General features: G+C 67.5%; 61 protein-coding genes (1 of these 61 cut by a window edge). 22 read left to right on the top strand and 39 right to left on the bottom strand.

From position 1 onward, the window contains the following. A protein-coding gene (locus ACM0PY_RS03875) for an esterase/lipase family protein (protein ID WP_180885563.1) crosses the window boundary here: on the top strand, positions 1-1361 show its 3' portion. The gene continues 661 nt to the left of window position 1, outside the view; 1361 of the gene's 2022 nt are visible here — the last part of the coding sequence; its start codon lies off the left edge, out of view; it ends in the stop codon at positions 1359-1361. Between the two features lie 87 nt (positions 1362-1448). Here the strand turns inward: ACM0PY_RS03875 and ACM0PY_RS03870 are convergent, their stop codons facing one another. Further along, a complete protein-coding gene (locus ACM0PY_RS03870; RefSeq protein WP_180885560.1) occupies positions 1449-2870 on the bottom strand; it encodes an MFS transporter in 1422 nt (473 codons plus the stop codon). Between the two features lie 29 nt (positions 2871-2899). On the opposite strand from ACM0PY_RS03870, the gene soxR reads away from it, so the two are divergent. After that, complete coding sequence (gene soxR, locus ACM0PY_RS03865; RefSeq protein WP_005415534.1) at positions 2900-3334, top strand: redox-sensitive transcriptional activator SoxR; 435 nt, start codon at positions 2900-2902, stop codon at positions 3332-3334. 84 nt (positions 3335-3418) lie between these two features. On the opposite strand, the gene ACM0PY_RS03860 is transcribed toward soxR, so the two are convergent. Further along, positions 3419-4021: a short chain dehydrogenase gene (locus ACM0PY_RS03860; RefSeq protein ID WP_005415535.1), complete on the bottom strand. Its 603-nt coding sequence runs from the start codon at positions 4019-4021 to the stop codon at positions 3419-3421. A gap of 98 nt (positions 4022-4119) precedes the next feature. On the opposite strand from ACM0PY_RS03860, the gene ACM0PY_RS03855 reads away from it, so the two are divergent. Further along, a complete protein-coding gene (locus tag ACM0PY_RS03855) occupies positions 4120-4995 on the top strand; it encodes a LysR family transcriptional regulator (protein WP_180885558.1) in 876 nt (291 codons plus the stop codon). Positions 4996-5055: 60 nt separating this feature from the next. On the opposite strand, the gene proC is transcribed toward ACM0PY_RS03855, so the two are convergent. Together proC and ACM0PY_RS03845 are read right to left on the bottom strand one after the other, a co-directional pair. Further along, positions 5056-5877, bottom strand: a complete 822-nt coding sequence (proC, locus tag ACM0PY_RS03850; protein ID WP_134970603.1) for a pyrroline-5-carboxylate reductase — start codon at positions 5875-5877, stop codon at positions 5056-5058. Between the two features lie 18 nt (positions 5878-5895). Further along, positions 5896-6573: a YggS family pyridoxal phosphate-dependent enzyme gene (locus ACM0PY_RS03845; RefSeq protein WP_180885556.1), complete on the bottom strand. Its 678-nt coding sequence runs from the start codon at positions 6571-6573 to the stop codon at positions 5896-5898. A gap of 87 nt (positions 6574-6660) precedes the next feature. Between ACM0PY_RS03845 and ACM0PY_RS03840 the strand changes: the two genes are divergently transcribed. The 3 genes from ACM0PY_RS03840 to ACM0PY_RS03830 all read left to right on the top strand — a co-directional run bounded on the left by ACM0PY_RS03840 (position 6661) and on the right by ACM0PY_RS03830 (position 10044). Next, on the top strand, positions 6661-7698 hold the full coding sequence (locus ACM0PY_RS03840) for a type IV pilus twitching motility protein PilT (RefSeq protein ID WP_004147099.1): 1038 nt from the start codon (positions 6661-6663) through the stop codon (positions 7696-7698). Positions 7699-7796: 98 nt separating this feature from the next. Beyond that, positions 7797-8939 (top strand): PilT/PilU family type 4a pilus ATPase, encoded by a 1143-nt coding sequence (locus tag ACM0PY_RS03835; RefSeq protein ID WP_019659468.1) that lies wholly within the window; start codon positions 7797-7799, stop codon positions 8937-8939. Between the two features lie 121 nt (positions 8940-9060). Continuing rightward, positions 9061-10044, top strand: a complete 984-nt coding sequence (locus tag ACM0PY_RS03830; protein ID WP_180885554.1) for an aldo/keto reductase — start codon at positions 9061-9063, stop codon at positions 10042-10044. Between the two features lie 47 nt (positions 10045-10091). Here ACM0PY_RS03830 and ACM0PY_RS03825 read toward each other — a convergent pair whose 3' ends face one another. Beyond that, positions 10092-10991 (bottom strand): LysR family transcriptional regulator, encoded by a 900-nt coding sequence (locus ACM0PY_RS03825; RefSeq protein WP_134970609.1) that lies wholly within the window; start codon positions 10989-10991, stop codon positions 10092-10094. A gap of 93 nt (positions 10992-11084) precedes the next feature. Between ACM0PY_RS03825 and ACM0PY_RS03820 the strand changes: the two genes are divergently transcribed. After that, on the top strand, positions 11085-11297 hold the full coding sequence (locus ACM0PY_RS03820; RefSeq protein ID WP_134970612.1) for a DUF4287 domain-containing protein: 213 nt from the start codon (positions 11085-11087) through the stop codon (positions 11295-11297). A 111-nt stretch (positions 11298-11408) separates the two neighbouring features. Then, entirely contained in the window at positions 11409-12116 is a 708-nt protein-coding gene (locus ACM0PY_RS03815; protein WP_005415543.1) for a YitT family protein, read from the top strand. 82 nt (positions 12117-12198) lie between these two features. On the opposite strand, the gene ACM0PY_RS03810 is transcribed toward ACM0PY_RS03815, so the two are convergent. Then, complete coding sequence (locus ACM0PY_RS03810) at positions 12199-12744, bottom strand: DNA-3-methyladenine glycosylase I (protein ID WP_134970614.1); 546 nt, start codon at positions 12742-12744, stop codon at positions 12199-12201. Beyond that, complete coding sequence (locus ACM0PY_RS03805) at positions 12741-14534, bottom strand: DUF4153 domain-containing protein (RefSeq protein WP_134970616.1); 1794 nt, start codon at positions 14532-14534, stop codon at positions 12741-12743. The genes ACM0PY_RS03810 and ACM0PY_RS03805 overlap by 4 nt, the downstream gene beginning before the upstream one ends. Before the next feature lie 91 nt (positions 14535-14625). On the opposite strand from ACM0PY_RS03805, the gene ACM0PY_RS03800 reads away from it, so the two are divergent. From ACM0PY_RS03800 to ACM0PY_RS03785, 4 genes are all read left to right on the top strand, one after another. Beyond that, positions 14626-15192: a YqgE/AlgH family protein gene (locus ACM0PY_RS03800; protein WP_134970618.1), complete on the top strand. Its 567-nt coding sequence runs from the start codon at positions 14626-14628 to the stop codon at positions 15190-15192. Between the two features lie 19 nt (positions 15193-15211). Continuing rightward, on the top strand, positions 15212-15679 hold the full coding sequence (gene ruvX / locus ACM0PY_RS03795; protein ID WP_180885592.1) for a Holliday junction resolvase RuvX: 468 nt from the start codon (positions 15212-15214) through the stop codon (positions 15677-15679). Between the two features lie 16 nt (positions 15680-15695). After that, positions 15696-16646, top strand: a complete 951-nt coding sequence (locus tag ACM0PY_RS03790) for an aspartate carbamoyltransferase catalytic subunit (protein WP_072168199.1) — start codon at positions 15696-15698, stop codon at positions 16644-16646. A 195-nt stretch (positions 16647-16841) separates the two neighbouring features. Next, complete coding sequence (locus ACM0PY_RS03785) at positions 16842-17333, top strand: REP-associated tyrosine transposase (RefSeq protein ID WP_180885546.1); 492 nt, start codon at positions 16842-16844, stop codon at positions 17331-17333. An 87-nt stretch (positions 17334-17420) separates the two neighbouring features. Here ACM0PY_RS03785 and ACM0PY_RS03780 read toward each other — a convergent pair whose 3' ends face one another. From ACM0PY_RS03780 to ACM0PY_RS03705, 16 genes are all read right to left on the bottom strand, one after another. Then, positions 17421-18218: a carboxylesterase family protein gene (locus ACM0PY_RS03780; RefSeq protein WP_180885544.1), complete on the bottom strand. Its 798-nt coding sequence runs from the start codon at positions 18216-18218 to the stop codon at positions 17421-17423. 71 nt (positions 18219-18289) lie between these two features. Then, positions 18290-18556, bottom strand: a complete 267-nt coding sequence (locus ACM0PY_RS03775; RefSeq protein WP_134970626.1) for a hypothetical protein — start codon at positions 18554-18556, stop codon at positions 18290-18292. Positions 18557-18661: 105 nt separating this feature from the next. Further along, positions 18662-20023: a magnesium transporter gene (gene mgtE / locus ACM0PY_RS03770; protein ID WP_049410631.1), complete on the bottom strand. Its 1362-nt coding sequence runs from the start codon at positions 20021-20023 to the stop codon at positions 18662-18664. Between the two features lie 126 nt (positions 20024-20149). Next, positions 20150-21919: a phosphoenolpyruvate--protein phosphotransferase gene (gene ptsP / locus ACM0PY_RS03765; RefSeq protein WP_180885542.1), complete on the bottom strand. Its 1770-nt coding sequence runs from the start codon at positions 21917-21919 to the stop codon at positions 20150-20152. 2 nt (positions 21920-21921) lie between these two features. Beyond that, a complete protein-coding gene (locus tag ACM0PY_RS03760; protein ID WP_005408385.1) occupies positions 21922-22191 on the bottom strand; it encodes an HPr family phosphocarrier protein in 270 nt (89 codons plus the stop codon). Continuing rightward, the gene (locus ACM0PY_RS03755) at positions 22184-22576 is read right to left on the bottom strand and encodes a PTS sugar transporter subunit IIA (RefSeq protein ID WP_005408386.1); all 393 of its coding nucleotides are present in this window, start codon (positions 22574-22576) and stop codon (positions 22184-22186) included. The genes ACM0PY_RS03760 and ACM0PY_RS03755 overlap by 8 nt, the downstream gene beginning before the upstream one ends. Before the next feature lie 418 nt (positions 22577-22994). Further along, positions 22995-23879: an RNase adapter RapZ gene (gene rapZ, locus ACM0PY_RS03750; protein WP_005415554.1), complete on the bottom strand. Its 885-nt coding sequence runs from the start codon at positions 23877-23879 to the stop codon at positions 22995-22997. Between the two features lie 27 nt (positions 23880-23906). Beyond that, positions 23907-24857 (bottom strand): HPr(Ser) kinase/phosphatase, encoded by a 951-nt coding sequence (hprK, locus tag ACM0PY_RS03745; RefSeq protein ID WP_005408388.1) that lies wholly within the window; start codon positions 24855-24857, stop codon positions 23907-23909. Then, positions 24854-25306, bottom strand: coding sequence for a PTS sugar transporter subunit IIA (locus tag ACM0PY_RS03740; protein WP_111126888.1), 453 nt, complete (start codon positions 25304-25306; stop codon positions 24854-24856). The genes hprK and ACM0PY_RS03740 overlap by 4 nt, the downstream gene beginning before the upstream one ends. A 21-nt stretch (positions 25307-25327) precedes the next feature. Continuing rightward, a complete protein-coding gene (hpf, locus tag ACM0PY_RS03735) occupies positions 25328-25645 on the bottom strand; it encodes a ribosome hibernation-promoting factor, HPF/YfiA family (RefSeq protein WP_005415556.1) in 318 nt (105 codons plus the stop codon). A 58-nt stretch (positions 25646-25703) separates the two neighbouring features. Then, positions 25704-27125 carry an RNA polymerase factor sigma-54 gene (locus ACM0PY_RS03730; protein WP_061479790.1) on the bottom strand — a complete coding sequence of 474 codons (1422 nt, stop codon included), beginning with the start codon at positions 27123-27125 and terminating at the stop codon, positions 25704-25706. Between the two features lie 40 nt (positions 27126-27165). Next, positions 27166-27885, bottom strand: a complete 720-nt coding sequence (lptB, locus tag ACM0PY_RS03725; protein WP_005415558.1) for an LPS export ABC transporter ATP-binding protein — start codon at positions 27883-27885, stop codon at positions 27166-27168. Continuing rightward, positions 27885-28451, bottom strand: coding sequence for a lipopolysaccharide transport periplasmic protein LptA (gene lptA / locus ACM0PY_RS03720; protein ID WP_134970630.1), 567 nt, complete (start codon positions 28449-28451; stop codon positions 27885-27887). The genes lptB and lptA overlap by 1 nt, the downstream gene beginning before the upstream one ends. 101 nt (positions 28452-28552) lie before the next feature. Next, positions 28553-29128, bottom strand: a complete 576-nt coding sequence (lptC, locus tag ACM0PY_RS03715; protein WP_005415560.1) for an LPS export ABC transporter periplasmic protein LptC — start codon at positions 29126-29128, stop codon at positions 28553-28555. Further along, a complete protein-coding gene (locus ACM0PY_RS03710) occupies positions 29125-29673 on the bottom strand; it encodes a KdsC family phosphatase (RefSeq protein WP_134970632.1) in 549 nt (182 codons plus the stop codon). Before ACM0PY_RS03710 ends, lptC begins: the two co-directional genes overlap by 4 nt. 66 nt (positions 29674-29739) lie before the next feature. After that, positions 29740-30741 carry a KpsF/GutQ family sugar-phosphate isomerase gene (locus ACM0PY_RS03705; RefSeq protein ID WP_134970634.1) on the bottom strand — a complete coding sequence of 334 codons (1002 nt, stop codon included), beginning with the start codon at positions 30739-30741 and terminating at the stop codon, positions 29740-29742. A 54-nt stretch (positions 30742-30795) separates the two neighbouring features. Here ACM0PY_RS03705 and ACM0PY_RS03700 point away from each other — a divergent pair, with 54 nt between their 5' ends. The 3 genes from ACM0PY_RS03700 to ACM0PY_RS03690 are packed head-to-tail and all read left to right on the top strand — an operon-like array spanning position 30796 to position 32633. Then, a complete protein-coding gene (locus ACM0PY_RS03700; RefSeq protein WP_005408396.1) occupies positions 30796-31026 on the top strand; it encodes a BolA family protein in 231 nt (76 codons plus the stop codon). Between the two features lie 21 nt (positions 31027-31047). Next, positions 31048-32319: a UDP-N-acetylglucosamine 1-carboxyvinyltransferase gene (murA, locus tag ACM0PY_RS03695; protein WP_088497780.1), complete on the top strand. Its 1272-nt coding sequence runs from the start codon at positions 31048-31050 to the stop codon at positions 32317-32319. Continuing rightward, positions 32316-32633, top strand: coding sequence for a hypothetical protein (locus ACM0PY_RS03690; protein WP_053500219.1), 318 nt, complete (start codon positions 32316-32318; stop codon positions 32631-32633). Before murA ends, ACM0PY_RS03690 begins: the two co-directional genes overlap by 4 nt. 122 nt (positions 32634-32755) lie before the next feature. Here the strand turns inward: ACM0PY_RS03690 and ACM0PY_RS03685 are convergent, their stop codons facing one another. The 7 genes from ACM0PY_RS03685 to purM form a co-directional block, all read right to left on the bottom strand. Then, positions 32756-33439 carry a DUF3108 domain-containing protein gene (locus ACM0PY_RS03685; RefSeq protein WP_005415565.1) on the bottom strand — a complete coding sequence of 228 codons (684 nt, stop codon included), beginning with the start codon at positions 33437-33439 and terminating at the stop codon, positions 32756-32758. A 2-nt stretch (positions 33440-33441) separates the two neighbouring features. After that, complete coding sequence (locus ACM0PY_RS03680; RefSeq protein WP_072168187.1) at positions 33442-34263, bottom strand: DUF3108 domain-containing protein; 822 nt, start codon at positions 34261-34263, stop codon at positions 33442-33444. 68 nt (positions 34264-34331) lie between these two features. Then, positions 34332-34991, bottom strand: a complete 660-nt coding sequence (gene purN / locus ACM0PY_RS03675; protein ID WP_134970638.1) for a phosphoribosylglycinamide formyltransferase — start codon at positions 34989-34991, stop codon at positions 34332-34334. Continuing rightward, entirely contained in the window at positions 34988-35650 is a 663-nt protein-coding gene (locus ACM0PY_RS03670; RefSeq protein ID WP_134970640.1) for a DUF2238 domain-containing protein, read from the bottom strand. The genes purN and ACM0PY_RS03670 overlap by 4 nt, the downstream gene beginning before the upstream one ends. Positions 35651-35688: 38 nt before the next feature. Then, the gene (locus tag ACM0PY_RS03665; RefSeq protein WP_111190420.1) at positions 35689-36111 is read right to left on the bottom strand and encodes a hypothetical protein; all 423 of its coding nucleotides are present in this window, start codon (positions 36109-36111) and stop codon (positions 35689-35691) included. Continuing rightward, positions 36108-36596: a hypothetical protein gene (locus ACM0PY_RS03660; RefSeq protein WP_005415570.1), complete on the bottom strand. Its 489-nt coding sequence runs from the start codon at positions 36594-36596 to the stop codon at positions 36108-36110. The genes ACM0PY_RS03665 and ACM0PY_RS03660 overlap by 4 nt, the downstream gene beginning before the upstream one ends. 21 nt (positions 36597-36617) lie before the next feature. Next, positions 36618-37676 carry a phosphoribosylformylglycinamidine cyclo-ligase gene (gene purM, locus ACM0PY_RS03655; protein WP_061480735.1) on the bottom strand — a complete coding sequence of 353 codons (1059 nt, stop codon included), beginning with the start codon at positions 37674-37676 and terminating at the stop codon, positions 36618-36620. Positions 37677-37775: 99 nt separating this feature from the next. Here purM and ACM0PY_RS03650 point away from each other — a divergent pair, with 99 nt between their 5' ends. The 3 genes from ACM0PY_RS03650 to hda are packed head-to-tail and all read left to right on the top strand — an operon-like array spanning position 37776 to position 40788. Then, positions 37776-38915, top strand: a complete 1140-nt coding sequence (locus tag ACM0PY_RS03650; RefSeq protein WP_065185832.1) for a DUF2066 domain-containing protein — start codon at positions 37776-37778, stop codon at positions 38913-38915. Further along, complete coding sequence (locus ACM0PY_RS03645; RefSeq protein ID WP_414609368.1) at positions 38912-40081, top strand: AI-2E family transporter; 1170 nt, start codon at positions 38912-38914, stop codon at positions 40079-40081. The genes ACM0PY_RS03650 and ACM0PY_RS03645 overlap by 4 nt, the downstream gene beginning before the upstream one ends. After that, a complete protein-coding gene (gene hda, locus ACM0PY_RS03640; protein WP_053500213.1) occupies positions 40081-40788 on the top strand; it encodes a DnaA regulatory inactivator Hda in 708 nt (235 codons plus the stop codon). Before ACM0PY_RS03645 ends, hda begins: the two co-directional genes overlap by 1 nt. Positions 40789-41395: 607 nt before the next feature. Here hda and murU read toward each other — a convergent pair. From murU to ACM0PY_RS03620, 4 genes are all read right to left on the bottom strand, one after another. After that, entirely contained in the window at positions 41396-42106 is a 711-nt protein-coding gene (murU, locus tag ACM0PY_RS03635; RefSeq protein ID WP_134972472.1) for an N-acetylmuramate alpha-1-phosphate uridylyltransferase MurU, read from the bottom strand. Next, positions 42103-43128, bottom strand: a complete 1026-nt coding sequence (locus tag ACM0PY_RS03630) for an aminoglycoside phosphotransferase family protein (RefSeq protein ID WP_134972473.1) — start codon at positions 43126-43128, stop codon at positions 42103-42105. Before ACM0PY_RS03630 ends, murU begins: the two co-directional genes overlap by 4 nt. Before the next feature lie 63 nt (positions 43129-43191). Beyond that, the gene (locus ACM0PY_RS03625; protein WP_005415577.1) at positions 43192-43461 is read right to left on the bottom strand and encodes a GlsB/YeaQ/YmgE family stress response membrane protein; all 270 of its coding nucleotides are present in this window, start codon (positions 43459-43461) and stop codon (positions 43192-43194) included. A gap of 69 nt (positions 43462-43530) precedes the next feature. After that, the gene (locus tag ACM0PY_RS03620) at positions 43531-45024 is read right to left on the bottom strand and encodes a M20 family metallopeptidase (protein ID WP_061479235.1); all 1494 of its coding nucleotides are present in this window, start codon (positions 45022-45024) and stop codon (positions 43531-43533) included. Positions 45025-45223: 199 nt separating this feature from the next. Here ACM0PY_RS03620 and ACM0PY_RS03615 point away from each other — a divergent pair, with 199 nt between their 5' ends. The 4 genes from ACM0PY_RS03615 to ACM0PY_RS03600 all read left to right on the top strand — a co-directional run bounded on the left by ACM0PY_RS03615 (position 45224) and on the right by ACM0PY_RS03600 (position 48374). Then, positions 45224-45550 (top strand): ComEA family DNA-binding protein, encoded by a 327-nt coding sequence (locus ACM0PY_RS03615; protein WP_032953992.1) that lies wholly within the window; start codon positions 45224-45226, stop codon positions 45548-45550. Between the two features lie 352 nt (positions 45551-45902). Next, entirely contained in the window at positions 45903-46988 is a 1086-nt protein-coding gene (locus ACM0PY_RS03610; RefSeq protein ID WP_180885541.1) for a L,D-transpeptidase, read from the top strand. A 17-nt stretch (positions 46989-47005) separates the two neighbouring features. Then, positions 47006-47731 (top strand): murein L,D-transpeptidase catalytic domain family protein, encoded by a 726-nt coding sequence (locus ACM0PY_RS03605; RefSeq protein ID WP_180885539.1) that lies wholly within the window; start codon positions 47006-47008, stop codon positions 47729-47731. A 34-nt stretch (positions 47732-47765) separates the two neighbouring features. After that, positions 47766-48374: a HutD/Ves family protein gene (locus tag ACM0PY_RS03600; protein ID WP_180885537.1), complete on the top strand. Its 609-nt coding sequence runs from the start codon at positions 47766-47768 to the stop codon at positions 48372-48374. Positions 48375-48489: 115 nt separating this feature from the next. Here the strand turns inward: ACM0PY_RS03600 and ACM0PY_RS03595 are convergent, their stop codons facing one another. The 5 genes from ACM0PY_RS03595 to ACM0PY_RS03575 form a co-directional block, all read right to left on the bottom strand. Further along, positions 48490-50094: a sulfite reductase subunit alpha gene (locus ACM0PY_RS03595; protein WP_180885535.1), complete on the bottom strand. Its 1605-nt coding sequence runs from the start codon at positions 50092-50094 to the stop codon at positions 48490-48492. Beyond that, positions 50091-51062, bottom strand: coding sequence for an FAD:protein FMN transferase (locus ACM0PY_RS03590; RefSeq protein WP_180885534.1), 972 nt, complete (start codon positions 51060-51062; stop codon positions 50091-50093). The genes ACM0PY_RS03595 and ACM0PY_RS03590 overlap by 4 nt, the downstream gene beginning before the upstream one ends. A gap of 52 nt (positions 51063-51114) precedes the next feature. Next, positions 51115-51918: a DUF4198 domain-containing protein gene (locus tag ACM0PY_RS03585; RefSeq protein WP_180885532.1), complete on the bottom strand. Its 804-nt coding sequence runs from the start codon at positions 51916-51918 to the stop codon at positions 51115-51117. A 116-nt stretch (positions 51919-52034) separates the two neighbouring features. Beyond that, a complete protein-coding gene (locus ACM0PY_RS03580) occupies positions 52035-52553 on the bottom strand; it encodes a DUF2271 domain-containing protein (protein ID WP_180885530.1) in 519 nt (172 codons plus the stop codon). A 40-nt stretch (positions 52554-52593) separates the two neighbouring features. Then, positions 52594-53232: a PepSY-associated TM helix domain-containing protein gene (locus tag ACM0PY_RS03575; protein WP_180885529.1), complete on the bottom strand. Its 639-nt coding sequence runs from the start codon at positions 53230-53232 to the stop codon at positions 52594-52596. Positions 53233-53350: the final 118 nt, after the last annotated feature.

The raw sequence follows: 53350 nt of genomic DNA, 5'->3' as shown, positions 1-53350 counted from the left end.
CGGTCAGCTTCGTCGGGCTGCGCAGTACTTATCGCCGTGATGGCTTCGGTGCCGAGCTGGTGATGGTGATGGACCCGCCGAAGCTGGTCGCACCGGTGATCGCGCCTGAGGGCCCGAAGGCGGAGACACCGCAGGATGACGAAGAGGGCGCACGCCGTGGCCGCCGTCATCGGCATGACGATTCGGTGCCCGAGTTCAGCGAGATGTCCTCGATCAACGTCACCGCGTTGCTGCGCTTCGAAGGCAGCAGCCTGGACGATGTGATGCGGACGCGCCGGGTTGAACTGGATGCCTATTCGCCGGAAGCTACCGAGCGCATCACCCTGCACGGCGAACAGGTGCCGCTGGCCGGCAATTTCACCGCGGCCTACGGCCTGTGGCTTGCCCAGAGCGGTTTCGCCCGGCAGTCACTGCGCACCCTGTTCGGCATGAGCGAGGGCATCGGCGAGCCACACATCTACCTGATGCAGCCGTGGGACCCGAACCGCCGCATCATCTTCATGCTGCACGGCCTGGCCAGCAGCCCGGAAGCCTGGGTGAACCTGGCCAACGAGATCATGGGCGACCCCGAGCTGCGCCAGCAGTTCCAGGTGTGGCAGGTCTATTACCCGACCAACGCACCGATCGCGCTGAACCGCTACGAGATCGCCAATGCGTTCAACGACACGCTGAAGCACTTCGATCCCAATGGCAGCACGCGTGCATCGAAGGACATGGTCTACATCGGCCACAGCATGGGCGGCGTGCTCGCGCGGCTGCTGGTGAGCGATTCCGGTGACGTGCTGTGGAACGACCTGCTGGCCAACTATGACCTGAAGGGCGAGCGTCTGAAGCGCGTGCAGAACAAGCTGGGGCCGTTGCTGCATTTCAAGGCACAGCCGAACGTGGAGCGTGCGATCTTCATCGCTGCGCCGCACCAGGGCACCGATATTGCCGGCAACAAGGTCGGGCGCCTGCTGGGCCGGCTGGTGCGCCTGCCACTGACCATCCTCGGCAAGTTCGAGGACGTGTTCATGGCGCTGGCGCAGGCCGAGCAGCAGGTCGATGGCACGGCCAAGCCGAAGATTCCCAACAGCATCGACAACCTCAAGGCCAGCGACCCGTTCGTCAAGGCCGCAGCGCAGCTGCCGATCGAAGCGGGACTGAAGTACCACTCGATCATCGCCCAGCGCAAGCCGGAGCTGCCGGTGGACAAGTCCGATGACGGACTGGTGCCGTACTGGAGTGCGCACCTGCCGGGTGCACAGTGGGAGAAGGTCATCATTTCCGGCCACAGTGTGCAGGAGACCCCGCAAGCGGTGCTGGAAGTGCGGCGCATCCTGCACCGGGATATCGATGACGTGGGGACGGGGACCCGGTAGTGCCAGCCGCTGGCCGGCACTCTCCGCGCACGCGGGAATCCCGTGATGGTGCCGGCCAGCGACCGGCACTGCCGAAACCCGACGGCGCTACACCCGCCGCGCGATCACCGCAGCCAGCACCGCCAGGCCGAAGGTGATCGCCAGGCACAGCAGGTAGCCGGTGTGCGGCGCGCTTTCCACGAACAGCGCGAACAACGCACCGGAGACCGCCAGCGCGGTGGTCACCGACAGGGCCTCGCTCAGCTGCAGGGCCGACGTGTTGGCACCCTGCTCATGCGCTGCTGACAGCGAAAGCGTGAGTACCGAGAGGCTGGCGTAGATCATGCCCATGCCGAAACCGGTGACCGTCCAGCCCACCAGGGCCACCGGCAATGGCACTGCATTGAACAACACCGCAAGCGTTGCGGCGATGCCGACCGTCATCATCGCCGTGCCGACGCGCAGCAGCTGCTGGCGTGACCAGCCGCGCTGCTGGTGACCCTGCAGCCAGGAGCCGGCGAACCAACCGAGTGCGCCGAGGCTGAGCACCGCGCCGGCCCAGCTGGGCGGGAGCCCGCGTTCGCGCTGCAGCAGCAGCGGCAGGTAGGCTTCGCAGGCGAAGAATGCGGCAGCGGCGATGCCGCGCAGTGCGATCACGCTGGGCAGGCCCCTGCGCAGGATCAGCGTTCCGGCCGGCAGCAGGCGATGCACGCATAGCAGCAGCGCCAGCATCGCCACGCCGATGCAGAGCAGGGCGGTCGGACCGTGCTGCTGGCCGCCGAAGTACAGCAGCAGCGCCGCCAGCGATGCACCACTGGCCCAGCGCACGATGTTGCCGCGGCCCTCGTCGTTGCTGCTGTCGGCGGAAGGCTGCATGCGCGCCAGCGCAGGCCGCAGCAACAGGGCAGCAGGGACTGCCAGCAGCGGCACCGCCAGGAACACCCAGCGCCAGCCGAGATGCTGGACGATCAGGCCGCTCAGCGCCGGGCCGACCATCGAGGGCACCACCCAGCCCGCCGAGAATGCCGCGAACACCTTCGGCCACAGGTGCTCGGGGTAGCTGCGGCCGACCATCACGTACAGCGAGACCGAAATCGCGCCCGCACCCAGGCCCTGCAGCAGGCGCCCGGCCACCAGCATGCCCATGCGCACGGCGAAGCCGGCCAGCAGCAGGCCCAGCACGAAGCAGGCCAGGCCGTACCACAGCGGCCGTGCCGGGCCCTGGCGGTCGGCCCAGCGTCCGGCCAGGGTCATGCCGATCACGCTGGTGGCCAGTGTGCCGCCGAAGGCCAGCGCATACAGGCGCAGGCCACTGAGTGCTTCGGCCACCGTGGGCATCGCGGCCGCGACGGCCAATGCTTCGAAGGCGTGCAGCGCGACCAGCGCGACCATGCCGAGGGTGGTGGCGCGGTAGCGCGCGGACAGGATCGATGTGTCAGCCGGCAGGCGGGTGTCGGCGGGAGAGAGGGTCGGGGTCATACCGGTCAGGGGCGGGCCGCGCTTGTCAACGGGCGGCGAAGATAGCAGCATGCCACCTCAACTGTAGTTGAGGTCAAGCAATGGCATCCCAGGAACTCAGCGTTGGCGAGGTCTCCCAGCGCAGTGGCGTGGCCGTTTCCGCACTGCATTTCTACGAGCGCAAGGGGCTGATCAGCAGCCTGCGCACCTCGGGCAACCAACGCCGTTACAGCCGCGACGTGCTGCGCCGGCTGGCGGTGATCCGCGTTGCGCAGCGGGTGGGCATGCCACTGGAAGCGGTCGGCCGCGCCTTCGAGAGCCTGCCTGAAGGCCGTGCACCGACCAAGGCTGACTGGGCCAAGCTGTCCGCGCGCTGGCGCACCGAGCTGGAAGAGCGCATCCACATGCTGCAGCTACTGCGCGATGAACTGACCGGCTGCATCGGCTGTGGCTGCCTGTCACTGCAGCATTGCCGCCTGGCCAACCCTGGCGACGTTCTCGGTGAACGCGGCGATGGCCCGATGCGCTGGGAGTGAGCGACAAAAAGGGAACGCGCTCCCGGTAGCGCCGGGCCATGCCCGGCGGACGAAAACGACTTAATCCCCTCCGTCCCCTTTTTCTTACCAGACCGTGATCGTCTCGCCGCTTTGGATGCCTTCCACTGCACGCTGGAAGGCCAGTGCGGCGCGTTGTGCGCTTACCGCTTCGAAGCCCGGGAAGTAGGGGCCGTAGGCCGCCATTGATTCGATCAGTACGTTCGGGCTGACCACGTTGATGCGCAGGCCGCGCGGCAGCAGCTCCAGTGCGGCGGCGCGCACGAAGCCTTCCAGTGCGGCATTCACTGCGGTGGCGTTGACGCCGTCGCGGATCGGCTGGGCGCTGATGATGCCGCTGGTCAGGGTGATCGAGCCACCGGCATTGAGGTGGTGCTGGGCGGCCAGTGCCAGCCGCACCTGTCCCAGCAGCTTGTCCTGCAGGCCGCTGTTGAACTGTGCCGGCGTCATCTCCTGCAGCGGTCCGAAATGCACCGAGCCGGTGGTGGAGATCACCGCATCGACTGCACCGGTGCGGGCGAACAGTTCGGCGACGCTGGCGTCGTCGGTCAGGTCCACACGCAGTTCGCCACTGCGGCGGCCGGCGGCGAGAATCTGATGCTGTTGCCCGAGCTGACGGGCGACTGCCTGGCCGAGGGTGCCGCTGGCACCGACGAGGAGGATCTTCATGGCCCTTCCTTGCGTGTGGGAGTGAGCGCAGTCTGCGCCGTCACAGCGGGGTTAGGTAAGCGGCGTATGATTCGCAGATTCCTAACTCTGGATTAGCAATGGATACCCTTCGCTGCATGCAGGCCTTCGTCGCCGTGGCCGAGCGCGGCAGCTTTGCAGGGGCCGCCGAACAGCTGCAGGTGTCGGCGGTGATGGTGGGCAAGTACATCCAGCAGTTGGAAGCACATCTGGGCACCGCGTTGCTGCAACGGAACACCCGCCGCCAGCGCTTGACCGAAGCCGGCAGCGCCTACCTGGCCGGGTGCCGGCAGGTGCTGGAGCAAGTGCAGCAGGCCGAGGCCGATGTGGCCGGCCTGCAGGTACAGCCGCGTGGCCTGTTGCGGGTCAGCGCGCCCACCACCTGGGGCAGCTGCGTGCTGGCGCCGCAGCTGGCTGGCCTGCTGCGTGCGCAGCCGCAGTTGAATATCGAGCTGGACCTGAGCAACCGCCGCGTGGACCTGATCGAAGATGGCTTCGACGCGGCGATCCGGGTCGGGCCGTTGCCATCGCAGGAGGTGGTGGCGCGGCCGCTGCCGCCGTATGCGATGAGCCTGTGCGCGGCGCCGTCTTACCTGCGCAGGCGCGGCACGCCGCGAACACCGGATGACCTGCAGGGGCACGACTGCCTGAGCCATCTGGCCTGGCGCGGCGGGCATGGCTGGCTGTTGGCCAACGGCGAACAGGTCGACTGGGAGGCACGGCTGAGCAGCAACGATGGCTTCGCATTGCGCGAAGCCGCCGTAGCCGGGGCCGGGCTGGTACTGCAGCCCACCGCACTGCTGGCCGGCGAGATCGCGGCAGGGCGGTTGAAACCACTGCTGCGCGACTACCTGCCGGAACCGCGGCCGATGCACCTGATCTACCTGCCCGATCGACGCCCGCGCCCGCGTTTGCAGTGCTTCGTCGAATTCGTCATGGCCACGTTGGGGCAGTGATCATCGGGGTAGATGGGGTCAGATCCCTTTGCCTCGGCAAAGGGGTCTGACCCCAGGGGATCAATCATTCGCCGCAGACAATTCCTGTCCACGCACCTGCGCGGCGCGCAGTGCTTTGTCCACCAGTGCCTCGAAGCCGCCAGCCTGGAAGCTCTCGATCGCGGCCTGGGTAGTGCCGTTGGGTGACGTCACGCGGCGGCGAAGCTCGGTCGGGCTTTCACCGGCCTCATCCAGCATGCGCGAGGCGCCCAGCAGGGTCTGCACCACCAGCGTGCGTGCGGCGTCGGCCGGCAGGCCCTGGGCGATACCCGCCGCTTCCATCGCTTCGGCCAGCAGGAACACATAGGCCGGCCCGCTGCCAGACACGGCGGTGACCGAATCCATCAGTGCCTCGCGTTCGATCCACACCGTGCGCCCGGCACTGGCCAGCACCTGTTCGGCCTGCGCGTGCTGCTGTGCATCCACCGAGGGCGTGGCATACAGGCCGGTCACGCCGGCGCCGAGCAGAGCGGGGGTATTGGGCATTGCGCGCACCACCGGCAGGTTGCCACCGAGCCAGCGCTCCAGCTGTGCGCTGGTGATGCCGGCAGCGATCGACACCACCAGTGGCCGGTTTGCCTGGGCCAGTGCCTGCAGCGACTGGCAGACCTCACGCAGCACCTGCGGCTTCACCGCCAGCAGCCAGGTGCTGCCCTGTGCGCCGGCATCGGTGGCGTTGTCGTGTACCTGCACGCCGAAGTCGGCAGCCAGCGACTCGCGCAGCGCTGCAACCGGTTCGGCCACATGGATGTGCGCGGCGGGCACGCCTTGGCGGATCAGGCCGGCGATCAGGCTGCGGGCCATGTTGCCGCCGCCGATGAAGGTGATGGAATCAGCTGCCATGGAAGTCTCCTTGGAAAATCAGGCCGGGCGCGGGCGCGCGCCGAACAGGGCGGTGCCGATGCGCACCAGGGTGGCACCCTCGGCGATGGCGTCGGCGTAGTCGCTGCTCATGCCCATCGACAGCGTGTCGACCTGTGCATGCTGGGCGGCCAGCGACTGGAAGAGTGTGCGCATGCGCACGAACGCATCCCGACGGCGCTCGGCCTCGGGCCACGGCGCGGGAATCGCCATCAGGCCACGCAGGCGCAGGGTGGGCTCGGCGGCAATCGCCGCAGCCAGCCCCTCGACATCCTCCGGTGCACAGCCGTGCTTGCTCGATTCATCGTCGATGTTGACCTGGATCAGCACATTCAGCGGGCCGCGTGCGGCCGGGCGGTGGCGCGCCAGCGCCGTTACCAGCTTGGGCCGGTCCACGCTCTGCACCCAGTCGAAGTGGGTGGCCACCGCCTCGGCCTTGTTCGACTGCAGGTGGCCGATCAGGTGCCACTCCAGCGCCAGGTGCTGCAGCGCCTGCATCTTGGCCAGCGCTTCCTGCACATAGTTCTCGCCGAAGGCCTGCTGGCCCTGTGCGGCCAGCGCGGCCACGGCCTCGGCCGGTTGGGTCTTGGACACGGCCAGCAGGCGCGGATCGGGCCGGTCGGCCGCCTCGGCGGCGGCATGCAGGTTGCTCAGGATCTGGGGCAGGGGAGTGGCCACGTAACGCGTTCCGTTGAATCAGGAGGCTATACTGCCGCCCGGGGAAAGATCCTTCCAGTCGAAGCCGTTATTGGGGAGTAGCCGCTCATGGATATCGCCGAACTGCTGGCGTTTTCCGTAAAGAACAAAGCGTCCGACCTGCACCTGTCTGCAGGCCTGCCGCCGATGATCCGCGTGGACGGCGACGTTCGCCGGATCAACATCCCGGCCCTGGACCACAAGCAGGTCCACGCGCTGGTGTACGACATCATGTCCGACAAGCAGCGCCGCGATTACGAGGAATTCCTCGAAGTGGACTTCTCCTTCGAGATCCCATCGCTGGCGCGCTTCCGTGTGAACGCGTTCAACCAGAACCGCGGCGCCGGTGCGGTGTTCCGTACCATTCCGTCCGAGGTGCTCACCCTCGAGGACCTGGCTTGCCCGCCGCTGTTCCGCGAGGTAATCCAGCAACCGCAGGGCCTGATCCTGGTGACCGGCCCGACCGGCTCGGGCAAGTCGACCACGCTGGCGGCGATGATCGACTACATCAACAAGAACGAGTACGGCCACATCCTCACCGTCGAGGATCCGATCGAATTCGTGCACACCTCGCAGAAGTGCCTGATCAACCAGCGCGAAGTGCACCGTGACACGCATGGCTTCAACGAGGCACTGCGCTCGGCACTGCGTGAGGACCCGGACATCATCCTGGTCGGCGAACTCCGCGACCTGGAAACCATCCGCCTGGCACTGACCGCCGCGGAAACCGGCCACCTGGTGTTCGGCACCCTGCACACCAGTTCGGCGGCCAAGACCATCGACCGTATCATCGACGTGTTCCCGGCCGGCGAAAAGCCGATGGTGCGTTCAATGTTGTCCGAGTCGCTGCGTGCGGTGATCTCGCAGGCACTGCTGAAGAAGGTCGGTGGCGGCCGTACCGCAGCGTGGGAAATCATGGTCGGTACCCCGGCCATCCGCAACCTGATCCGCGAGGACAAGGTGGCGCAGATGTACTCGGCCATCCAGACCGGCCAACAGTACGGCATGATGACCCTGGACCAGCATCTGCAGGACCTGGTCAAGCGCAGCCTGATCACCCGCAACCAGGCCCGCGAGTATGCCAAGGACAAGCGCCTGTTCGAGTAAGGCGGGACAGCGACGGGCGGCGCGCGCAATGGCGCGGCCGCTCCGTGTTGTTTCCTCCACCGACCGTTACCTGGTAAACCGCTTTCCGGGAGCCCGCCGTGAACACCACCGCGACCACCATCGATTTCACTTCGTTCCTCAAGCTGATGGCGCACCAGCGCGCCTCGGACCTGTTCATCACCGCCGGCATGCCACCGGCGATGAAGGTCAACGGCAAGATCTCGCCGATCACGCAGACGCCACTGACGCCGCAGCAGAGCCGCGACCTGGTCCTCAACGTGATGACCCCGGCACAGCGCGAGGAATTCGAGAAGACCCACGAATGCAACTTCGCCATCGGCCTGTCCGGTGTCGGCCGTTTCCGCGTGAGCTGCTTCTACCAGCGCAACCAGGTCGGCATGGTGCTGCGCCGCATCGAGACGCGCATTCCGACCGTGGAAGAGCTGAGCCTGCCGCCGATCATCAAGACGCTGGCGATGACCAAGCGCGGCATCATCCTGTTCGTCGGTGCCACCGGTACCGGTAAATCGACTTCGCTGGCGGCGATGATCGGTTACCGCAACCAGAACTCGACCGGCCACATCATCACCATCGAAGACCCGATCGAATTCGTGCACAAGCACGAGGGCTGCATCATCACCCAGCGCGAAGTCGGCATCGATACTGACAGCTGGGAAGCCGCGCTGAAGAACACCCTGCGCCAGGCGCCGGACGTGATCATGATCGGCGAGGTGCGTACCCGCGAAGGCATGGACCACGCCATCGCGTTCGCCGAAACCGGCCACCTGGTGCTGGCCACGCTGCATGCCAACAATGCCAACCAGGCGATGGACCGCATCATCAACTTCTTCCCGGAAGATCGCCGCAACCAGCTGTTGATGGACCTGTCGCTGAACCTCAAGGGCGTGGTCGCGCAGCAACTGGTGCCGTCGCCCGATGGCCGCTCGCGCAAGGTGGCGATGGAGATCCTGCTGGGCACGCCACTGGTACAGGACTACATCCGCGACGGCGAGATCCACAAGCTGAAGGAAGTGATGAAGGACTCGGTCCAGCTGGGCATGAAGACCTTCGACCAGAGCCTGTTCGAGCTGTACCAGGCCGGCGAGATCAGCTACGAGGACGCGCTGCGTTACGCCGATTCGCAGAACGAGGTGCGCCTGCGCATCAAGCTCAGCCAGGGCGGCGACGCGCGCACACTGTCGCAGGGGCTGGATGGGGTGGAGATCTCCGAAATCCGCTGACCTGGCCGGCAACGGTCATGACCGGATTGATGAATTCCAGTCATGACCGACTGCGGTCCAGCCGGCTCAATCCATCGCCACCGCAGGCGTATCGTCAGCACTCCCCCTCTGGAGTACGACGATGCAGACACGTGAACTCGGCCGCAGCGGCCTGAAGGTTTCCGCTCTGGGCCTGGGTTGCATGGGCCTGACCCATGCCTACGGCCAGCCGGTCGAACCGAGCCAGGGCATCGCCCTGCTGCACGCTGCCGTCGAGCGCGGCGTGACCTTCTTCGACACCGCCGAGGTGTACGGCCCGTACACCAACGAAGACCTGCTCGGCCAGGCCTTGGCGCCCTACCGCGACAGGCTGGTGATCGCCACCAAGTTTGGTTTCAAGGACGCGCGCACCGATGCCGGCCTGGACAGCCGCCCGGAGAACATCCGTGCCGTGGCCGAAGCCAGTCTCAAGCGCCTGCGTACCGACCATATCGATCTGTTCTACCAGCACCGCGTCGACCCGAACGTGCCGATCGAGGATGTGGCCGGCACCGTGCGCGACCTGATCGCCGAGGGCAAGGTCGGCCACTTCGGCCTGTCCGAGGCGAGCGCTGCCACCGTGCGTCGCGCGCATGCGGTGCAGCCGGTCACCGCCGTGCAGAGCGAGTACTCGCTGTGGTGGCGCGAACCGGAGCGTGAGCTGCTGCCGACGCTGCAGGAGCTGGGCATCGGCTTCGTGCCGTTCAGCCCGCTGGGCCGCGGCTTCCTGACCGGTGCGATCAACGCCGATACCACCTTCGACGCCAACGACTTCCGCAACAGCGTGCCGCGTTTCGAAGTGGAGGCGCGCCGCGCCAATCAGGCGCTGGTGGATCGCATCAGCACGATTGCGGCAGCGCGCGGTGCAGCGCCTGCGCAGGTCGCACTGGCCTGGCTGCTCGCGCAGGCACCGTGGATCGTGCCGATTCCGGGCACCACCAAGGTTCATCGCCTGGAAGAAAACCTGGGCGCGGCCGACCTGCAGCTGGCGCCGGAAGAACTGCAACGCATCGCGCAGGCGCTGGACCAAGTGTCGATCGTTGGCGAGCGCTACAACCCGCAGCGTGCGGCACAGGCCAAGGGCTGATCACCGGGTGCGGACCGAGGTGGGTGCGGACCGTTGGTCCGCACACCTCATCCAGCCATCGGCCCGCGCAGCGCATCAAGCACCGTCCGCATCGCCACGGTCACGTGGCGGCGCGAAGGGTAGTACGCGTAGTAGCCATCGAAGTGCGGGCACCAGTCGTCCAGCACTGATTGCAGCCGGCCATCGTCCAGCATCGGCTGCACCTGGTCTTCCGGCAGCCAGGCCAATCCGTTGCCGGCCAGCGCAGCGGTGCGGGTCATGCCCATGGTGTTGAACGTCCACTGGCCGCTTACGCGCACGCTCAGTTCATTGCCGTCCTGGCCGAAATCCCACGGCATCAGCCCACCATGCGTGGGCAGCCGCAGGGTCACGCAGTTGTGCCCGGCTAGCTCGTCTGGATGCCGCGGCACCACGTGCTGGCGGAAGTAGCTGGGCGCCCCGACCACGCGCATGCGCAGCGGCGGGCTGATCGGTACGGCGATCATGTCGCGCGCCAGCCGCTCGCCCAGGCGGATGCCGATGTCGTAGCGCTCGGCCACGATGTCGGCCAACCCGTAGTCGGCCGCCAGTTCCACCTTTAAATCCGGATACTGCTGCAGCAGCGGCGCCAGCCTGGGCCAAGCGATGTACTCGGCGGCGTGGCCGGTGGCATTGATGCGGATGGTGCCGGCCGGGCGTTCACGGTACTCGGCCAGCGCGGCCAGCCCGTCCTCGATCTCGGCCAGGCGCGGGGCCAGGGTATCGAGCAGGCGGGCACCGGCTTCGGTGGTCGAGACGCTGCGGGTGGTGCGGGTCAGCAGGCGCACGCCCAGGCGCTGCTCCAGTCCGCGCATGGCATGGCTGAGCGCGGACTGGGACACGCCCAGCTGGGCGGCAGCCTTGGTGAAGCTGCCCTCGCGGGCAACGTGGACGAAGGCCTGCAGGTCGTTGAGATTTTCGCGGGGCATGACCGGATGATAAGGCTCCCGGATTGAACGAATCTGTCGATTTCCGGCTCTCCGATTCGTCGTACCGGTACATCCAACGCAAGGAGCTTCCGCATGGGCACTGACACCAAGCCGAAAGGCCCGGCCTCGTATTTCCCCTCCATCGAGAAGACCTACGGGCGGCCGGTGGCGCACTGGTTCGGGCTGCTGGCGGGGAAGAACGGCCTGAAACACATGGCACTGGTCAGCTTCCTGAAGAGCGAGCACGGCTTGGGCCATGGCCACGCCAACGCGCTGGTGGCATACCACCGGGCTGGAAAGGGGTAACCAGCGACCGGCGGAGGGCAGGGCTGGACGCATTCAGCTGAACGATTTCATCTGCAACTGTCATGCGGATCGTGTCTAATAGCGCTCCCCACCTGCTGTTCCCCCACCCGCATGTCCCTTCCCTCCCATGGCCCCGCGCCGTGCGACGACGCTGACGGCCACCTGGTCACCGCCGGTCCGCTGACCCCGCCGCCCGACAGCGCCGGCACCACCGCCGACGACAAAGCGCTGCGTCACTCGATCGCCGAGGACGTGCAGGGCATGGTGCTGGCCACGATGGTGGCCTCGCTGGGCCTGGCCATCTTCGCCAAGGGCGGGCTGATGATCGGCGGCATGGCGGGCATGGCCTTCCTGCTGCACTACGCGATGGGCTGGAACTTCGGCCTGGTGTTCGTGCTGGTCAACCTGCCGTTCTACTGGGTGGCGCTGCGGCGCATGGGCTGGGAATTCACCCTGAAGACCTTCGCCGCGGTCACCGCCTGTGGCGTGCTGACCGACCTGCTGCCGCGCTGGATCGATTTCTCGCACATCAACCCGCTGTACTCGGCGATCGTCGGTGGTGCGTTGTCCGGCCTGGGCATCCTCTTTTTCATCCGCCACCGTGCAAGCCTTGGTGGCATCGGCATTCTGGCGGTGTACCTGCAGCGCACCCGTGGCTGGAGCGCGGGCAAGGTGCAGATGTCCTACGACGCCTGCCTGATGGTGGCCGCGTTCTTCGTGTTGTCGCCATCGAAGGTGCTGTACTCGGCCATCGGCGCGGTGGTGCTCAGCCTCGTGCTGATGTTCAACCACCGCCCCGGCCGCTACATGGGCGTGTGACGTTCAACGGTGTTGCCGGCCAGCGGCCGGCACTACCTGAACCCATGCATGGCAGCGCCGGGCCATGCCCGGCGGATATCCATCAGCGGGCGGCGGCCTTCAACCACGGCGGCGACAGTATCAGCAGCCGCGCATGCACCGGGCAATCCTCGGCGTGCGCACCGGGCAGGTAGCCCAGGCTCATCAGGAATTCGCCGGTGATCTCACCGCCGGTGAAGCGGAACGTCTTCTTGAACAGCTTCACCCAGTCGGCCTTGCTGCGCGGGTGGTGCGCATCCAGCCACGCCGCGAAGCTGCCATGGCTGGCCCGCAGCTGCTGGATCACCTGCGCGTTGTGGATCGCCGCCAGCACCTTCAGTCGGTTGCGGATGATGCCCGCGTCCGACAGCAGGCGCTCGATGTCCTGCTCGGCATACGCGGCCACGCGGTCCACATCGAAGCCGTCGTAGGCCGCGCGGAAGCCCTCGCGCTTCTTCAGGATCGTTTCCCAGCTCAGGCCGGCCTGGTTGATTTCCAGCACCAGCCGCTCGAACAGCTCGCGCTCGTCACGCTGCGGGAAGCCGTATTCGTTGGCGTGGTAATAGTCGTGCACCGGATGGCCCGGGGCGATGAGGCAGTAGCCGCTCATGGGGAAGGCTCGTTGGAATCGGATTCGGATTCGGGATCGATGGCCAGCGCAGGGTGCCCGCCGATGGACAGCATCGGCCAGCGCGGTGGAATGAGCGTGAGTCTGCCGTCACGCAGGGCCTGGTTGATCGTCTCGGCCTGGCCGCTGACGGTGCCGAACAGCGCACCGGCCCGGCGCCACTGCGAATCCTTGCCACGTGCGTACAGTACGCAGTCCGGTCCACGGTGGGTGTTCAGCTCGCACAGCAGCACCTCGCCGGTACCATCGCCGTCCAGGTCGCGATGCACGATCAGGCAGTCGCGCTCGCTCTGGGCGCAGGATTCGCCATTGATCGATCGGGTGGCCAGAGCTTTCCACCAGTCGTCCGGTGGCGAACTGGATCCCTTGGCCAGCTTCAGCGCGCGCTGAAGCGCGGCGACGTCCTGCGGCCCCTTGTCGAGGCGATGGCCGTCGTCCCAGCGTGAGGTGCGTGCCAGTGCTGCAGCGATCACCTGTGGCGCGTTGGCATCAGCGGTGATGGCCGGATCGCGCTGCAGTTCGCGCAGCGCCTGCACGCCACGGCGCCCCAGATCGAAGCGCAGCACGTTGACGTCGCTGCTGGTGATCGCCGGCGGGTCCGCGCGCAGCCGCTCCAGTTGGCTGGACAGGGTCAGCCGCACCGGGTCCAGCAGGGGCGAGTTGCCCAGCAGGGCCAGTGCCAGCACCGCCCAGCACATCCAGCGGTTGACCGGCTCCAGCATCTGCAGCCAGCGGCGCTGCCGGCGCAGCACCGCCAGCGCGTAGCCCACGGCATAGCCGGCCGTGGCCAATGCGACGAGTACCGCCCAGAAGCGATCCAGGGTCCAGCCGTACTGCGCCACGCGCAGGCCCAATGCATACAGTGCCAGCGCGGCGTAAACCGGCAGTGTCAGCAGGCTGGCTTCGACCAGCCTGCGCAGCACCAGAGGGTAGGAGACACTGTCTTCCCCCTGCTGGTAGACCGCATTGGTGAACGTCACCAGCAGCAGCGACACCACCACCAGCAGGCTGGCGGCCGAACGGGTCTTCCACAGCGGTTCCAGCCCGGTAAGCGGCAGGCTCAGCACGAACAATACGGCGATGAACGACAGCAGCGGCAGCAGCCCACGGCAGATCGCGAACAGCACCTGGCGGGTGATCTGGATCGCGCGGTGCTGGGTGCGCCCGATCAGCACGCCGAACCCGGCCAGGCTGCCGGTGGCCAGTGCGATGAAAGCGTCCTGCCGGAACAGGTCGCGGAAGACATTCACGTCCAGCAGTTGGAACAGCGCTGCCCACAGCCACAGCAGCAGCCAGGTCAGGCCGGTGAACAGCGCCGCCAGGGCAAGGGTCAAACCGTTCTGCCAAGCGCGCTCGAACAACTCGGGGTAGCTGGCGCGCCAGTGCCCATGCTGCAGCTGGAACTGCCACCAGGGCAGGGCCACGAACACCGCCACGCCCATGCCCAGGGTCAACGGAAACTGCAGCGCGCCCGACTCCAGTGCGGTCTCGCCATTGAGGTTCCAGCCGATCCAGGCGGCCAGCGCCAGCACCACCGCCGAGCCGAGCACGGCCTGCAGCCACAGTCGGCGCTGGCCCAGCTCGACCAGGCTCAGCGCCACCGCGCTGGGAATGGCCAGCACCCAGGCGTACCAGCAATAGCGCCAGCCGATATCGCGGAACGGCCACGCGTCGGACAGCTCCTGCGCGGCATACAGCATCAGGCCCTGCAGCAGGGCAAGCAGGACGATGGCGCTGCGTGCTGGCAGGGTCAGGGGCGATGAAGACGGCATCAATGACCTTCCGTGGCAAAGCACCATCCTAGCCCATCGTGGTTCGGCGCCATCGCGCGACCATCCCGCCCCCAGCAGGTAGAATGGGCCCATGCCTGTAATACCGACCTCCCTTGCCGATCACCTGCTCGTCGCGCTGCCGTCGCTGCTCGACGCGACCTTTGCCCGCAGCGTCGCGCTGATCTGCCAGCACGACGAGAACGGGGCGATGGGCGTGCTGGTCAACCAGCCTTCCGAATACACGCTGGGTGAAGTGCTCGCGCAGATGGACATCACCACCGGTGATGGCGAGCTGCAGGCGCGCATGGTGCTCAATGGCGGTCCGGTGCATCCCGAACGCGGCTTCGTCATCCATGACGACGCGCGCGCGTGGGATTCCAGCCTGACCGTGGGCGACGGCCTGTACCTGACCACCTCGCGCGACATCCTCGAAGCGATGGCGCGTGGCGAAGGCCCGGCCAATGCGGTGGTCACCCTCGGCTGTGCCGGTTGGGGCGCAGGGCAGCTGGAAAGCGAGCTGTCCGAGAACAGCTGGCTGACCGTGCCGGCCGATGCCGAGCTGGTGTTCCAGCTGCCGCTTGAGCAGCGCTGGCAGGGAGCGGCTTCGCGCATCGGCGTGGACCTGTTCCGGCTGACCGACTACAGCGGCCATGTCTGAGCCCATCTCGCCCGCCCCGATTCCTGCTGCGCCGGCCATCCGTCGCGACGGCACGGTCCTGGGTTTTGATGTCGGCTCGCGACGCATCGGCGTGGCCATCGGCAGTGCCTTCGCCGCGCATGCGCGCGCGGTGGCGGTGGTCGATGTGCACGGCAACGGCCCGGACTGGACCGCGATCGAACGCCTGCTCAAGGAATGGAAGCCCGACGGCCTGGTGGTCGGCGACCCGCTGACCCTGGACGGCCAGGACCAGCCCAACCGCAAGCGTGCGCAGGGCTTTGCCCGCCAGCTGCGGGAACGCTTCAAGCTGCCGGTGGTGATGATCGACGAGCGTTCCAGCTCGGTCGAGGCGGCCCGCCGTTTCGCCGTCGAGCGCGCCGAAGGGCGCAAGCGTCGCCGTGATGCGGCCGCCCTCGACGCTGTGGCCGCGGCGGTGATCATCGACCGCTGGCTGTCGTCCCCCGACGACGCCACCCCCATTCCCTGACTGCACGACTCCCGCCATGACTGCCCAGCAAATCGATGCCTCCGGACGCCTGCGCCACCTGCTGACCCTGGAGGGCCTGCCGCGCGAAACCCTGCTGCAGCTGCTCGATCGGGCAGGGCAGATCCGCGACGCCGCAGTCGGCCGTGTCGGCAACAAGCGCCACGTGCTGGCCGGTTCGGCGGTGTGCACGCTGTTCTTCGAGCCGTCCACGCGCACCCGCAGCTCGTTCCAGCTGGCCGCGCAGCGCCTCGGGGCCGATGTGCTGAACTTCGATGCCTCGACCTCGTCCACGCGCAAGGGCGAAACCGCCTGCGACACGCTGCGCAACCTGGAAGCGATGGGCGTGCGCGGCTTCGTGGTGCGACACCCCGATGACGGCGCCGTGGCCGCGCTGGCCGAGGCGGCGGGCGAGGGCACCGCACTGATCAACGCCGGCGACGGCCGCAGCGCGCACCCGACCCAGGGCCTGCTCGACATGCTGACCCTGCGCCAGGCCAAGGGCCCGGATTTCTCGAAGCTGAAGGTGGTGATCGTCGGCGACGTGAAGCACTCGCGCGTGGCGCGCACCGACCTGCATGCGCTGCGCACGCTGGGCGTGGGCGAGATCCGCGTGTGTGGCCCGCAGTCGCTGCTGCCGGATGACGAGACCCTGAAGGGCTGCGTGGTCGGTGATGATTTCGACGCGATGCTGGAAGGCGTCGACGCGCTGATGATGCTGCGCCTGCAGCGCGAGCGCATGGAAGAAGGCCTGGTGCCGTCGCTGGAGCAGTACCACGCGCAGTACGGCCTGACCCGCGCGCGCCTGGCGCGTGCCGGCAAGGACGCTGCGGTACTGCACCCGGGCCCGATCAACCGCGGCGTGGAAGTGACCGACGACGTGGCCGATGGCCCGCAATCGTGGGTGCTGCGCCAGGTCGCCAACGGCGTCGCGGTGCGCATGGCCGTGCTGGAAACCTTGCTGGGCTGACCACTTTGGTGGGTGCCGACCGTTGGTCGGCACGGCTGATCTGTTCTCAGCCGATCCGGTGGGTGCCGACCGTTGGTCGGCACTGGACCATCAGTGCGGTGAAGTGCGGGCCTGGCCATTGAATGGTTTCGGGCCTACCTGTATTGACGTGTTGCCCGATAGAAGAGAGATACCGGCAGGCGCACGCTTGGGCCCATGAACCGCGCACGCCTACGCCTTGGCCGCCATTCCCGGATCGGGCAATCCTACATCCTGACCACCGTCACCCAGGAACGTCGACGCTACTTCGATGATGCCACTGCGGCACAGGAGGTGATGGATGTGTTCCGTCGCATTGATGATGATGGCCTGACGTACTCACTTGCCTATGTGGTCATGCCGGACCACATCCATTGGCTTGTTGAGATCCGTGCGTTCTCGCTGGACTACATCATGCAACGCTTCAAATCGAGCAGTGCATTGCGGATCAACCGCATGCTGGGCAAGACAGGACCATTCTGGCAATCGAGCTATCACGATCACGCCATTCGTTCTGAAGAATCACTGTTTCGCCATGCGATGTACATCGTCGCCAACCCGGTCAGGGCGAACTTGGCGAGCTGCGTGGGAGAGTACCCGTATGCCTGGTGCCGATGGGAGATTGATGGGAGGTACCAAGCAATGGATTACCCCGAAGCGGAGAGATAGTGCCGACCAACGGTCTGCACCCAGCAATACCCAAGCCGACCAACGGTAGGTATCCACCAACAGATGTTTCCCAGCAGAAGCCGCGGTTCAGCGCTTCTGCGCGAACAGCCATTCCCACATCGCCGGATCGGCGTAGGTGGCGTCCCAGGCATTGTGGTTGCCTTCCGGGTATTCGGTGTAGCGCACGTCACGCGCGTTGGCGTTCTGGAATGCGGCGTGCAGCCGGCGGTCGTCATCCGGCGGCACCACGTCATCCAGCGCACCATGGAAGATCCAGATCGGTGTGTGCCGAAGCCGCTTGGCGATCACGGCATACGGATCGGATTCCTGGGCCACCTGTTCGACGAACAAGGTCGGACGCACCGCGCGCGGCGCCAGCACTGCGCCGCATACTGGCACGATCGCGGCGAAGCGCCCGGGTTGATCCAGCGCGATGTTCCAGCTGCCATAGCCGCCCATCGACATCCCGGTCAGGTACTGCCGCGAGGGATCGGCACCGAACTCGGCGATGGTGGCGTCCAGGGCGGCCAGCGCAACGCGGTTGTTGCGCCCGCTCCATTCCTGGCGGCCCGGCACCTGCGGGAATACGGCCAACGCGGGGAAGTCGGCCGCGTGCCTGCGCAGGTGCGGCCCCAGCCCGGCATGGGTCTGCTTGACGCCGTCGCCGCCACGCTCGCCGGATCCATGCAGGAACAGCACCACCGGCAGCGCGCCAGGCGTGCGCGCCGCGGTTGCCGGAATGAACACCTGGTAATAGGCGGTACGGCCATCCACTTTCACCGCACGCGATTCGAAGCGGCCACGTGCGCTGTCCGGGTGCGAGGCGCAGCCGGCCATCATCAGGATCGCCAGCATCGGCAGCCAGCGCATCATCGTACGGACCATCGACGTTCCCGGAGCGGTGGGTTCAGCCGCATCCTAGTCCGCCGCAGGTCAACGCGGCATCATGCGCCGCATCACTGCGGGCGCGGGAAGCTGGCGATGATGTCCAGCTGTTCCTGGGCTTCGGCATTGCCGCTGGCGGCGGCGGCCTGCACCTGCGCCATGTCCGGGTGCAGCACCACCAGCAACGGGTTTTCGCAGACCGGGCAGTCGTACTCGGTGGCGTCCTCGTCCAGTTCCATCACCATGGCGCGCGAGCTGCCCTTCCATTCGCAGGCCGGGCAGGTGTGCTGCTGGTCGCGCCAGCCGGGCTGGAAATAGTTTTCGATCGTGGTGGCCATGAGGGTCCAGTTGGAATCGGGTCAGAGCCCCGCGTCGCGGGGATCCGACCCTGGGTCTTGGTGTGGGTCGGAGCTCCGCGTTGCGGGGATCCGGCCCGGCAGGGATCAGTGCAGCAGCACCAGCGTGGCCAGGCCGAGGAAGGTGAAGAAGCCCATCGAGTCGGTCACGGCAGTCAGGAAGATGCCACTGGCCAGCGCCGGGTCGAAGCCGAAGCGTTTCAGGGTCAGCGGCACCAGCACGCCGGCCAGTGCCGCGAACAGCAGGTTGCAGGTCAGCGCGATGGCGATCACCGCCGACAGTCCGGGCGAGTGGAACCAGACCAGCACGATCAGCCCCAGGATCGAGCCGAGCAGCAGGCCGTTGAGCGCGGCCACCCGCACTTCCTTCCACAGCAGCGTGCGCGCGTTGGAGGCGCCCACCTGGCCCAACGCCAGGCCACGCACCATCAGCGCCAGCACCTGGGTGCCGGCATTGCCGCCCAGGCCGGCCACGATCGGCATCAGCACCGCCAGCGCCACCAGCTTGTCGATCGTGCCCTCGAAGTGGCCGACCACGCTGGAGGCCAGGAAGGCCGTGCACAGATTGATCGACAGCCACATCAGGCGGCGGCGCATGGCGCGCCAGACCGGGCTGAACAGGTCCTCGTCCTCGTCCAGGCCGGCGGCGCCCAGCGCCTGGTGCTCGGCCTGGCCGCGGATGATGTCGACCACGTCATCGATGGTGATGCGGCCAACGAGGATGTTGTTCTCGTCCACTACCGGTGCGGAGATCCAGTCATGGTCGGAGAACTGCCGTGCCACTTCCTGGTCGCTCTCGCCGACGTCGATGGCCGGCTGCTCGTCGTCGATCAGGCGGTTGATCGGGGTGGTGTCCTCGTGGGTCACCAGTGCCGCCAGCGACACCCGGCCGAGATACTGGTGCCGCCGGCTGACCACGAACAGGTGGTCGGTGTGGTCCGGCAATTCGCCGCGCAGGCGCAGGTAGCGCAGCACCACGTCGACGTTGACGTCGGCGCGCACGGTCACCACGTCCGGGTTCATCAGGCGGCCGGCGCTGTCCTCGGGATAGGACAGCACCTGTTCCAGCCGCTCGCGGTTCTCGCGGTCCATCGACTTGAGGACTTCATCGATGACCGTATCCGGCAGGTCTTCGACCAGGTCGGCCAGATCGTCGATGTCCAGGTCTTCGACCGCGGCGATGATCTCGTCCGGGTCCATGTCCGCGAGCAGGCTTTCGCGCACGTCCTCGCCGACGTGGACCAGCACCTCGCCGTCGTCTTCAGGATCGACCAGGCCCCACACCACCTCGCGCTTGCCCGGCGGCAGCGATTCAAGCAGGTTGCCGATCTCGGCCGGGGCCAGGGTGTTGACCAGGCGACGTACCGGGCCCAGCCGGCCGCTGTCCAGTGCATCGGACAGCATCCGCAGTTGGCGCGCAGTCTTGTCGTGGCGTACAGCTTCAGCCATCGCAGCTCCCGCGGGATAAGAAAAGCCGCGATCCCGGCAAGGATGCGGCAACAGGGGTGTTCAGCGCGTCATTATCGCAAGGCGATGTTTCAGCGCATAGCCGCCGGATGGCACCACCCTTGGCGCTCAGGCCGTTTCCGCCACCAGCGCCAGCCAGCGTTCGATGGCGCGGCGGTCGCGCGCGGCCAGCAGTTTCGGTGCACGGGCGCGCAGTGCGCCCAGGTCAGCGTCGCGTATCGCGCGGCGTACCTCCAGCAACGTACCGGGGTGCAGGCTGAACTCGCTCAGGCCCAGCGCCAGCAGCAGCGGGGTCATCCGGGCATCACCGGCCATCTCGCCGCAGACCGCCACCGGGACGCGGTGACGCGCGCCGGTCTCGATCACCATCTGCAGCAGCCGCAGCACGGCCGGGTGCAGCGGTGAATACAACTCGCCCAGTGCCTCGTTGTTCCGGTCGGCAGCCAGCAGGTACTGCACCAGATCGTTGGTGCCGATCGACAGGAAATCGACCAGGTCGATGAAGCTCTCCAGCGCCAGCGCAGCGGCGGGGACTTCGATCATCGCGCCCAGCGGTACGTGGTCGGACACCATGTGGCCTTCGCCGCGCAGCTGTTCGGTCAGTTTGAGCATGCGCCGGCGCACGGCCAGCAGCTCCTCGCGGGTGCTGACCATCGGCACCAGCACGCGCAGCTTGCCGTACGCAGACGCGCGCAGGATCGCGCGCAGCTGGGTGTCGGCCACCTTCGGCCGTGCCAGCGACAGGCGCACTCCGCGCAGGCCGAGTGCAGGGTTCTCTTCGTTGCTCAGGGTCAGGCCGGTACGGTCGGCCTTGTCCGCGCCCAGGTCCAGCGTGCGTATGGTGACCGGCCGCCCGCTCATGCCCAGCGCGGCATCGCGGTAGGTCTGGAACTGCTCTTCTTCGTCCGGCAGCTCATTGCGCTGCAGGAACAGGAATTCGGTGCGGTACAGGCCGAGCCCCTGCGCGCCCAGTGCATGTGCCTGGGTCACGTCTTCCAGTGATTCGGCATTGGCCAGCAGGGCAATGTCGACCTGGTCGCGGGTACGGCTGGGCTTGCTGCGCAGGCGGCCGAGCTCGCGCTGCTCGCGCGCGTGCTCCTTCAGCCGGACGCGGTAGTCCCGCAGGTTGTCGGCCTGCGGGTTGACGGTGATGCTGCCGTCGGCGCCATCGATGATCAGCACATCGCCATCGGCGATGCGGCTGAGCAGCTGCGGCACGTTGACGATCAGGGGCAGGTGCAGGCTGCGCGCCAGGATCGCGCTGTGCGACAGCGCGCTGCCGGCGGCCGTGACGATGCCGACCACGCCCTGTGCCTGCAGCTGCGCCAGCTCGGAGGGGGCGATGTTGTCGCAGACCAGGATCTCGCCGGCCAGGCCTTTCACCGCCGACGGCCGTTCGGGTTGCAGGAAGGCGTGGATGCGCCCGATCACATGGTCGAGATCGTCCATGCGGCTCTTCAGATAGGCATCGTCCATGCCATCGAAGACCTTGGCCAGGCGGTCGCGCTGCAGGCGCAAGGCATAGCCGGCGCTGTACGGGCCGCTGCGGATCAGCTCGTCCAGGCCGTGCAGCAGCTCGGGGTCGTCCAGCAGCAGCGCGTGCAGGTCGAGGAACTCGCCCACTTCCTGGTTCAATGCGCCATGCAGGCGCTGGCGCAGTTCGTGCATTTCCGTGCGCGCGGCATCCACCGCACGATGCAGGCGGGCCAGCTCGGCCTCGACCTGGTGGGCGCCGATGCGTTGCTCGGCCACCTCCAGCGCATGCGGCAGGCGTACCCGTGCGCGGCCCATCGCCGCGCCACGGGCAGCACCGTGCCCAGCCAGCAGCTGGACCGGCCGCTGGCCGGAAGGAACCTGGCCGGCGCGCGCGCGCGGCACGCTCAGCTGTCCTCGTCGAAGCGGCGCTCGAACAGACCGACCACCGCTTCCATCGCGGCGGCTTCGTCCTCGCCGTTGATGCGCACGGTGACGGGGGTGCCCTGGCCGGCGGCCAGCAGCATCACCCCCATGATGCTCTTGGCGTTGATCTCACGGCCCTTGGCGGCCATGGTCACGTTGCAGCGGAACGGCGCCAGGGTCTGCACCAGCTTGGCGGTGGCCCGGGCGTGCAGGCCCAGGCGGTTGCTCACGGTGAGTTCTCGTTCAAGCATCGTCGACTATCGCTCCATTACGGGTACCCGCCGCGGCTGTGGCGGGCAGTTGATCCAGTCCCTGTTCCGGATAATTCATCACCCGCAGCAACATCGGCAGGCTCAGCGCTGACACTCGGCGAACCGGGGTCCCCAGCCGGGCCAGCTGCCCGGCAAGGTTGGCGGGGCTGGCGCCGTACAGGTCGGTCAGGATCAGCACGCCGTCACCTCCGTCGACCCGGCGCAAAGCGGCCGAGGCGAGCGGGAGCAGGGCGTCCAGGTCTGCGTCGAACGGTACTTCGAAAGCTTCGGTTTTCAGCGGCAACTGCCGCAGGAGCCGGGTCGCCACGTCAAGCAGGGCGGTCCCGACCCCGGGATGTGTTACGAGGAGAATGCCACAGGTCATTACTGCACGTTAACAGGTCAAGGTGAATCGGCGATAGCAGCAGATGAGGGGTACTGTGTCCCGTATTCAGTGTTGCTCGGGTCGGGGCCCTTTTTCATTGAAAAAGGGATCCGACCCCATGCGTTTTTCGATGCCTGGCAGCGATTCATCCACGCATGGCGTGGATCTACCGTGTCGACCAAGGTCGACACCTACCAACAGCGCACGGAATCTGTCAGAGGCGGGGCGGTGTGGGTAGGCAGGACCGTTGGCGCCATGGATGGCGCCATCGAGCCCCCATGGACGGGTTCACGGCGTGTCCTGCCTACCCACACCGCCCCGCCATCCCACGGAATGCCGCTTTTGCTGTTGCTGTTGCTGTTGCCGGCCAGCGGCCGGCACTACCAACGGGTGCCGGGCGCAGCCCGGCCGACCACCCTCAATCCTGTTCGCGGTGGTAGGTGGCCACGTCCTGCCAGCCCATCTCGCGGGCGTGCCGGGCCATGCGCTCGGCCAGGAACACCGAGCGGTGCTTGCCGCCGGTGCAGCCGAACGCCACGGTCACGTAGCTGCGGGTGCCATCCCCCAGTTTCGGCAGCCAGGTATCCAGGAAATCCATCAGCTGGGCCAGGTAACGCTGCACGTCGGGCTGTGCTTCCAGATAGTCGCGCACGCCCGGCTCGCGGCCGCTCAGCGCGCGCAGGTCCGGGTCCCAGTGTGGATTGGGCAGCACCCTCGCATCGAACACGAAGTCCGCCTCGGCCGGTACGCCGCGCTTGTAGGCGAATGACTCGAACAGCAGCGACAGGCCGGTGGCATGGTCCATCGCGAACTCGGTGATGATCCGCCGTCGCAGCTGGTGCACGTTGAGGGTGCTGGTATCGATCACAGCATCGGCCTCGCGGCGCAACGGTGCGGTCAGTTCGCGCTCGCGGGCGATCGCTTCGGGCAGCGACAGGCCCAGCTGGCTCAGCGGATGGCGACGGCGGGTGTCGGCGTAGCGCTTGAGCACCGTTTCGTCGCTGGCCTCGAAGAACAGTACCTTCACTTCCACGCCGGCGTCGGTGGCCAGCTGCCGCCAGTCGCCCAGCTGGCTCAGGTCGGCCTGGCCGCGGACATCGATGCCTACGGCCAGGCGGCGCGGTGCGCTGCCGTCATGGTTGGCCAGCAGGCTGCGCACGAAGTCCGGCAGCAGGTGGATCGGCAGGTTGTCCGAGCAGTAGTAGTCCTGGTCCTCGAAGGTCTTCAGGGCGACGGATTTACCCGAGCCGGACAGGCCGCTGACGATGATCAGGGTCGGGGCGGTGGGGATTGCGGTGCTCATGGACAGGCTCTTCGAGGGGCAGGAGGATCAGGGTGTTCGCCGTTCCAGCAGGTTGCTGTGGCGGGCGATGAACATGGCTGCCGGGTCAATGCCCTTGGTGCGCAGGATGTGCAGGCGGGTGGCGGCTTCGGTCAGCACGGCCAGGTTTCGGCCGGGCATCACCGGCAGGGTGATCAGCGGAACGTCCAGGTCCAGCACATGGCGGGTACCCGAGTCGCCGGTCAGGCGCTCGTAGCCATGCGGGGTGGGTTCGGTCATAGGCTTGGTCAGGTGGACGATCAGCCGAAGGTACTTGTTCTTCTTTACAGCCGTGTCGCCGAACATCTCGCGCACGTTCAGCACGCCCAGGCCGCGCACTTCCAGCAGGTCCTGCAGCAGTTCGGGGCAGGTGCCGTCGAGTACATCCGGGGCGATCTGGGTGAACTCGGGGGCGTCGTCGGCGACCAGGCGGTGACCACGGCTGAGCAGCTCCAGCGCCAGCTCGCTCTTGCCCGACCCGGCCTCGCCGGTGATCAGCACGCCAATGGAATAGATCTCCATGAACACGCCGTGCAGGATCACCCTCGGTGCGAGCGTGCGCGCCAGGTGGTAGGACAGGTGGTTGAGCAGTTCGTGGCCGCGCTTGGGCGACAACCACAGCGGCGTGCCGGATTCATCGGCGGCGGCGCGCAGGTCTTCCGGGCAGGCCTGGTTGCGGGTCAGCACCAGTGCAAGCGGGTGCGACTGCATGATCTTTTCGATGGTCTCCCAACGCTGGCGCGGTTCCAGCGCATCCAGCCAGGACAGTTCCTCGGTGCCCAGGATCTGCACCTTGTTGGGATAGATGGCGTTGAGGTAGCCGGCCAGCGAGGGGCGCCGGGAGACGGTATTGCCGGCCTCCAGCTCACGCTTCTCACCGGATTTGCCTGCGGCCCAGCGCAGCCCCAGCCGCTCGCGCTGCTGTTCGAACAGTTCACGGGCGGTGATGCTGGTATTCATGCGGCGCTCGCAGGTGGGGTCATGTCCAGCGCCTCGCGCAGGGCCCGGGCATCGCCGGCTTCACGCAGGGCCTGGCGGATATCCGGCGCGGAAAACAGCTCGGCCAGCTCGGACAGCAGCATCAGATGCTGGTGGGTGTAGTGGGCGGGGACGGCCATCGCGAACACCAAGTCCACCGGCTCATCGCCGCCGAAGTCGACCGGGGTCGCCAGACGCAGCAGGGCGCCACGGGGGCGGTCCAGGGTCGGCGCGCGGCCGTGGGGGATGGCGATACCGTGGCCGATCGCGGTGCTGCCCAGGGCTTCGCGCTGGCACAGGTTCAGATAGATCTGCTCGGCATTGGCCTGGCGGCAGGCCAGCAACCCGGCGGCGGCCTGCAGGACGCTGTCGCGGTCGGTGGCCGCGCAGAGCTGGGTCTGCACGGCCGCCAGGAGGTCAGTCAGGGGCATGTCTGCGGGGAACGGTGGCGATCAGCCACCATTGTCACCCACCGGCAGCGGTGCGTGCTGCTGTTTTTTCTCCTTGTGCTTGATGACCAGGCGGTCAAGCTTGTCCGCAAGCAGGTCGATCGCGGCATACATGGTCTGGCCGCCGGCCTCGGCGTGCAGGGTCTGCCCCGGGATGTTGAGGCTGGCGTCGACGTGGTGTTCGGTCTTCTGCAGCTTGAGGGTCACCCGCGCTTCGCAGTGCTGGTCGAAGTGTTTTCCGATCCGGGCCAGCTTCTCCTCCACATAGGACTGCAGGGCCGGGGTGACTTCGACGTCTTTGCCAAACGTTTCGATGCGCATCGGGTTTCTCCTGTGTTCGGATGTGCCAATGAACCTCTCCGCCGGGCGCGGCGGTGCGTCAAGCGATTCTGACCCTTTCGTGCGAGGCGGAGATGTTCATGGCTTCACGATACTTCGCCACGGTGCGTCGCGCTACTGGAATTCCCGACGATTTGAGCAGGTCAGCCAGCTTGGCGTCAGAAAGCGGCTTGCGCGGATTTTCGTCGTCGATCAGGCGCCGGATCATCGCCTGGATGGCGGTGCTGGACGCCTCGCCACCGCCTTCGGTATCGATGCCCGAGGCGAAGAAGGCACGCAGCGGCAGCGTGCCGCGCGGCGTGCGCACATGCTTGCGGGCGATCGCGCGCGACACCGTCGACTCGTGCAGGCCCAGTTCGGTGGCGATCTCGCGCAGGGTCAGCGGACGCAGCGCCTGTTCGCCGAACTCGAGGAAACCGGCCTGCTGCAGGATCAGGCTGCGCACCACCCGCAGCAGGGTTTCACCGCGCTGCTGCAGGCCCTTCAGCAGCCAGCGCGCCTCCTGCAGCTGGCCACGCAGGTAGCCGGCGTCGGCCTCGCCACAGCGGCGGATCAGCTGTTCGTAGCCACGGTGGATCACCACCTTCGGCCCGGCATGGGCGGCCAGCGCCGCGCGCCAGATGCCGTTCTGCCGCCACACCACCACGTCGGGCACCACGTAGGTATCCTGCGAAAGCGGCGCGATCTGGGTCCCTGGACGCGGGTCCAGCGAGCGCAGCAGGGCGACCGCCGTCTCGACCTCATCCAGCGGCTGTTTCAGTTCATGGGCCAGACCGGCGACGCCACTGCGTGGCAGCCGTTCCAGCGGGCCTGCGGCAATCTGCCGCGCCAGCGCGAGGCCCGCGGTGTCGCCAGGCAACACATCCAGCTGCAGCTGCAGGCATTCGCCGAGCGTGCGCGCGGCAACGCCGACCGGGTCGAAGCGCTGGATGCGATGCAGCACCGCAAGGATTTCATCCTCATCGGCATGGACCGACGGCAGCAGGGTTTCGGCGATGGTGGCCAGCGGTTCGCGCAGGTAACCGTCGTCGTCCAATGCATCGATCAGCGCAGCGCCGATGCTGCGGTCATGCATGGAAAGATGCGACAGGTGCAGCTGCCACAGCAGGTGGTCGGCCAGCGTCTCGGTTTCGGCCACGCGCTCGGCGGCGCTGCCGGTGTCATCATCATCGTCGAAGCTGCCGCCACTGCCGGCAGCGCTCCAGTCGAGCTCGGCCGGTGCCCAGTCGTCGCCATTGTCGGTGCGTTCGGCCGGCGTGTCGGCGTCCGTGTTGTCGCCGCCTTCATTGGCGGCACTGCTGTCGTTGCTGTCGGCCCAGTCCAGCAGCGGATTGCTTTCCACGGCCTGGGCGATTTCAAGCTCCAGCTCGGTCGTGGACATCTGCAGCAGCTTGATCGCCTGCTGCAGCTGGGGTGTGAGCACCAGCTGCTGTCCCAACGATGTCTGCAGCCGAGTCTTCATGCCTGTGCCGAATGGAAGGAAAGGGACCCAGCACCTGCGGTCACAGTTTGAAGGAATCCCCAAGGTAGACGCGACGTACGTCAGCGTTGTCCAGGATCGCCTCCGGCGAGCCCTGGGCCAGCACGGTGCCCTCGGCGAGGATATACGCGCGGTCGCAGATTCCCAAGGTCTCGCGCACGTTGTGGTCGGTGATCAGCACGCCGATGCCACGCTGCTTGAGATGGGTGACGATGCGCTGGATTTCGCCCACCGAGATCGGGTCGACACCTGCAAACGGTTCGTCGAGCAGGATCAAGCGCGGCTGCGCGGCCAGTGCGCGGGCGATCTCGCAGCGACGACGTTCGCCACCGGACAGGCTGGCACCGAGCTGGTCGGCGACATGGCCCAGCTGCAGCTCATCGAGCAGGCTGTTCAATTCGCGTTCGCGGCCGGCCGAATCCAGGTCTTCGCGCAGTTCAAGCACCAGGCGGAGGTTGTCGGCCACGGTCAGCTTGCGGAACACCGACGGCTCCTGCGGCAGGTAGCCCACGCCCTGCTTGGCACGGGTGTACATCGGGTCGCTGGTGATGTCCTTGCCGTCGAGCACGATGCTGCCTGCATCGGCGGCGACCAGGCCGACGATCATGTAGAAGCAGGTGGTCTTGCCGGCACCGTTGGGGCCGAGCAGGCCGACCACTTCACCGGCGTCGAGGGTCAGCCCGAAGTCCTTGACGACTTCGCGCTGCTTGTAGCGCTTGCGCAGGCCCTTGGCGACGAGCATTACTTCTTGCTCCCCGCCGGCCTGGCCGGCGTGCTGGCCGGAGCCGCCGCCTTGGGTGCGGCGGCCGGTTGCGCCGCCGCGTTCTTGTTCTTCGGTGGAATGACGGTGCGCACGCGGCTGCCATCGCCACCGGAGTTCATCTCCCCGGTGCGGGTGTTGTAGACCATGCGCTGGCCGGCATTGGTGCCGCGCGCGCTGGTGACCTTGTAGTTGCCGGTCAGGGTGATGATCTCGGTCTTGATGTCGTAGTCGATGCGATCAGCCACCGCGTCCATCCAGGTGCCGTCGTCGAGCTGCTGCTTCATCGTGGCCTGCTTGCCGGTGAATACCGCACGCACGGCCTCGCCGTCCTTGAGGTAGATCTCCGCTTCGGACGCGCGGATGTCCAGCGTGCCCTGGGTAACGGTCACGCCCTGCGAGAGCACGGTCTTGCCATCGCCGGTGAGCACGCCCGACTGGGCGCCGGACTCGATGTTCATGTTCTCGTTGCGATCAGTGGACTTGGCAAAGCCAGCGCTGGGAACCAGGAGACCGAGCGCGAGTACGGCTGCAAAGGGGATCTTCATCGGGGTCCGTTCTACCGGTGGGGCCGCCGGGAAACCGGGGGCGAGTGGGGGGGGCTGCCTTCCTTGCGCCGGTCCGGGGACGTCGCAGGAGGGTGGCGGAATCAGCGTCGGGGCGTGTAACGGCCCTTGGACTGGCTGAGGAAATGATACGTGTTGTTCTTCGAATCCACCTCGAAGCCGACGCCGGACTGTTCCATGCCGGGACGGGTCATGGTGACCCGCGCATCGGTGCGGGCACGGTTTTCCTTCGGGAACACGTCCAGGTGGTCGGTGCGGAACGTGGTCGGCACCACGCCCGGATCGGCCGGGCTGTCGCCAGCGACATTGCCACGCAGCTTCATTTCGTCGCCCTTGGCGCTGAGCCAGCCGGTCTCGGCGCGCAGGGTCCAGTGCTTGCCATCCTTGTCCGGCATCTCGAACAGTGGGGTGGCGATGTTGATGGTCTGGTCGCCACGCTGGCGTTCCAGCCGCGGTGCGCGCAGGGTGGTCGATTCCTTGCCCTGCTCATCCAGCGCGACGATCTGGAAGTCGTGCAGGATGTAGTCCACGCCGGCGTCCTGGCCGGCAGTGGCCGGGCCTTTGTCGCGGTTGCGCAGGGCCGCCCAGCTGCTGAGCAGGGCCGCCAGCAGCAGGCCGATGCCGAGCACGGTGCGCCAGTTCAGGGTGGGCAGGTTCATGCGCCGAACCTCGCCAGGACCGCGTCCACATGGCCCTGGGCGGCCAGCAGGATGTCGCACAGTTCACGGGCGGCGCCACGTCCGCCATCGGCGCGGGTCTGCCAGTGCACGCGCTCGGCGATCCACGGGTGGGCGTTGGCTGGCGCCACCGCCAGGCCGACCGCGCCCAGCGGCGCCAGGTCCGGCAGGTCGTCGCCCATGAAGGCCGCCTGCTCCAGGCCGATGCCATGCTGCGCACACAGCGCCTGCACGCTGGCCAGCTTGTCGCCCACGGCGATCTGGGTGTCGATGCCGAGGTCGGCGCCGCGCTTGAGCGCGGACTGGCTGTTGCGCGCGGTGATCAGCACGGGGTGGATGCCGTGCTGCTGCAGCAGTTTCAGGCCCAGACCGTCCTGCACGAAGTACGCCTTGCTCTCGTTGCCGTCCTTGTCGTAGTACAGCCGACCGTCGGTGAGGGTACCGTCCACGTCGAAGCAGGCCAGGCGGACGCGGGCCGCAGCGGCATGCAGGTGGGCGGGGAACGCGGGCAGCGGGGACCAGGGCATCAGGCGATCAGGCTCGGTGGGGGCGTGTGGGGCATTACAGACTGAATGGGGTCTACGGACTGTCGGTTAAACCACCCGGGCCCGCAACAGGTCATGAATGTTCAGGGCGCCGACCGCACGGCCCTGGCCATCGACCACGATCAGGCCGTTGATTTTCTGGGTCTCCATCTGCCGCGCGGCCTCTACGGCCAGCTGGTCGGCACCGATGGTGCGCGGGTTGCGGGTCATCACATCGGCGATCTTCGCGGTGCGCACGTCCAGCGCGCTGTCCAGCGCCCGGCGCAGGTCGCCGTCGGTGAACAGGCCGATCAGCACGCCATCGGCGTCGACCACGGCGGTCATGCCGAGCCGCTTGCGGCTCATTTCCACCAGCGCCTCGCTGAGGCTGGCATCGGCGCCCACGCTGGGCAGGTCCTCGCCGGTGTGCATGACATCGGTGATGTGCAGCAGCAGGCGACGGCCGAGGCTGCCGGCCGGGTGCGAGCGGGCGAAGTCGTCGGCGGTGAAGCCGCGTGCGTCAAGCAGGGCTACGGCCAGCGCATCGCCCATCGCCAGCGAGGCGGTGGTGCTGGAGGTCGGCGCCAGCGCCAGCGGGCAGGCCTCGGCCGGCACGCTTACATCCAGGTGGATGTCGGCGGCGGTGGCCAGGCTCGATTGCGGGCGCCCGGTCATGGAAATCAGCACGTTGCCCTGGCGCTTGAGCACCGGCAGCAGCATCAGCACCTCATCGGACTCGCCCGAATAGGACAGGGCCAGCACCACGTCGGCTTCGGTGATCATGCCCAGGTCGCCGTGGCCGGCTTCGCCGGGATGCACGTAGAACGCCGGTGTGCCGGTGGAGGCCAGGGTGGCGGCGATCTTGCGGGCAATGTGGCCGGACTTGCCCATGCCGGTGGCGACCACCCGGCCGCGGCTGGCCAGGATCGCCTCGCAGGCCTGCTGGAAGGCCTCGCCAAGGCGGTCGGCGACGGCATCCAGCGCCTGCCGCTCGATCTCGAACACGCGGCGGCCACTGGCGACCAGGCCGGCAGGGTCGACGGAACTGGGGGGCAACAGGGATTCGGCCATGCGGACGCCACGCAGCGGAAGTAGAATGGAGGCACATTTTATTAGGAAAGCCCGTTGGACGCCGACACCATCCGCAATCTGATCGAAACCGGCCTGCCTGGCGCCCGCGCCGACGTGCAGGGCGATGATGGCGTGCATTTCGAAGCGACCGTGGTCTGCGAGGCGTTCGCCGGCAAGATGCCGCTGGCCCGCCACCGCATGGTCTATGCCACGCTGGGCGACCTGATGGGCGGCGCGATCCACGCGCTGGCGCTGAAAACCGTGACCCCGGCCGAAGCCGGCTGAACCGCAGAAGATCCCGAATACATGGCCAAGATCGTTGTGACCGGCGGCGCTGCGCTGCACGGTGAAGTGAGCATCTCCGGCGCCAAGAACGCCGTCCTCCCCATCCTCTGCGCGACCCTGCTGGCCGATGAGCCGGTGGAGATCACCAACGTGCCGCACCTGCACGACGTGGTCACCACGGTGAAGCTGCTGGGCGAGCTGGGTGCCAAGGTCACCATCGACCAGGGCACGCTGTCGCGTGGCAGTGCGATCGTGGTCGACCCGCGTTCGGTCAACCAGCACGTGGCGCCGTACGAGCTGGTCAAGACCATGCGCGCCTCGATCCTGGTGCTGGGCCCGCTGCTGGCCCGCTTCGGTGCGGCCGAAGTGTCGCTGCCCGGCGGCTGCGCGATCGGTTCGCGTCCGGTCGACCAGCACATCAAGGGCCTGCAGGCGCTGGGTGCCGAAATCGTGGTCGAGAACGGCTTCATCAAGGCCAGCGCCAAGCGCCTGAAGGGCGGCCATTTCACCTTCGACATGGTCAGCGTCACCGGCACCGAGAACGTGCTGATGGGCGCGGTGCTGGCCGAAGGTACCACCATCCTCGACAACTGCGCGATGGAACCGGAAGTGACCGATCTGGCGCATTGCCTGATCGCGCTGGGCGCGAAGATCGAAGGCCTGGGCACTGCCCGCCTGGTCATCGAAGGCGTCGAGCGCCTGTCCGGCGGCCGCCACGAAGTGCTGCCCGACCGCATCGAAACCGGTACCTTCCTGGTCGCTGCGGCGATGACCGGCGGCAAGGTTACGGTCAACCGTGCGCGCCCGAACACCATGGACGCGGTGCTGTCCAAGCTGGTCGAGGCCGGCGCGAAGATCGAGACCACCGAAGACACCATCACCCTGGACATGCAGGGCAAGCGGCCGAAGGCGGTCAACCTGACCACCGCGCCGTACCCGGCGTTCCCGACCGACATGCAGGCGCAGTTCATGGCACTCAACTGCGTGGCCGACGGTGTGGGCGTGATCAACGAAACGATCTTCGAGAACCGTTTCATGCACGTCAATGAACTGCTGCGCCTGGGCGCGGACATCCAGGTGGAAGGCCACACCGCCATCGTGCGTGGCAGCGAGCACCTGAGTGGCGCACCGGTGATGGCGACCGACCTGCGTGCGTCGGCCTCGCTGATCCTGGCCGGCCTGATGGCCAGCGGCGAGACCACCATCGACCGCATCTACCACCTTGATCGTGGCTACGAGAACATTGAAGAGAAGCTGTCTTCGCTCGGCGCCACCATCCGACGCGTGCCATGATCCTGCGCGGCAAGTTCAGCCCGCGCCGCAAGGCGCTGCTGGCCCTGGTGCTGATCGTGCTGGCGTGGTTGGGCTATGCCTGGTACGCCAACATCGCCATCACCCAGGGCATCGAGCAGAAGGACATGGACTGGAACGGCGACGGCACGGTCTCGCGTGACGAGATCATCGAATCGTTCTACGCGGTCGCGGTGAACGACAGCCAGGACGGCAACCGCCATTGCCGCACCTTCGTCTGGCGCAGCACCGGCGAGCAGATCCGCGTGGACTGCCGCACCGAGTTCAAGCCGGCCGCGGCCGAGCAAAAGAAGTAAGAACAACGCCCGCGAAAGCGGGCGTTTTTTTACGGTAGATCCACGCCATGCGTGGATGAAGGCGCCGGGTCGCTGTCGGGGTCAGAGCCCTTCCCGTTGGGAAGGGATCCGACCCCGGGCGCTCAGTTCATCGCCTTGATGGTCAGGTCCAGTGCATCGCGGCCGCTCTCACGCTGCAGCATGCGCGCCGGCACCGGGAATTCCGGCACGATCCAGGCGATCAGCTCCTTGTTGCCGTCGGCACGCGAGACCTTGGTGGCTTCGTAGCTCTTGCCGCCCACGGTGATCGATTCCTTGCCGATCACGCGGTAGGTCATGTTCTTGATGCGGCCTTCGTCGACCATGCGATAAGTCAGCGGCTTGCCGGCGGCCAGGTCGCGGGCGATTGCCAGGTTGATCAGCAGCGCGTCCATGTCGCCCGTCTTCAACGCGATGGGGCCCGCACGGTCCGGCTTGATGTCGCCGGTCCAGGTGGCCTGGTTGCTGGTCCAGTTGTAGTTGGCCTGCACATTGCGCTTCTTCACCAGCAGTGCCGAACGGTCCTGGCTGCTGAGCGGGCGCAGCTGGCCGCGCACCTCTTCGAACACGGTGCTCTGGCTCAGGTCGGCCAGCTGGTTCTTCACCTGCAGCGTGTAGCGCCACTTGTTGGCTCCCTCGCTGCTCAGCGTCATGCTGCCATTGGCCTGCATGCCCATGTAGCTGGCCAGGTAATCGGCCTTGAATGGCTGCAGGGCCATGGCCGGCAGGCTGGCCACCGACAGTGCGGCTGCAGCGATCCAGGTGAGGGGGCGGGTCAGGGTGCTCATGCTCAGACTCCTTGGTACTCGATCAGGCGCAGATCGACGCGGTCTTCGCCGTCTTCGCGTTGCAGGATGCGCACCGGGGTGGGGACACCGTTGGCGATCCAGAGGATGGTTTCGTTGTTGCCGCCGTTGGTCCGGTACACCCGCAGCGCGTTGTAGGACAGGTCGCCGACCTCGACATTCTCGGTCTGCGGCGCGGCCTGGTAGTCGTGCTGGCGGACCTTGCCCATGTCCACGTAGCGGTAATGCATGGTGGCGCCCGGGCGGGCATCACGCATGATCGCCAGATTGATCAGCAGCGCGCTCTGGTCGCCCGGCTGCAGCGCGATCGGTTGCGCACGTTCCTTCTTGACGTCGCCGCTCCACTGCGCGGTGCCGGCCTGCCAGTTGTACGTGCCGACCGCTTTCTTGCCCAGGAACAGGCCCTTGCGCACCGTGCTCTGGCTGAGTGGCGCATAGACGCCGCTGCGCTCTTCGAACACCGTGCTCTGCTCGATGTTCAGGCCCAGCACGCTGGCGAAGCCGCGGCGGCCGACCACCTGCATGTCCACCCGCCACTGGTTGCCGCCGGTGTGGGTGACCTGCATGCTGGCGTCGCCGGCCTCCTTGCCTTTGTAGAAGGCCTGGTAGGTCGCGGTGAACGGCTGCAGCGGCGGCGGCTCCCAAGCCAGCGCCGGGGGCATCGGCACGGCCGGTTCTGCGGGCGGCTGTACTACGGGCGCCGGCTGCGCAGGGGCCGCAGGCGCTTGCACCTGGCCCCAACCCACGCCGGGAAGCACGACAAGCGACAGCAGCAATGAAGTGGACAGCAGGGTCGTGGTCTTCATGGAGGACAGGAGCTGCAGGAGGGGGGCAGGATGCCAGCCCCGCAGTCAGCGGGGCGTGTGCATGGGCGTTACCGGTTCAGGTTCCCGGCGGAATCTAGGGCCAGTGGGCTAAACAGGGGGTGACCGTCCAGGTGCGGCTGCCCCTCCCGTTCAGTCAGGCGACCGGCGCACAGCAGCTGGAGGGTGGCGATCAGCAGCGGGTGCTCCACCTCCAGCACGCGCGCGGCCAGGCTGTCGGCGTCATCGCCGGGCATCACCGGCACCCGCGCCTGGGCCAGCACGGCGCCGGCATCCAGTTCGGGAACGACCAGATGCACGCTGGCCCCGTGCTCGGCATCGCCGGCGTGCAGCGCCCGCGCATGCGTATCCAACCCCTTGTGCAGTGGCAGCAGGGAGGGGTGGATGTTGACCAGGCGGCCATTGAAGCGCTGCACGAAGGCTGCGCCGAGAATGCGCATGTAGCCGGCGCAGACGATCCAGTCCGGCGCGACCGCGGCCAGTGCATCGCCCAGGGCCTGCTCGTAGGCGGCGCGGTCGTCGAATTCCTTCGGCGCATGTGCCCAGCGCAGGCGTGCACCGACCCGTTGCAGCGCGGCGGCGGCTGGGCGGTCGGAGAACACGCCGACGATCTCGGCGGGCAGGCGGCCCGCTGCGATGGCATCGAGGATGGCCTGCAGGTTGCTGCCGCGCCCAGAGGCGAGCACGGCAATGCGGGTGGGCGTGGTCATTGCCGGGCACTCCGGCGGATCAACGGCCAGGTCAGCAGGCTGCCCACGGTCGCCAGCAGCATGTCGGCGTGCGCGTCCCACATGTCGCCCTGCTGCCCGTTGTAGGCCTCGGCGGCGTCGGGCGAAAGGGCCAGAGCGATGGCCCACTCGAACCACTCGTAGACCAGGCTGGCGCACATCACTGCCATCACCGCCAGGGTGAAGGCCTGGCCGCGGCGCAGCGCCGGCCAGGCATGGCGTGCCAGCTGCAGCAGCGCAGGCGTGAAGCAGACGCCGAACAGGAAGTGGATAAGCCGGTCGAAATGATTACGCTGCCAGCCAAACGCCGCATTCGGCGACCAGCCGGTCAGCGCCTGCGCCCATGCGTCGTAGGGCACGTTGGAGTATAGCCAGCGCGCGCCCACGCAATGCAGTGCGATGAAGCCACAGATCGCGATGAAGGCGCCATTGCCCAGCCAGCCACCCCGGCGGTCGGCCCATAGCAGTGCGGCCAGCCCGATCACGGTCAGGGTGCTGTGCAGGGCCTGCTCGATGGGCCACAGCGGGTGGATCCAGCTGATCGCGAATACCGCCAGCACGGCGGCGAAGGCCAGCTTCTTGGGGCCCGTGAAACGGGAAGCGGCAGGCGGGGCGGTCGTCGGGAGGGCAGGCGCGGACATGGGGAGTCGATCAGGGAAGGGGGCGTCTGCCAGCAAGCTCAGACGCTGAGATGGTCGCCGCGGTCGAACAGTGCGGCCATGTCAGGCTTGGACAGGAACACCCAGGCATAGGCGGTCAGGGCCATGCCCAGCGGGCCAGCCAGTACCGCCAGCCAGGCCGCGCGCTGGCACCAGGCCAGCCCGGTGCGGCGCGACAGCAGGCGTGCGGTGTGCAGCTGTACGACGCCAAGCGCGGCCGCCAACAGCGAAATGACCCCGTAGACCGTGGCCAGTACCGCGCCATCGCCCAGCCCGCGCGAGCTGGCGACCAGGCCGATGAAACCGAGGAACGCCAGCGCGGCCATCCAGTGGAAAACCGCCAGCGCGTAGAACAGCACCTTCAGCGTCTGCAGGTGGCTGGCCAGCTGCAGCTGCGCCAGGGTCTGCTGTGGTAGCGGCGGTGGTGCGCCGGGTGTCGTCATGTCGTTGCACCCCTTGCATCGAAGGCGGCCTTGACCTGCGGGCGCAGCAGCGTAACCAGGGTGAATACCCCCAGAACGGTGCCCAGCGGCGCGCACAGGCAGAGCAGGCCGGCCACGATCAGGCACAGCAGGTGGCGACGACGCTGGGCCAGGCAGCGTCCGGCCTGGATGACGAATGCGGCCATGCCCAGGCCACCGGCGACGAACACGGTCCCCAGCACCGTGAACACCCAGCCGAACAGGCGCTGTTCGGCCGGCGACGAGGGCTGGCCCCCGGAGTTCATCGGCAGATGGCCGCTCAGCGCACTGATGCCGAGCACGATGTACAGAATGAAAAACAGCGAGAGCAGCGCGATCAGGCCGCCGAACACGTAGTGCGCGATGGACAGCGCGCGCAGGTGGTCAGCGTCCTGCCTGCTGAAGACCGGCACGGCCGCCAACGGCGGCGGTACCGGGGTGGGTGCCAGGGGGGGCGTTGCGTCCATGCGGGCTCCTCGGGGTCGGGTTCAGCCGATGCGGACGCGCTCGGCGCCTTCGGCGGTGACCACCTGGCCGATGGTCCAGTGCTCCAGGCCCTGCGCCTTGACCGCCTCGGACACCGCAGCCACCTGGTCCGGCGCGACGATCAGCACGAAGCCGATGCCGCAGTTGAAAGTGCGCCACATCTCGCTGTCGGCCACCGCGCCTTCCTTCTGCAGCCACTGGAATACCGGCGGCAGGGTCCAGGACGAGGCCTGGATGTCCAGGCCGAGGCCGTCGGGCACCACGCGGATGATGTTCTCGGTCAGGCCGCCACCGGTGATGTGGGCCATGCCGTGGATGGCGTCGCCGTGCGACTTCAGCAGCGACAGGATCGGCTTCACGTACAGGCGGGTCGGTGCCATCAGCGCATCGACCAGCTTCACGCCACCTTCCAGTTCCAGGTCGGCCGGGCGGCCGGCGCGGTCGTAGATGCGGCGCACCAGCGAGTAGCCATTGGAATGCGGGCCGGACGAGGCGATGCCGATCAGCACGTCGCCGGCGGCCACGCTGGCGCCGTCCTTCAGCTCGCTCTTCTCGACCGCAGCCACCGTGAAGCCGGCCAGGTCGTACTCGCCCGGGGCGTACATGTCGGGCATTTCAGCGGTTTCACCGCCGATCAGCGCGCAGCCGGCCTCGGTGCAGCCGTTGGCGATGCCGCCCACCACCGCTGCGGCGGTGTCGATGTCCAGCTTGCCGGTGGCGAAGTAGTCCAGGAAGAACAGCGGCTCGGCGCCCTGCACCAGCACGTCGTTCACGCACATCGCGACCAGGTCGATGCCGATCGTATCGTGGCGGTTCAGCTGGTGGGCCAGCTTCAGCTTGGTGCCCACGCCGTCGGTACCCGACACCAGCACCGGCTCGCGGTATTTGTTGGACAGGTCGAACAGGGCGCCGAAGCCGCCCAGGCCGCCCATCACTTCCGGGCGGAAGCTGCGCTTGACCAGGGGCTTGATCCGCTCGACCAGCGCGTTGCCGGCGTCGATGTCGACACCCGCGTCACGGTAGGTGAGGGGGGAGGGGGCGGAAGACGGGGTGTTGGTCACGGGCGTCGGCGCTGGCAGGGGTTGAACGGGCGATTTTAACAGGCCGCATTGGCGCAAAGGCCGTATTCGGGCAACAATTCCCCCGGATTCGTCGAGCCAATGGATGTCCTGATGCGCCGCAGCCTGATTCTGACCCTGCTCCTTGCACTGAGCCTGCCAGTGGCCACGATGGCCCAGAGCGGCCTGCGCACCGAGGGAGATGTTGCCACCGCCTCGGGTGCGTACGAGGCCGAAGTGCCCGTCAACAGCCAGGCCGAAACCGATCGCAACGGCGCCCTGGCCCGTGCCCTGAGCGTGGTGCTGGGCAAACTGTCCGGCGACCGCAACGTGATGTCCCGCCCCGGCGTGGTGCAGGCGCTGCGCAACGCCAAGGACTACGTGGCCAGCTACGACTACAAGCAGGACCAGAGCGTGGGCGCCAGCGGCGCGCCGAGCTTCAGGACCCTGCTGGTGGCCCGCTTCCGCGAGGATGACGTCGACTCGCTGGTCTCGGCGCTGGGCCTGCCGCTGTGGCCGCAGCCGCGGCCGAAACCGGTGGTGTGGCTGGCCGTCGACGACGGCAGTGGCCCGCGCCTGGTCAGCGTGCAGCAGGCCAACGCCGCCCGCCCGCTGCTGAACCGCGCCATCGAGCGGGGTTACAAGCTGGGCCTGCCCAGCGGCGGTGCCGCCGAACAGGCGCTGGCCGGTGCCATCTGGCGCCAGGACAGTGCCGCCGTGGCCCGCGCCTCGTCACGCTACTCGCCGCCGATGCAGCTGATCGGCAAGCTCTACCGCGCCAACGGCGGCTGGCAGGCGGACTGGGTGTTCGTCGACAACGGCCGCGAGCTGAACAAGTGGACCAGCAAGGACGCCAACGCCATGCGTGCGATGGCCGCCGGTGCCGATGGCGCCGCCGACGCGCTGGTCAAGCGCTATGCCAAGGCGGGTGCCGCCGTCGGCCAGGCCGGGACCTACCGCGTGGTGGTCACCGGCATCAACAGTGCCGACGACTACCTGCGCCTTGCCGCCGGGCTGCGCGAGGTGCCGGTGGTGCGCAATGTCACCCCGCTGCACGCCTCGGCCGGCCAGCTGGAGCTGAGCCTGGAGATGACCACCGGCCTGGCCGGCTTCAACCGCATGCTGGGCGACAATGGCGTGCTGGTGCCCAGCGCGACGCTGCCGGCCCTGCCGACCCCGATCGATGACACCACCGGTGCCCCGGTGGCCGCGCCGGTCAGCAACGAGTACCGCTTGCGATGACCCTGACCCCGGAAGCCGAAATCGCGCAGTTCCTGCGCCGCCTGAAGTACATCCTGTTCGCCGGCCTGGTCGGCTGGGTGGTGTGGCTGCTGGCACCGATCCTGACCCCGTTCGTGCTGGCGCTGGCGCTGGCGTGGCTGGGCGATCCGCTGGTGGACCGCATCGAGGCCACCGGCCGTTCGCGCATGACCGGCGTGGTGCTGGTGTTCGCTGCGATGGTGCTGGTGATCGTGGCGCTGCTGCTGGTACTGGTGCCGATGATCGAGCGCCAGATCACCACCCTGATTGCGGTCGCGCCGCAGGCACAGGCGTGGCTGATGGAGAAGGGGATCTCCTGGTTCGAGCAGAAGACCGGCCTGGAAGTGATGCAGTGGCTGGATCCGGACCGCCTGATCGAATGGGTGCGCAGCCACTGGCAGCAGGCCGGCGGCTTCGCCACCACATTCATGGGCTACGTCTCGCGTTCGGGCTTTGCGATGGTGACCTGGGTGGTCAACATCCTGCTGCTGCCGATCCTGGCGTTCTACTTCCTGCGCGACTGGGACAAGCTGGTCGAGCGGGTGGCGTCGGTGATTCCGCGCAACCACATCGGCACCATCAGCGCGTTGGCGCGTGAGTCCAACGAGGTGCTGGGGGCGTTCATCCGCGGACAGTTCCTGGTGATGCTGGCGCTGGGCGTGATCTATGCCGGCGGCCTGTCGCTGGTCGGCCTCAAGCTGGGCCTGCTGATCGGCCTGATTGCCGGTCTCATCAGCTTCATCCCATACCTGGGCGCGACCACTGGCGTGCTGATGGCGGTGATCGCGGCACTGGTGCAGGCGCAGGGCTTCGACCTGAAGCTGCTGATCCTGGTGGGCGTGGTGTTCACTGTGGGCCAGCTGCTGGAAAGCTACGTGCTGACCCCGCGTATCGTCGGCGACAAGATCGGCCTGCACCCGGTGGCAGTGATCTTTGCGGTGATGGCCGGCGGCCAGCTGTTCGGCTTCCTCGGCATGCTGCTGGCGCTGCCGGTGGCGGCGGTGACCAACGTGCTGCTGCGCTATGCGCATCAGCGCTACCGCCAGAGCGAGCTGTACGTGGGCGAGAAGCCGGCGATCGTGCTTGATGGCGTAGTGGACGCCCCCCATATCATCGTTCCGAACGACAAGGGCCCCGACCTGAAGTGATGGGCGTGCCGCAACTGCCGCTGGCCCTGCATTACCCGCGGGACCAGCGCCTGGAGACCTTCATCGGCGCGCCGGACGGCGCGCTGGCGCAGCTGCGCGCGATCGCGGTTGGTGCCAGCCACGACTGGGTCTACCTGGAAGGTGCGGCGGGAACCGGCAAGACCCACCAGGCGCTGGCGATGTGCTCCAGCGCCGAGCAGGCCGGGCGCCTGCCGACGTACGTGCCACTGGCCAGCGCAGCAGGCCGCGTCCGTGCAGCGCTGGATGGGCTGGACGCACGCGAACTGGTGGCGCTGGACGGGCTGGACGAGGTTGCCGGCAATCGCGAGGACGAGATCGCGTTGTTTGATTTCCACAACCGCGCGCGCGCTGCAGGTGTGACCGTGCTGTACACGGCGCAGAAGGCACCGGGCGAGCTGGGCCTGGTGCTGCCGGACCTGCGTTCGCGCCTGGGCCAGTGCGTGCGCGTGCTGCTGCAGCCGCTGGATGAGGAAGGTCGTGCTGCGGTGCTGCGCGAGCGTGCACTGCGACGTGGCCTGGCCATCGACGAAGCGGCCATCGAATGGCTGCTGTCGCACACCGGCCGTGAGCTGGGTGGATTGATCACCCTGCTGGACTGGCTGGACCGCGAATCGCTGGCGGCGAAGCGGCGGATCACCGTGCCGTTCCTGCGCCAGGTGCTGGAAGAAGGCCGGCCTCGTTACTGAGGGTGGGGTTTGTTTGCAGGGCTGCGCCCTGCACCCGCCGAAGCCGAAGCAACGTCAACGTCAACGTCAAAGGCTGGCTTCCTGAGGGGAGGCGGGGTGGCTCAGGTTGCGGGGGACGGCGCAAGTACGTCCATGTAGCCTCGATCGCGCCATCCATGGCGTTCACGTCCCCGCAACCTGAGCCACCCCGCCTTCGACAGGTTCCCGCGATCTGCCGGGACTGCGTACTGCACTGCTGTTGGTGGGTGTCGACCATGGTCGACACGTGTCTTGCTTGTGGTGGGTGACGACCGTTGGTCGTCACCGGAGCAAGCGCAGCGAAGCGACCCGCTTTTGCTTTTCTTTCCTTTCTTCCGTGGCTGGACGCCCACGGAAACTGTCAGAGGCCGGGCGGGTGGGCCATGCAGGGGCGTTGGCGCCATGGATGGCGCCATCGAGCTTACAGGGGTGAGGGCGCTTTGCTTGCGAAGCACTGCTTCGCAAGCGCCTGAACGCACAGCCGCCAGCGGCTGGGCCGGGCCCCGGAGGGGGACTTGCAGCGTCCCCTGCATGGCCCACCCGCCCGGCCAAGCACGCGATCCGCTTTACGCGACCAACCACGAGGGGCTCAGCCGTTCGCCGCCAACTCAGCATCCAGCGCGCGCAGCCGATCCACGGTCCCGACATCGGTCCAACGCCCGCGATGGTGCTGCCCCGTCATCAACCCCTGCGCCATGAAATGCTTCTGTAGCGGCACCACCGAGAACCTCGGCGGCAGCCGCTCGCTGCCCGGCGCATCGCCGATCACCGCGCGCCAGTCGGCCACGATCGAGGGGCGGTACACGCCGATGCCGGCATAGGTCAGGCATGGCCCTGCGCGGTCGTGGTGCAGCAGGCCCTGTGCATCCAGCCGATAGTCACCGTTCGGGTGCTGAACCGGATTGTCGACCAGCACCAGATGTGCCTGGCCCTGCGGCTCGCGCGGCAGCGTGGCGAAATCGAAATCGGTCCAGATATCGCCGTTCACCACCAGGAACGGGGCATCGCCCAGCACCGGCAGTGCATTGAGGATGCCGCCGCCGGTTTCCAGCGGGGTCTGCCCTTCGTAAAGGAAATGCAGGCGCAGGCGCCACTGGCTGCCATCACCCAGCGTCGCCGGGAACTGCTCGGCCAGCCACGCGGTGTTGACCACTACCTCGCGTACGCCGAGCGCCGCCAGGCGCTCCAGGTGCCAGACGATCAGTGGCTTGCCGGCCACTTCCAGCAGCGGCTTGGGTGTGTGCAGGGTCAGCGGGCGCATGCGCTCGCCGAGCCCGGCGGCAAAGACCAGCGCCTTCATCGGGCCACGCGCATCGGTGCGCCCAGTTCGGCCAGCGCCGGCTTGATGCGGTTTTCCAGCAGCTGCTGCAGGGGGGCCAGCTCGCGATAGCGTGGCAGCACTTCATCCAGATAGCCGATGAAGCGCGGTGCGTCGTCCAGGTAATGGCCCTTGTTGTCGCGGTAGCGCAGGCGGCAGAACAGGCCGAGGATCTTCACGTGGCGCTGGATGCCCATCCAGTCGGCATCGCGCAGGAAGGTGGCGCGGTCGGGCACCGGCAGGCCGGCGTCGCGCGCGCGTCCGTGGTACTGCGCCAGCCACTCGTCAACGCGCTGCAGCGGCCAGCTCAGGAAGGCGTCCTTGAATAGGCTTACCGCGTCGTAGGCGATCGGGCCACGCACCAGGTCCTGGAAATCCAGCACCGCGGGGCCGTCGTCGACCGGCATCAGGTTGCGCGGCATGTAATCGCGGTGGGTCATCAGCTGGGCCTGGCCCAGCGCGTTGTCCATCAACCGGCGATGCACCAGCTGCAGCCCCTCGAGCTCACCGCAGTCCAGTTCCAGGTTCAGGTGCCGCTGCAGGAACCATTCGTCGAACAGGCCGGCATCGCGCTGCAGCAGCGCTTCGCCGAACTGGCCGAAGTCGGCTGGCACTGCAATCGCCTGCAGGCGCAGCAGCTGTTCGATCGAGCGGCCAAACCATTCATCGGCATTGCGCTCGTCGAGGATCCTGGCCAGGGTCGGGCCGCCGAGATCTTCCAGCAGCAGGAAGCCGGCCTCCAGGTCCTGCGCCAACAGTGCGGGCACGCGCAGGCCGTTGTCGTGCAGCAGGCCGCGCATGCGCAGCCACGGCCGCGGATCTTCCAGCCCCGGTGGGGCGTCCATCACGATGTGGCTGCCACGGGTGCTGGTGGTGCGCCAGTAGCTGCGCATGCCGGCATCGACCGAAGCGCGCTCCACCACCGCGCTGGCATCGTCGAGCTGGGTACGGGCCCACTGCAGGCGCCGCGCGCTGCGCTGGGGATCGGAGGCGGGTTCGGTCATGCGGGCATATCCGGGGGCGCTGGACGCGCCAACGTCGGGAACAGGAAGGGAAGGGGGACGGGGTCAGCGGCGGCCGCTGAACAGGCGCAGGACGGCCAGCACGGCCACCGCGCCCACCACCGCACCGAGGAAACCGGCCGGTTCGCCGGGGGCATACCAGCCCATGTACTGGCCGAACCAACCGGCCAGCAGCGCACCGAGGATGCCCAGCACGATGGTCAGCAGGCAGCCCATGCGGTTGTTGCCGGGCATGAAGAAACGCCCGAGCAGGCCGACGAAGAAGCCGACCAGCAGGATGTACAACCAGCTGCTGCTGCCGAACAGACCATTCATGCGCGCGGATTCCGCTTGAGTGTGGACGCAGCCTAGCAAGGCCAGGCTGCGTCCGTCACCGGTGCCGGATCAGCAGCAGCCGTGGTCGCCGTGGCGGGTGCCGCTGTCGGCAGCCACCGGCGAACCGCTGGTCTCGCCACGCAGGCTGGCGGCGTAGTGCTCGCTGATCACCTTGGACACGCAAGCGGTGACCTTCTTGCCCATCGGGATGTGCAGGAACTCATTCGGGCCGTGCGCATTGGAGTGCGGGCCGAGCACGCCGGTGATCATGAACTGCGCACCCGGGAACTTCTCACCGAGCATGCCCATGAACGGGATCGAGCCGCCTTCGCCCATGTACATCGCTGGCTTGCCGAAGAAGGCCTGGCTGGCATCGTCGATGGCCTGGGTCAGCCACGGCGCCATGGCCGGGGCGTTCCAGCCGGTGGAGGCCTTTTCCAGGTCCAGGGTGACCTGCGCGCCGTTCGGCGGGTCGCGCAGCAACGCTTCCTTCAGCAGCTCGCCGCAGGTCTTGCCATCGGCGGTTGGTGGCAGGCGCAGCGACAGCTTCACCGAGGTCTGCGGGCGCAGCACGTTGCCGGCCGATTCCAGCGGCGGCATGCCGCCCACGCCGGTGACCGACAGCGCCGGGCGCCAGGTGCGGTTGAGCACCAGCTCGGTCAGGTCCTCGTTCATCGGACGCAGGCCGTCGACCATGGGGAACTTTTCGAAGATCTCGGTATCGACCACTTCGGCCGCGCGCCTGGCCTGTTCCAGGCGCTCGGCGGGGATTTCGACGTTCATGCCGTCGATCAGGATGCGGCCGGTGTCCTGGTCCTCGATGCGCGACAGCAGCTGGCGCAGCAGGCGGAAGCTGGACGGCACCACGCCGGAGGCATCGCCGGAATGCACGCCTTCGTTGAGCACCTTCACGGTGAAGTTGCCGCCGGTCAGGCCGCGCAGCGAGGTGGTGCACCACAGCTGGTCGTAGTTGGCGCAGCCCGAATCCAGGCAGACCACCAGCGAGGGCTTGCCGATCCGCTCGGCCAGGTGGTCGACGTAGGCCGGCAGGTCGTAGCTGCCGGACTCTTCGCAGGCCTCGATCAGCACCACGCAGCGGGCGTGCGGCAGGCCTTGGGCCTGCAGCGCCAGCACGGCGGCCAGCGAGCCGAAGATGGCGTAGCCGTCGTCCGCACCGCCGCGGCCATACAGCTTGTCGCCGCGAAGGACCGGCGTCCACGGGCCGAGATCGTCATCCCAGCCAGTCATTTCCGGCTGCTTGTCCAGATGGCCGTAGAGCAGGATGGTGTCGTCGCCGGTTTCGGCGCCGGTCGCGGGAATTTCCAGGAAGATCAGCGGCGTACGGCCTTCCAGGCGCACCACTTCAACCTTCAGGCCGGGCAGCTGCTGGGCCCTGGCCCAGTTCTCCATCAGGGTGACCGCCTGTTCCATATAGCCGTTCTGCACCCAATTGGCGTCGAACATCGGCGACTTGTTGGGAATGCGGATGTAGTCGACCAACTGCGGGACGATTTCGCTGTCCCACTTGTCATTGACGAATTGGCCGAGCTTGGCGCTGTCCATCTGAAACTCCGGTTGCATGGGCTGATCCGGCCATTCTACGCCTGTGCCACGGGTAGGGTTTTTCCTACATCACGTCGGGTATTTGGCTGGCTTACGGAAATCCGGGAAACCGATAGGCTGTGCACATGTGGTGACGGACACTGTTCCTGCCGACGGGATTGCCGGTCGGGGCGGCCAGAATCACAGGGAGATACACGTCGTGCCTTGGAGTGTCGTGTTGAGGGCACTGGTGCTGGTAGTGGGGATCGCTGGGGCGCATGCCGCCGAACCGATCGACATCAACCGCGCCGATGCCCAGGCGCTGCAGCAGGGATTGACGATGGTCGGGGCCGCCAAGGCCGAGGCGATCGTCGAGCACCGGCGCAGACACGGCCCGTTTCATCGCGTCGAGGACCTGGCGCAGGTGAAGGGGATAGGGAAAGCGATTGTCGAACGGAATCGACAGCGGATCACCGTAGGCAACAGGTTGTTGCCGGCGGATCCGGTACCCGGATCGGTACCGGTGCGGACCGTACCCAGGCGCTGACAGCAGGAATCGTCGGAACCGGCAGGAGGCTGGTTCACCGGTCGCGGACAGGAAGGCCGTGACCACCGACCGCCGCAGGACGCGGCACCAATCACCAGGATGGTGGCATCACAGACCTGTGGAAGGGGCTGAGATACAAACAGGACAGACGCGGCCGCGTGCAGGATGCAACGCTACCCCCACAGCGCAGGATGCGAGGGGGCGGCAGCAGGCCGACAAGGACGTAACGATTGCCCGGTACGACACATGGCTGTGTCGCCGGGCAGTTTCATTTCCGGCGCCTGGTTTTGCCGCGGCCACCACGGGCCGATGGTGTACGGTGGCCGCTCTGCATGGAAAGGACCCCCGCTGGATGCTTCCGCACCGCCCCACGACCCTGATGCTCGCCCTTGCACTGGCCCTGCCGCTGCTGGCCCATGCCGCTGCGACGACACCGGCTGCCAAGCCCGCAGCTGCCACCGCCGACACCGCCGAGGTGCGCGGGCCGACCGACCTGAAGCCGGGCGAATACCTGTGGCATCCGGAAATCTCGCCGACCGGCCCGATCGTGCTGGTGGTCAGCCTCGATGAGCAGCGTGCCTACGTCTACCGCAACGGTATTGCCATCGGCCTGACCACGATCAGCTCGGGCAAGGCCGGGCACGAGACACCGACCGGCGTGTTCACCATCCTGCAGAAGGACAAGGACCACAGGTCCAACCTCTACAACAGCGCGCCGATGCCGTACATGCAGCGGCTGACCTGGGATGGCATCGCCCTGCATGGCGGCAGCCTGCCCGGGCATCCGGCCTCGCACGGCTGCGTGCGCCTGCCGCAGGCCTTCGCGCAGAAGCTGTTCAGCGAAACCCAGCGTGGCGATACCGTCGTGGTGGCCGATGCCAAGAGCTCGCCGATGACCCTGGCCTATCCGTCAGTGCTGGCGCCGGTCAATGCACGCGGCCAGGCCCTGCCGGAGACGGAGGGTGGGGCGTCGGCACAGGCCTGGTGGAACGACAGCGCGGCGCCGGCCGGGCAGGTCGGCATCCTGGTCAGCCTGCACGACCAGCGCCTGTACGTGCTGCGCGATGGCGTGATGATCGGCGAGTCGCCGCTGAAGGCCGACGCGCTGCCGGCCTTCCAGGGCACCACCCTGTTCGTGATGGAGCAGGGTTACAGCGATACGCCCAGCCCGCTGGACGCGAACCAGCGCCTGCACCAGTGGACGGCCTACCCGTTGCTGGGCCAGGACCGTGCCCAGGCCACGCCGGACCTGCTGGCCACGCCCTCGCTGCCGATGGCGCTGCCGGCCGAGTTCGCCCGCCAGCTGTACCGGGTGCTGGTGCCAGGCACGACCCTGCTGGTGACCTCGCTGCCGGCGGTCCGCCCAAGCCCGGCTGAATCCGGAATGCAGCCGGTCTTGGAATCCGAGCCGCCAGGGTCCACCCTCAAGGGCAACTGAGTCCCTTCGTTGTGCCCATGACTGTATCCCGCCTGTGCCGGCTGGCCGCGTTCGGCCTGCTGGCGACCTCGGCCAGTGCCCCGGCGCTGGCACAGACGCCCGCCCTCGCCACCAGTGCCGAAGATCTGGCTGCCTTGCTGTCGCGCAGTGCGCCCAAGGCCGACCGCCACGTGTTGCAGCTGGCGGCGCACGCCATGCGCTGTGCGTTGCAGCGGCCGGAGCTTGGCATCAACGGTGACCGACTGAGCGTTATCGATTACTCGCGACCGTCCACCGAGCCGCGCCTGTGGGTGTTCGACCTGGCCCATCAGCGCCTGCTGTTCGAGGAATGGGTGGCGCATGGCCGCAACAGCGGCGAGAACCGCACCGAGCACTTCTCCAACCGCGATGGCAGTTTCATGTCCAGCCTCGGCGCGTTCACCGCGCAGGAGACCTACATGGGCGGCAACGGGTATTCGCTGCGCTTGGCCGGGCTGGAACCGGGCTTCAATGACCGCGCGCGCGAACGCGCGATCGTCATCCACGGCGCGCCATATGTGAACCCGGCCACCGCGCAGCTGCAGGGGCGGCTGGGCCGCAGCCTGGGCTGTCCGGCGGTGCGCCTGTCGGTGGCCAAGCCACTGATCGATGCGTTGCGTGGCGGCACGATGGTGTTCGCCTATTACCCCGACCAGGACTGGTTGAAACACTCGCAGCTGCTGGCCGGCGGGTGCGGCGGCCAGGGCACGCTGGCCACGCGGTGATGCACGATGGCGCGCGGCGTGATGCAATGCGCCGATGAACGTCGACTCCCTGCTGCACACTCCGAGCCAGGTCATCTCCCGCCTGGACTACCGCCGCGAACGCTGGCGGAATGGACTTGGCTGGACCCGCGAGATCCTGCGCCTGCCTGCGCAGGGGAATGACTGGGCGCTGCGCCTGTCGGTGGCCGAGATCGAGCTGGACGCGGCGTTCTCCGCGTTTCCCGGTGTGGAGCGTGAGCTGGTGCTGCTGCAGGGCAATGGCGTGCGCCTGCGCTTCGAGGATGGCCGCGTGGCCGAAGTCCTGCCGCCGCATGGGCGCGTGCGCTTTGCGGGCGAGGAAACGCTGCACGGCGAACTGGTCGACGGCACCACCCACGACTTCAACCTGATGTGGAAGCGCGACCTGCTGCAGGCCGAACTACTGCATCGGCCGCTGGTGGGCTCGATGTTCTTCTTCTGCGAACCAAGCGTGGCCTGGGCGCTTTACCTGTTGGCCGGTCATGCCGAATTTGGGGCTGACAGCGGTCTGCCGCCGATGCACGCTGGCGATACCGCGTGGTTGGCGGCCGGTGAACGGCAAAGGCATGCGTTGCAGGGCGGGGGCGAGTTGCTGGCGATCCGGGTCAGTGCGGCGGCGGGATGATTCCTCGGCGCCGGTGGGCGCTATCCACGCATGGCGTGGATCTACGGGTGTGCGATTGCCACGCTGCCCGGACACGCCGTTCAGTAGATCCACACCATGCGTGGATGCGGTGAGCTCAATACACATCGCGCCGGTAACGACCGGCCAGCAGTAGCGCTTCCTTGTCCGCAGTCCCCAGCACCTGCTCGATCACCGCATCCACCGCCGGGGCCATGCCCTGCAGGCTGCCGCAGACCAGGATCGTCGCGCCTTCATCCACCCACTGCCGCAGTGTTGCTGCTTCGGCCAGCAGGCGGTCCTGCACATAGCGATGCACACCGCCATCGCGGCTGAACACTGCATCCAGCCGCGCCAGCGTGCCGTCTTCCAGCATTGCCTGCAGCTCTTCGCCAAAATGGAAGTCATGCGCAGCAGTGCGCTCACCGAACAGCAGCCAGGTACGGCGCGCGCCACTGCGCACCCGTTCGTGCAGGTGCGCGCGCAGGCCGGCGATGCCGGTGCCGTTGCCGATCAGCAGCAGCGGTACCTCGGCGGCGACGCCGTGGAAATTGTCGTTGCGGCGCAGGCGGAGCTGCACCGGCTCGCCGATGACCGCGTGGTCGCACAGCCAGCCGCTGCCGATGCCAGGCGTGCTGTCCGCGCGCAGCTGGCGACGCAGCAGCAGCTCAACCGCGCCGTCGGCCATCACCGAGGCGATGGAGTACTCGCGATGCGGCAGCGGCTGCAGGGTCGCCAGCAATGCGGGCAGATCACCCGGGGGAACCAATGAAGGCAGTTGCGAGCGCGCGACGCGTGCCAGCAACGTCTGTCCGTCATCCAGCACCCTGTCCGCATCGAAGCGCTGTGCGTCCAGCCAGGCACGCACGGTGTGCGACGCATGCTGCGGGCCGATCTCGGCGATGTCGCCGGCCTGCCACTGCACATCTGCGCCGGCCGGTGGCCGCAGGCGCAACCAATACACTGGACCGCCGGGGCTGCCCGGGTTCAGATGTTCGCGCTGCAGCAGCGTCCACGGCTGGTATTCGGCCGGGCTCCAGTCGGGCAGTTCACTGGCGCCGCCGCCGAGTTGTCCCAGCAGCTGTTGCCAATGACGAAGCGCTGCCGGATCGGCGTTGTCGACCTCGATCGCATCGAACAGCGGATGCGCGCCGTGCTGGCGCAGCCATTGGTCAAGCTGGTGGCCGAATCCGCAGAAGTGACCGTAGCTGCGGTCGCCCAGTGCGAGCACGCCGTAGTGCAGGTGCTGCAGTGAAGGCGGCGAGACCATGACATCGCGCAGGAACGGCAGCGCGTGGTCAGGTGGATCGCCTTCGCCGGTGGTGCTGGCGATGAACAACGCGCGCTGGCTGCCGGCCAGCAACGCGGCGTCCACCTCATGCAGGCCGCGCACGCGCACGGGCACGCCGGCACCGCGCAGGGCCTCTGCGCTGCGTTCGGCCAGTTCGCGGGCAAAGCCGGTCTGGCTGGACCAGACCAGCAGGATGGGCGCGATGTCTCCGGTTGCGGCATCGTCGCGCGGGCGCCCACGCCACCACAGTGCGGCGCAGGCCAGCGCATAGACGGCCGTGGCGAGTGCCGCGATCTGCGAGTGCCGAATCGGTGGCGCGCCCTGCCACCACGCTTCACCGAGATGCAGGCGCAGCAACGCCCAGCCGATCAGCGCCAACAGGAGCAGGGCCAGGGCGTTGCCGAGCCACGCGCGCGACCGGCGTCCGCTCATGCGTCCTGCTCGTCGAGCAGGCGCTTGAAGGCGCTGCTGAGGAACTCGCGCGGGCCTTCCACGGCCCGTTGCAGGTAACGCACGGCCAAGCCCTCGCGCTCGGCCAACGCCAGGCCCTCATCACGGCCGAGCACGGTCAAGGCCGTGGCCCAGGCATCGGCGTGCATGGCGTCGTCGGCTACTACGGTGACTGCCGCGGCGACCTGGCGCACCGGCCTGCCGGTACGCGGATCGAGGCTGTGACTGTAAACCTCGCCATCGGCCAGGTACTGGTGCCAGCGATCGCCGGAGGTGGCCACGGCCTTGCCATCCAGTGCCAGCACCCGTGGCGGGGTATCGGTGTGTGCATCCTCTTCCGGTGCGGACTCCACCAGCACGCGCCAGGGATGGCCATCCGGCTTGCGGCCATAGCCTGCCAGTTCGCCACCGACCTCGATCAGCGCTGCTGCGATGCCTTGTCCACGCAACCAGGTGGCCACGTGATCGACGCCGAAGCCCTTGGCGATCGCAGAGAGATCCAGTTCCAGCCCGCCCGGCTGCAGCAGTGCATCGTCCTGCCAATGCAGGCGTTGCCAGCCGCAGCGTTCACGCGTCACCCGCAGCATCGCCGTGTCGGGCTGGCGGCGTTCACCGGCATGCGCACCGAAGCCCCACAGTGCAACCAGCGGACCGACGGTGGGATCGAAGGCGCCGTCACTGGCGGCAGCGATGGCCTGTGCGCAGGCCAGAACGTGGCGCGTTTCGGCGGGCAGTACACACCATTGGCCAGTGTTGGCGCGGTTGTAGCGGCTCAGATCCGAACCGCGCTCCCATGTGCTCATCTGCGCCACCACCGCATCCAGCCGCGCCTGGATGCCAGCATGCAGTGGGTGCAGGTCGCGCTGGCGCGGCGCGACCAGCGACACGCTCCAGGTGGTGCCCATGGTGGTGCCGCCGAGGCGGGCGATGTCGAGCTGGGGATCAGTCATGGTGATGCGTCGTGGCGGCGATGCCGGGGTGTGCCCGGCATCGTGGTCCACATCACTGCGGCAGCACTTCCAGCGTGGCGACGTAGCTCAGGCGGCGCTTGGCGGCCTGCTTCACCGAGGTCTTGTTGTCTTCGGTGCCGGTTTCCAGCCAGTACATGCCGGCTTCCGGCCAGGTCACCTTGATCTCGCCCTTGGCGTCGCTGGTGAGCTTCAGTTCGTCCTGTGCGTTGCGGTAGCGGGTGGCGCCCCGCACGATCTCGAACTCCAGGCCAGCGGTCGGCTTGCCATCGACCAGCACGCGGAAGGTGGCTTCCTCGCCGGCGAACAGGTCGTTCGGGTGGCCAACAGCGACCAGCTCGATACCCCGGTTGGTCGGCTTCAGCGCGGTGCCGTTCGGCGCACCGTTGGTGACGAAGGTCTCCACGCGGCCGATCGACTGGCTCAGTTCCAGCTTCTTCGCGTCCTTGGGCAGTTCGCCAAGGGTCGCCACGCTGCCGCGCCAGCGCTTGCGCTCGCCATTCTGCTCATAGGTGGCGAACAGGCCGTCATTGACCGACGCGATGCGGTAGGTGCCTGGCTGCTTCAGTTCGATGTCGAACACACTGCGGTACTTGCCGGTGGCCGCGTTCTGCGGCTGCACGGTGCTGCCGTCCGGCGCGGTGATCACCAGCGATTCCAGTCGCAGCGGCACGTGGTTGAAGTAGAACAGGTCGTTGGAGACCGCACCGTCGACGGTGACCCACGGTGCGTTGCCGGCGAGCACGGTCTGCGAGGGCAGCAGCCAGGCCTTGTGGGCCAGGGCGGAGAAGGGAAGGGCAGCGGCCAGGGCGGCGGCGAGGACGAGCGTGCGCTTCATGCGGAAGACTCCAGGGACGTTGGGTGGATGGGGTCAGGGCCCTTCCTGCGGAAGGGATCCGACCCCGGGATCGGATCCCTTTCCAACGGAAAGGGCTCTGACCCCGGAACAAACGGTCAGGGTTTGACGGCGAGGGTGACCTGGCCCAGTTCGGTGGCGCCCTGCGCCTTGCCGCTCTGCGCGGCGGTGGCCGGCCAGGTGAAGGGGATCTTCAGCAGTTCGCGGCCGCCGACTTCGCGCACCGCCTCCACCACCAGGGTGTAGTTGCCCGGGGCCAGCTGCTTCAGTGCCGGCTGCCTGTCGTTGAACGACAGCGCGTGCTTGCCGGCCGGGCGGGTCGGGCCGGTCACGCCGTCCACCGGCACCTGCAGGGTGCGGCCGCTCTTGCGCCACCACTGGCGCAGATCGGGCAGCCACTTGGTGCCGTGGCCTTCGCTGTTGCTGGTCTGCTGGTACCAGACCGACAGGTTGGCCGCGACCTTCTGGTCGGCGCCTTCCAGCCACACCGCCACATACGGGCGGTGGTATTCGGCCACGTTGAGCTTGGGCACTTCGACGTTGATGTCGAGGGTGGTGGCATAGGCCGGCGAGGTCGCCAGCAGGCCGCTGAGGGCGATGGTCAGGGTGACGCGCATGGGGCGGCTCCGGAGGAACGGATGGAATTCACGGTGGAAGTCAGTGGATCAGCAGCAGGGCGATCAACAGCGGGATCATCAGGCCGAGGCCGACCAGCGGCCAGGTCATGCGCCGTTGCCGCGCATGCAGGTGCAGCAGGAACAGGCCGGTGATGCAGAACACCAGGCAGGCCACGGCGAACAGGTCCAGGAACCAGCCCCATGCGGGGCCTGCGTTGCGGCCCTTGTGCAGGTCGTTGAGGTAGGAGACCACGCCGCGCGAGGTCGATTCGTACTCCACCGCGCCGGTTTCGCGGTCTATGCTCAGCCAGGCGTCGCCACCGGGGCGCGGCAGCGACAGGTAGATCTCCTCGGCCGACCACTCGGCCGGGCGGCCGCCGATGGCGATGCCCAGCTGCGTGTCCAGCCAGTGCCGGGCCGGGCGCGGAATCGGCGCGTTGCCGTCTTCGCGCGTGCCCAGCTGGCCCAGCAGCTCGGCCGGCAGTTCCAGATGCTGGTTCTGCACCAGGGGTTTGGCCTCGATCTTCGCGGCATGGTTGAGAGTCAGGCCGGTCACCGCGAACAGCAGCATGCCGATCAGGCAAACCGCGGAGCTGATCCAGTGCCACTGGTGCAGCGTCCGCAGCCAGAAGCCACGGTTCTGTTGCTGCTGCACGGTGGAAAGGGCGGGACGGCTCACGGCACGGTTCGAAGCGGACGGGGACTGCCCATTACATCATTGATGAGAATAGCTCGCAATTGCGTGTCGTTCTGTATCCCGGAGCAGGCATTCCGGGGTGCCGGCCAGCGGCCGGCAC

The sequence above is a fragment of the Stenotrophomonas sp. BR163 genome (assembly GCF_047520985.2).
Classification (GTDB): domain Bacteria; phylum Pseudomonadota; class Gammaproteobacteria; order Xanthomonadales; family Xanthomonadaceae; genus Stenotrophomonas; species Stenotrophomonas sepilia.
Note: the sequence above shows the minus strand (reverse complement) of the source record. Positions and strands in the feature narration are given on the sequence as shown.

What these genes read in the sequence shown, in the direction of transcription:
- ACM0PY_RS03870 (WP_180885560.1), bottom strand. Translation starts at nt 2,870, where the DNA reads ATGCTGCTATCTTCGCCGCCCGTTGACAAGCGCGGCCCGCCCCTGACC.
- soxR (WP_005415534.1), top strand. Translation starts at nt 2,900, where the DNA reads ATGGCATCCCAGGAACTCAGCGTTGGCGAGGTCTCCCAGCGCAGTGGC.
- ACM0PY_RS03860 (WP_005415535.1), bottom strand. Translation starts at nt 4,021, where the DNA reads ATGAAGATCCTCCTCGTCGGTGCCAGCGGCACCCTCGGCCAGGCAGTC.
- ACM0PY_RS03855 (WP_180885558.1), top strand. Translation starts at nt 4,120, where the DNA reads ATGGATACCCTTCGCTGCATGCAGGCCTTCGTCGCCGTGGCCGAGCGC.
- proC (WP_134970603.1), bottom strand. Translation starts at nt 5,877, where the DNA reads ATGGCAGCTGATTCCATCACCTTCATCGGCGGCGGCAACATGGCCCGC.
- ACM0PY_RS03840 (WP_004147099.1), top strand. Translation starts at nt 6,661, where the DNA reads ATGGATATCGCCGAACTGCTGGCGTTTTCCGTAAAGAACAAAGCGTCC.
- ACM0PY_RS03830 (WP_180885554.1), top strand. Translation starts at nt 9,061, where the DNA reads ATGCAGACACGTGAACTCGGCCGCAGCGGCCTGAAGGTTTCCGCTCTG.
- ACM0PY_RS03825 (WP_134970609.1), bottom strand. Translation starts at nt 10,991, where the DNA reads ATGCCCCGCGAAAATCTCAACGACCTGCAGGCCTTCGTCCACGTTGCC.
- ACM0PY_RS03820 (WP_134970612.1), top strand. Translation starts at nt 11,085, where the DNA reads ATGGGCACTGACACCAAGCCGAAAGGCCCGGCCTCGTATTTCCCCTCC.
- ACM0PY_RS03815 (WP_005415543.1), top strand. Translation starts at nt 11,409, where the DNA reads ATGTCCCTTCCCTCCCATGGCCCCGCGCCGTGCGACGACGCTGACGGC.
- ACM0PY_RS03810 (WP_134970614.1), bottom strand. Translation starts at nt 12,744, where the DNA reads ATGAGCGGCTACTGCCTCATCGCCCCGGGCCATCCGGTGCACGACTAT.
- ACM0PY_RS03805 (WP_134970616.1), bottom strand. Translation starts at nt 14,534, where the DNA reads ATGCCGTCTTCATCGCCCCTGACCCTGCCAGCACGCAGCGCCATCGTC.
- ACM0PY_RS03800 (WP_134970618.1), top strand. Translation starts at nt 14,626, where the DNA reads ATGCCTGTAATACCGACCTCCCTTGCCGATCACCTGCTCGTCGCGCTG.
- ACM0PY_RS03790 (WP_072168199.1), top strand. Translation starts at nt 15,696, where the DNA reads ATGACTGCCCAGCAAATCGATGCCTCCGGACGCCTGCGCCACCTGCTG.
- ACM0PY_RS03785 (WP_180885546.1), top strand. Translation starts at nt 16,842, where the DNA reads ATGAACCGCGCACGCCTACGCCTTGGCCGCCATTCCCGGATCGGGCAA.
- ACM0PY_RS03780 (WP_180885544.1), bottom strand. Translation starts at nt 18,218, where the DNA reads ATGGTCCGTACGATGATGCGCTGGCTGCCGATGCTGGCGATCCTGATG.
- ACM0PY_RS03775 (WP_134970626.1), bottom strand. Translation starts at nt 18,556, where the DNA reads ATGGCCACCACGATCGAAAACTATTTCCAGCCCGGCTGGCGCGACCAG.
- mgtE (WP_049410631.1), bottom strand. Translation starts at nt 20,023, where the DNA reads ATGGCTGAAGCTGTACGCCACGACAAGACTGCGCGCCAACTGCGGATG.
- ACM0PY_RS03760 (WP_005408385.1), bottom strand. Translation starts at nt 22,191, where the DNA reads ATGCTTGAACGAGAACTCACCGTGAGCAACCGCCTGGGCCTGCACGCC.
- ACM0PY_RS03755 (WP_005408386.1), bottom strand. Translation starts at nt 22,576, where the DNA reads ATGACCTGTGGCATTCTCCTCGTAACACATCCCGGGGTCGGGACCGCC.
- rapZ (WP_005415554.1), bottom strand. Translation starts at nt 23,879, where the DNA reads ATGAGCACCGCAATCCCCACCGCCCCGACCCTGATCATCGTCAGCGGC.
- hprK (WP_005408388.1), bottom strand. Translation starts at nt 24,857, where the DNA reads ATGAATACCAGCATCACCGCCCGTGAACTGTTCGAACAGCAGCGCGAG.
- ACM0PY_RS03740 (WP_111126888.1), bottom strand. Translation starts at nt 25,306, where the DNA reads ATGCCCCTGACTGACCTCCTGGCGGCCGTGCAGACCCAGCTCTGCGCG.
- hpf (WP_005415556.1), bottom strand. Translation starts at nt 25,645, where the DNA reads ATGCGCATCGAAACGTTTGGCAAAGACGTCGAAGTCACCCCGGCCCTG.
- ACM0PY_RS03730 (WP_061479790.1), bottom strand. Translation starts at nt 27,125, where the DNA reads ATGAAGACTCGGCTGCAGACATCGTTGGGACAGCAGCTGGTGCTCACA.
- lptB (WP_005415558.1), bottom strand. Translation starts at nt 27,885, where the DNA reads ATGCTCGTCGCCAAGGGCCTGCGCAAGCGCTACAAGCAGCGCGAAGTC.
- lptA (WP_134970630.1), bottom strand. Translation starts at nt 28,451, where the DNA reads ATGAAGATCCCCTTTGCAGCCGTACTCGCGCTCGGTCTCCTGGTTCCC.
- lptC (WP_005415560.1), bottom strand. Translation starts at nt 29,128, where the DNA reads ATGAACCTGCCCACCCTGAACTGGCGCACCGTGCTCGGCATCGGCCTG.
- ACM0PY_RS03710 (WP_134970632.1), bottom strand. Translation starts at nt 29,673, where the DNA reads ATGCCCTGGTCCCCGCTGCCCGCGTTCCCCGCCCACCTGCATGCCGCT.
- ACM0PY_RS03705 (WP_134970634.1), bottom strand. Translation starts at nt 30,741, where the DNA reads ATGGCCGAATCCCTGTTGCCCCCCAGTTCCGTCGACCCTGCCGGCCTG.
- murA (WP_088497780.1), top strand. Translation starts at nt 31,048, where the DNA reads ATGGCCAAGATCGTTGTGACCGGCGGCGCTGCGCTGCACGGTGAAGTG.
- ACM0PY_RS03690 (WP_053500219.1), top strand. Translation starts at nt 32,316, where the DNA reads ATGATCCTGCGCGGCAAGTTCAGCCCGCGCCGCAAGGCGCTGCTGGCC.
- ACM0PY_RS03685 (WP_005415565.1), bottom strand. Translation starts at nt 33,439, where the DNA reads ATGAGCACCCTGACCCGCCCCCTCACCTGGATCGCTGCAGCCGCACTG.
- ACM0PY_RS03680 (WP_072168187.1), bottom strand. Translation starts at nt 34,263, where the DNA reads ATGAAGACCACGACCCTGCTGTCCACTTCATTGCTGCTGTCGCTTGTC.
- purN (WP_134970638.1), bottom strand. Translation starts at nt 34,991, where the DNA reads ATGACCACGCCCACCCGCATTGCCGTGCTCGCCTCTGGGCGCGGCAGC.
- ACM0PY_RS03670 (WP_134970640.1), bottom strand. Translation starts at nt 35,650, where the DNA reads ATGTCCGCGCCTGCCCTCCCGACGACCGCCCCGCCTGCCGCTTCCCGT.
- ACM0PY_RS03665 (WP_111190420.1), bottom strand. Translation starts at nt 36,111, where the DNA reads ATGACGACACCCGGCGCACCACCGCCGCTACCACAGCAGACCCTGGCG.
- ACM0PY_RS03660 (WP_005415570.1), bottom strand. Translation starts at nt 36,596, where the DNA reads ATGGACGCAACGCCCCCCCTGGCACCCACCCCGGTACCGCCGCCGTTG.
- ACM0PY_RS03650 (WP_065185832.1), top strand. Translation starts at nt 37,776, where the DNA reads ATGGATGTCCTGATGCGCCGCAGCCTGATTCTGACCCTGCTCCTTGCA.
- ACM0PY_RS03645 (WP_414609368.1), top strand. Translation starts at nt 38,912, where the DNA reads ATGACCCTGACCCCGGAAGCCGAAATCGCGCAGTTCCTGCGCCGCCTG.
- hda (WP_053500213.1), top strand. Translation starts at nt 40,081, where the DNA reads ATGGGCGTGCCGCAACTGCCGCTGGCCCTGCATTACCCGCGGGACCAG.
- murU (WP_134972472.1), bottom strand. Translation starts at nt 42,106, where the DNA reads ATGAAGGCGCTGGTCTTTGCCGCCGGGCTCGGCGAGCGCATGCGCCCG.
- ACM0PY_RS03630 (WP_134972473.1), bottom strand. Translation starts at nt 43,128, where the DNA reads ATGACCGAACCCGCCTCCGATCCCCAGCGCAGCGCGCGGCGCCTGCAG.
- ACM0PY_RS03625 (WP_005415577.1), bottom strand. Translation starts at nt 43,461, where the DNA reads ATGAATGGTCTGTTCGGCAGCAGCAGCTGGTTGTACATCCTGCTGGTC.
- ACM0PY_RS03620 (WP_061479235.1), bottom strand. Translation starts at nt 45,024, where the DNA reads ATGGACAGCGCCAAGCTCGGCCAATTCGTCAATGACAAGTGGGACAGC.
- ACM0PY_RS03610 (WP_180885541.1), top strand. Translation starts at nt 45,903, where the DNA reads ATGCTTCCGCACCGCCCCACGACCCTGATGCTCGCCCTTGCACTGGCC.
- ACM0PY_RS03605 (WP_180885539.1), top strand. Translation starts at nt 47,006, where the DNA reads ATGACTGTATCCCGCCTGTGCCGGCTGGCCGCGTTCGGCCTGCTGGCG.
- ACM0PY_RS03600 (WP_180885537.1), top strand. Translation starts at nt 47,766, where the DNA reads ATGAACGTCGACTCCCTGCTGCACACTCCGAGCCAGGTCATCTCCCGC.
- ACM0PY_RS03595 (WP_180885535.1), bottom strand. Translation starts at nt 50,094, where the DNA reads ATGAGCGGACGCCGGTCGCGCGCGTGGCTCGGCAACGCCCTGGCCCTG.
- ACM0PY_RS03590 (WP_180885534.1), bottom strand. Translation starts at nt 51,062, where the DNA reads ATGACTGATCCCCAGCTCGACATCGCCCGCCTCGGCGGCACCACCATG.
- ACM0PY_RS03585 (WP_180885532.1), bottom strand. Translation starts at nt 51,918, where the DNA reads ATGAAGCGCACGCTCGTCCTCGCCGCCGCCCTGGCCGCTGCCCTTCCC.
- ACM0PY_RS03580 (WP_180885530.1), bottom strand. Translation starts at nt 52,553, where the DNA reads ATGCGCGTCACCCTGACCATCGCCCTCAGCGGCCTGCTGGCGACCTCG.